54 protein-coding genes (1 of these 54 running past the window's edge) are annotated in these 57,671 nt (G+C 35.6%); 29 read left to right on the top strand and 25 right to left on the bottom strand.

Annotation, left to right across the window (positions count from 1 at the left end; translation table 11 throughout):
• The 3 genes in view from glpK to BAZ10_RS06220 are tightly spaced (at most 36 nt apart) and all read left to right on the top strand, a layout consistent with a single transcriptional unit that may run on beyond the window.
• Positions 1-432: the 3' end of a glycerol kinase GlpK gene (gene glpK, locus BAZ10_RS06230; protein WP_078771338.1), read on the top strand. The gene continues 1,065 nt to the left of window position 1, outside the view; the window shows 432 of its 1,497 coding nt (coding positions 1,066-1,497); its start codon lies beyond the left edge, outside the window; the stop codon is at positions 430-432.
• A 24-nt stretch (positions 433-456) separates the two neighbouring features.
• The gene (locus BAZ10_RS06225; protein ID WP_078771337.1) at positions 457-1,188 is read left to right on the top strand and encodes an MIP/aquaporin family protein; all 732 of its coding nucleotides are present in this window, start codon (positions 457-459) and stop codon (positions 1,186-1,188) included.
• 36 nt (positions 1,189-1,224) lie between these two features.
• Positions 1,225-2,037: a hypothetical protein gene (locus BAZ10_RS06220; RefSeq protein WP_078771336.1), complete on the top strand. Its 813-nt coding sequence runs from the start codon at positions 1,225-1,227 to the stop codon at positions 2,035-2,037.
• 188 nt (positions 2,038-2,225) lie between these two features.
• Here BAZ10_RS06220 and BAZ10_RS06215 read toward each other — a convergent pair whose 3' ends face one another.
• The 3 genes from BAZ10_RS06215 to BAZ10_RS06205 all read right to left on the bottom strand — a co-directional run bounded on the left by BAZ10_RS06215 (position 2,226) and on the right by BAZ10_RS06205 (position 5,640).
• Positions 2,226-3,407 carry a C1 family peptidase gene (locus BAZ10_RS06215; protein ID WP_009094649.1) on the bottom strand — a complete coding sequence of 394 codons (1,182 nt, stop codon included), beginning with the start codon at positions 3,405-3,407 and terminating at the stop codon, positions 2,226-2,228.
• Positions 3,408-3,618: 211 nt separating this feature from the next.
• Positions 3,619-4,548: a ClpXP adapter SpxH family protein gene (locus BAZ10_RS06210; RefSeq protein ID WP_078771335.1), complete on the bottom strand. Its 930-nt coding sequence runs from the start codon at positions 4,546-4,548 to the stop codon at positions 3,619-3,621.
• A gap of 12 nt (positions 4,549-4,560) precedes the next feature.
• Positions 4,561-5,640, bottom strand: coding sequence for an alkene reductase (locus BAZ10_RS06205; RefSeq protein WP_078771334.1), 1,080 nt, complete (start codon positions 5,638-5,640; stop codon positions 4,561-4,563).
• 74 nt (positions 5,641-5,714) lie between these two features.
• On the opposite strand from BAZ10_RS06205, the gene BAZ10_RS06200 reads away from it, so the two are divergent.
• Positions 5,715-6,026, top strand: a complete 312-nt coding sequence (locus BAZ10_RS06200; RefSeq protein ID WP_009086118.1) for a winged helix-turn-helix transcriptional regulator — start codon at positions 5,715-5,717, stop codon at positions 6,024-6,026.
• 16 nt (positions 6,027-6,042) lie between these two features.
• Here the strand turns inward: BAZ10_RS06200 and BAZ10_RS06195 are convergent, their stop codons facing one another.
• The 6 genes from BAZ10_RS06195 to BAZ10_RS06170 all read right to left on the bottom strand — a co-directional run bounded on the left by BAZ10_RS06195 (position 6,043) and on the right by BAZ10_RS06170 (position 10,623).
• Positions 6,043-6,894, bottom strand: a complete 852-nt coding sequence (locus BAZ10_RS06195; protein ID WP_078771333.1) for a diacylglycerol/lipid kinase family protein — start codon at positions 6,892-6,894, stop codon at positions 6,043-6,045.
• A 60-nt stretch (positions 6,895-6,954) separates the two neighbouring features.
• Positions 6,955-7,398: a DUF6526 family protein gene (locus BAZ10_RS06190; RefSeq protein ID WP_078771332.1), complete on the bottom strand. Its 444-nt coding sequence runs from the start codon at positions 7,396-7,398 to the stop codon at positions 6,955-6,957.
• A gap of 7 nt (positions 7,399-7,405) precedes the next feature.
• Entirely contained in the window at positions 7,406-8,224 is an 819-nt protein-coding gene (locus BAZ10_RS06185) for an RsiV family protein (protein WP_078771331.1), read from the bottom strand.
• A 77-nt stretch (positions 8,225-8,301) separates the two neighbouring features.
• Positions 8,302-8,742 carry a DUF5684 domain-containing protein gene (locus BAZ10_RS06180; protein WP_009086107.1) on the bottom strand — a complete coding sequence of 147 codons (441 nt, stop codon included), beginning with the start codon at positions 8,740-8,742 and terminating at the stop codon, positions 8,302-8,304.
• A gap of 123 nt (positions 8,743-8,865) precedes the next feature.
• The gene (gene hisS / locus BAZ10_RS06175; RefSeq protein WP_078771330.1) at positions 8,866-10,215 is read right to left on the bottom strand and encodes a histidine--tRNA ligase; all 1,350 of its coding nucleotides are present in this window, start codon (positions 10,213-10,215) and stop codon (positions 8,866-8,868) included.
• Positions 10,216-10,299: 84 nt separating this feature from the next.
• Entirely contained in the window at positions 10,300-10,623 is a 324-nt protein-coding gene (locus BAZ10_RS06170) for a single-stranded DNA-binding protein (protein WP_034870345.1), read from the bottom strand.
• A 251-nt stretch (positions 10,624-10,874) separates the two neighbouring features.
• Here BAZ10_RS06170 and BAZ10_RS06165 point away from each other — a divergent pair, with 251 nt between their 5' ends.
• The 11 genes from BAZ10_RS06165 (at position 10,875) to BAZ10_RS06115 (ending at position 21,689) form a co-directional block, all read left to right on the top strand.
• The gene (locus BAZ10_RS06165; protein ID WP_078771329.1) at positions 10,875-11,219 is read left to right on the top strand and encodes a hypothetical protein; all 345 of its coding nucleotides are present in this window, start codon (positions 10,875-10,877) and stop codon (positions 11,217-11,219) included.
• Positions 11,220-11,316: 97 nt separating this feature from the next.
• Positions 11,317-12,021 carry a response regulator transcription factor gene (locus BAZ10_RS06160; RefSeq protein WP_078771328.1) on the top strand — a complete coding sequence of 235 codons (705 nt, stop codon included), beginning with the start codon at positions 11,317-11,319 and terminating at the stop codon, positions 12,019-12,021.
• 3 nt (positions 12,022-12,024) lie between these two features.
• Positions 12,025-13,434, top strand: coding sequence for a sensor histidine kinase (locus BAZ10_RS06155; protein ID WP_059322257.1), 1,410 nt, complete (start codon positions 12,025-12,027; stop codon positions 13,432-13,434).
• 240 nt (positions 13,435-13,674) lie between these two features.
• A complete protein-coding gene (locus BAZ10_RS06150) occupies positions 13,675-14,175 on the top strand; it encodes a hypothetical protein (RefSeq protein WP_078771327.1) in 501 nt (166 codons plus the stop codon).
• 25 nt (positions 14,176-14,200) lie between these two features.
• The gene (locus BAZ10_RS06145; RefSeq protein WP_059322261.1) at positions 14,201-15,028 is read left to right on the top strand and encodes a YoaK family protein; all 828 of its coding nucleotides are present in this window, start codon (positions 14,201-14,203) and stop codon (positions 15,026-15,028) included.
• Between the two features lie 257 nt (positions 15,029-15,285).
• A complete protein-coding gene (locus BAZ10_RS06140) occupies positions 15,286-17,013 on the top strand; it encodes a thiamine pyrophosphate-dependent enzyme (RefSeq protein ID WP_078771326.1) in 1,728 nt (575 codons plus the stop codon).
• A gap of 317 nt (positions 17,014-17,330) precedes the next feature.
• Positions 17,331-18,161, top strand: a complete 831-nt coding sequence (locus BAZ10_RS06135) for a GLPGLI family protein (protein WP_078771325.1) — start codon at positions 17,331-17,333, stop codon at positions 18,159-18,161.
• A gap of 144 nt (positions 18,162-18,305) precedes the next feature.
• Positions 18,306-20,429 (top strand): Tex family protein, encoded by a 2,124-nt coding sequence (locus tag BAZ10_RS06130; protein ID WP_078771324.1) that lies wholly within the window; start codon positions 18,306-18,308, stop codon positions 20,427-20,429.
• Positions 20,430-20,605: 176 nt separating this feature from the next.
• Complete coding sequence (locus BAZ10_RS06125; RefSeq protein WP_078402129.1) at positions 20,606-20,839, top strand: hypothetical protein; 234 nt, start codon at positions 20,606-20,608, stop codon at positions 20,837-20,839.
• Positions 20,823-21,122, top strand: a complete 300-nt coding sequence (locus BAZ10_RS06120) for a type II toxin-antitoxin system RelE/ParE family toxin (protein ID WP_078771323.1) — start codon at positions 20,823-20,825, stop codon at positions 21,120-21,122. Before BAZ10_RS06125 ends, BAZ10_RS06120 begins: the two co-directional genes overlap by 17 nt.
• 57 nt (positions 21,123-21,179) lie before the next feature.
• Positions 21,180-21,689, top strand: a complete 510-nt coding sequence (locus BAZ10_RS06115) for a nuclear transport factor 2 family protein (protein WP_078771322.1) — start codon at positions 21,180-21,182, stop codon at positions 21,687-21,689.
• A 23-nt stretch (positions 21,690-21,712) separates the two neighbouring features.
• On the opposite strand, the gene BAZ10_RS06110 is transcribed toward BAZ10_RS06115, so the two are convergent.
• The 6 genes from BAZ10_RS06110 to BAZ10_RS06085 all read right to left on the bottom strand — a co-directional run bounded on the left by BAZ10_RS06110 (position 21,713) and on the right by BAZ10_RS06085 (position 29,242).
• Positions 21,713-22,198, bottom strand: a complete 486-nt coding sequence (locus BAZ10_RS06110; protein WP_078771321.1) for an SRPBCC domain-containing protein — start codon at positions 22,196-22,198, stop codon at positions 21,713-21,715.
• Positions 22,199-22,272: 74 nt separating this feature from the next.
• Positions 22,273-22,845, bottom strand: coding sequence for a Crp/Fnr family transcriptional regulator (locus BAZ10_RS06105; protein ID WP_185116396.1), 573 nt, complete (start codon positions 22,843-22,845; stop codon positions 22,273-22,275).
• A 170-nt stretch (positions 22,846-23,015) separates the two neighbouring features.
• Positions 23,016-23,825, bottom strand: a complete 810-nt coding sequence (locus BAZ10_RS06100) for a DUF2490 domain-containing protein (protein WP_078771320.1) — start codon at positions 23,823-23,825, stop codon at positions 23,016-23,018.
• Positions 23,826-24,070: 245 nt separating this feature from the next.
• A complete protein-coding gene (locus BAZ10_RS06095) occupies positions 24,071-26,509 on the bottom strand; it encodes a TonB-dependent receptor (protein WP_078771319.1) in 2,439 nt (812 codons plus the stop codon).
• Positions 26,510-26,522: 13 nt separating this feature from the next.
• Positions 26,523-28,001, bottom strand: coding sequence for a trehalase family glycosidase (locus BAZ10_RS06090; RefSeq protein ID WP_078771318.1), 1,479 nt, complete (start codon positions 27,999-28,001; stop codon positions 26,523-26,525).
• Positions 28,002-28,009: 8 nt separating this feature from the next.
• Complete coding sequence (locus BAZ10_RS06085) at positions 28,010-29,242, bottom strand: MFS transporter (RefSeq protein WP_078771317.1); 1,233 nt, start codon at positions 29,240-29,242, stop codon at positions 28,010-28,012.
• Between the two features lie 223 nt (positions 29,243-29,465).
• On the opposite strand from BAZ10_RS06085, the gene BAZ10_RS06080 reads away from it, so the two are divergent.
• On the top strand, positions 29,466-30,320 hold the full coding sequence (locus tag BAZ10_RS06080; protein WP_059322283.1) for an AraC family transcriptional regulator: 855 nt from the start codon (positions 29,466-29,468) through the stop codon (positions 30,318-30,320).
• Between the two features lie 60 nt (positions 30,321-30,380).
• Here the strand turns inward: BAZ10_RS06080 and BAZ10_RS06075 are convergent, their stop codons facing one another.
• Positions 30,381-31,205 (bottom strand): CvfB family protein, encoded by an 825-nt coding sequence (locus BAZ10_RS06075; protein ID WP_078771316.1) that lies wholly within the window; start codon positions 31,203-31,205, stop codon positions 30,381-30,383.
• Positions 31,206-31,279: 74 nt separating this feature from the next.
• Between BAZ10_RS06075 and BAZ10_RS06070 the strand changes: the two genes are divergently transcribed.
• The gene (locus tag BAZ10_RS06070; protein ID WP_078771315.1) at positions 31,280-31,741 is read left to right on the top strand and encodes a hypothetical protein; all 462 of its coding nucleotides are present in this window, start codon (positions 31,280-31,282) and stop codon (positions 31,739-31,741) included.
• Between the two features lie 102 nt (positions 31,742-31,843).
• Positions 31,844-32,299, top strand: coding sequence for a VOC family protein (locus BAZ10_RS06065; protein ID WP_078771314.1), 456 nt, complete (start codon positions 31,844-31,846; stop codon positions 32,297-32,299).
• A 54-nt stretch (positions 32,300-32,353) separates the two neighbouring features.
• Here BAZ10_RS06065 and lpdA read toward each other — a convergent pair whose 3' ends face one another.
• Genes lpdA through BAZ10_RS06050 form a run of 3 tightly spaced genes read right to left on the bottom strand, consistent with a single transcriptional unit; the run spans position 32,354 to position 35,461 of the window.
• Positions 32,354-33,757, bottom strand: a complete 1,404-nt coding sequence (gene lpdA / locus BAZ10_RS06060) for a dihydrolipoyl dehydrogenase (RefSeq protein WP_078402140.1) — start codon at positions 33,755-33,757, stop codon at positions 32,354-32,356.
• Between the two features lie 52 nt (positions 33,758-33,809).
• Complete coding sequence (locus tag BAZ10_RS06055) at positions 33,810-34,355, bottom strand: shikimate kinase (RefSeq protein WP_078771313.1); 546 nt, start codon at positions 34,353-34,355, stop codon at positions 33,810-33,812.
• Positions 34,355-35,461: a M14 family zinc carboxypeptidase gene (locus BAZ10_RS06050; protein ID WP_078771312.1), complete on the bottom strand. Its 1,107-nt coding sequence runs from the start codon at positions 35,459-35,461 to the stop codon at positions 34,355-34,357. Before BAZ10_RS06050 ends, BAZ10_RS06055 begins: the two co-directional genes overlap by 1 nt.
• A 357-nt stretch (positions 35,462-35,818) precedes the next feature.
• Between BAZ10_RS06050 and BAZ10_RS06045 the strand changes: the two genes are divergently transcribed.
• Together BAZ10_RS06045 and BAZ10_RS06040 are read left to right on the top strand one after the other, a co-directional pair.
• Positions 35,819-36,901 (top strand): TerC/Alx family metal homeostasis membrane protein, encoded by a 1,083-nt coding sequence (locus BAZ10_RS06045; protein WP_059322297.1) that lies wholly within the window; start codon positions 35,819-35,821, stop codon positions 36,899-36,901.
• Positions 36,902-37,709: 808 nt separating this feature from the next.
• Positions 37,710-38,258 carry a helix-turn-helix domain-containing protein gene (locus BAZ10_RS06040; RefSeq protein ID WP_078771311.1) on the top strand — a complete coding sequence of 183 codons (549 nt, stop codon included), beginning with the start codon at positions 37,710-37,712 and terminating at the stop codon, positions 38,256-38,258.
• 185 nt (positions 38,259-38,443) lie between these two features.
• Here BAZ10_RS06040 and BAZ10_RS06035 read toward each other — a convergent pair whose 3' ends face one another.
• A complete protein-coding gene (locus tag BAZ10_RS06035) occupies positions 38,444-40,498 on the bottom strand; it encodes a glycosyl hydrolase family 95 catalytic domain-containing protein (RefSeq protein WP_078771310.1) in 2,055 nt (684 codons plus the stop codon).
• 346 nt (positions 40,499-40,844) lie between these two features.
• On the opposite strand from BAZ10_RS06035, the gene BAZ10_RS06030 reads away from it, so the two are divergent.
• The 4 genes from BAZ10_RS06030 (at position 40,845) to BAZ10_RS06015 (ending at position 42,882) form a co-directional block, all read left to right on the top strand.
• Positions 40,845-41,027 (top strand): hypothetical protein, encoded by a 183-nt coding sequence (locus BAZ10_RS06030; protein ID WP_021347765.1) that lies wholly within the window; start codon positions 40,845-40,847, stop codon positions 41,025-41,027.
• 54 nt (positions 41,028-41,081) lie between these two features.
• Positions 41,082-41,918, top strand: a complete 837-nt coding sequence (locus tag BAZ10_RS06025) for a GLPGLI family protein (protein ID WP_165690093.1) — start codon at positions 41,082-41,084, stop codon at positions 41,916-41,918.
• 105 nt (positions 41,919-42,023) lie between these two features.
• Positions 42,024-42,380 (top strand): 50S ribosomal protein L19, encoded by a 357-nt coding sequence (gene rplS, locus BAZ10_RS06020; RefSeq protein WP_009086043.1) that lies wholly within the window; start codon positions 42,024-42,026, stop codon positions 42,378-42,380.
• Positions 42,381-42,480: 100 nt separating this feature from the next.
• Complete coding sequence (locus BAZ10_RS06015; protein WP_078771308.1) at positions 42,481-42,882, top strand: NUDIX hydrolase; 402 nt, start codon at positions 42,481-42,483, stop codon at positions 42,880-42,882.
• A 107-nt stretch (positions 42,883-42,989) separates the two neighbouring features.
• Here the strand turns inward: BAZ10_RS06015 and BAZ10_RS06010 are convergent, their stop codons facing one another.
• The gene (locus BAZ10_RS06010) at positions 42,990-43,769 is read right to left on the bottom strand and encodes an AraC family transcriptional regulator (RefSeq protein ID WP_078771307.1); all 780 of its coding nucleotides are present in this window, start codon (positions 43,767-43,769) and stop codon (positions 42,990-42,992) included.
• Positions 43,770-43,847: 78 nt separating this feature from the next.
• Here BAZ10_RS06010 and BAZ10_RS06005 point away from each other — a divergent pair, with 78 nt between their 5' ends.
• The gene (locus BAZ10_RS06005) at positions 43,848-44,993 is read left to right on the top strand and encodes a multidrug effflux MFS transporter (protein WP_078771306.1); all 1,146 of its coding nucleotides are present in this window, start codon (positions 43,848-43,850) and stop codon (positions 44,991-44,993) included.
• 14 nt (positions 44,994-45,007) lie between these two features.
• Here the strand turns inward: BAZ10_RS06005 and BAZ10_RS06000 are convergent, their stop codons facing one another.
• Positions 45,008-46,006, bottom strand: a complete 999-nt coding sequence (locus tag BAZ10_RS06000; RefSeq protein WP_078771305.1) for an alpha/beta fold hydrolase — start codon at positions 46,004-46,006, stop codon at positions 45,008-45,010.
• Between the two features lie 39 nt (positions 46,007-46,045).
• The gene (locus BAZ10_RS05995) at positions 46,046-47,287 is read right to left on the bottom strand and encodes an MFS transporter (protein ID WP_078771304.1); all 1,242 of its coding nucleotides are present in this window, start codon (positions 47,285-47,287) and stop codon (positions 46,046-46,048) included.
• Positions 47,288-47,604: 317 nt separating this feature from the next.
• Between BAZ10_RS05995 and BAZ10_RS05990 the strand changes: the two genes are divergently transcribed.
• Positions 47,605-48,945 carry an ammonium transporter gene (locus BAZ10_RS05990; protein WP_078771303.1) on the top strand — a complete coding sequence of 447 codons (1,341 nt, stop codon included), beginning with the start codon at positions 47,605-47,607 and terminating at the stop codon, positions 48,943-48,945.
• 110 nt (positions 48,946-49,055) lie between these two features.
• On the opposite strand, the gene BAZ10_RS05985 is transcribed toward BAZ10_RS05990, so the two are convergent.
• Positions 49,056-50,030: an EamA family transporter gene (locus BAZ10_RS05985; protein ID WP_078771302.1), complete on the bottom strand. Its 975-nt coding sequence runs from the start codon at positions 50,028-50,030 to the stop codon at positions 49,056-49,058.
• 233 nt (positions 50,031-50,263) lie between these two features.
• On the opposite strand from BAZ10_RS05985, the gene BAZ10_RS05980 reads away from it, so the two are divergent.
• A complete protein-coding gene (locus BAZ10_RS05980) occupies positions 50,264-52,432 on the top strand; it encodes a M60 family metallopeptidase (protein WP_078771301.1) in 2,169 nt (722 codons plus the stop codon).
• A gap of 412 nt (positions 52,433-52,844) precedes the next feature.
• Here BAZ10_RS05980 and rpsA read toward each other — a convergent pair whose 3' ends face one another.
• Positions 52,845-54,629 (bottom strand): 30S ribosomal protein S1, encoded by a 1,785-nt coding sequence (rpsA, locus tag BAZ10_RS05975; RefSeq protein ID WP_078771300.1) that lies wholly within the window; start codon positions 54,627-54,629, stop codon positions 52,845-52,847.
• A gap of 345 nt (positions 54,630-54,974) precedes the next feature.
• Between rpsA and BAZ10_RS05970 the strand changes: the two genes are divergently transcribed.
• Together BAZ10_RS05970 and BAZ10_RS05960 are read left to right on the top strand one after the other, a co-directional pair.
• Entirely contained in the window at positions 54,975-56,282 is a 1,308-nt protein-coding gene (locus tag BAZ10_RS05970) for a DEAD/DEAH box helicase (protein ID WP_078721315.1), read from the top strand.
• A 92-nt stretch (positions 56,283-56,374) separates the two neighbouring features.
• A protein-coding gene (locus BAZ10_RS05960; RefSeq protein WP_108721216.1) for an IS3-like element ISElsp1 family transposase occupies positions 56,375-57,621 on the top strand; the annotation gives its coding sequence in 2 pieces (ribosomal slippage) (positions 56,375-56,702 and positions 56,702-57,621; 1,248 coding nt in all).
• The last annotated feature ends 50 nt before the right edge of the window (positions 57,622-57,671 follow it).

Genomic DNA, 57,671 nt, shown 5'->3' with positions numbered 1-57,671 from the left:
GATCAGTATGCTCGCGGAACTATTGTTGGTATAACACGTGGCACAACAGATGGTCATATTGCCAGAGCTACCTTAGAAGGAATCGCTTTTCAGGTTTACGATATTGTAAAAGCTATGGAAGCAGATGCCGGAACCCAAAGTACAGAACTTCGTGTAGACGGAGGAGCATCTGCCAGCAATATGTTAATGCAAATCCAATCAGACCTTTTCGGGTTCAAAATTATTCGTCCAAAAACTTTAGAAACTACAGCACTTGGAGCAGCTTATCTGGCTGGCCTGGCAGTAGGCTTCTGGGAAAGTATAGATGAGATCCAGTCTCAATGGATTATAGAAAAAGAGTTTACACCTAAGGAAGACAAAAGCAAAATCGACAATATGGTCAGCTTCTGGCACAAAGCTGTAAAACGTTCTCAGGCCTGGATAGAAGAATAATTAATAACCGAAAAAGTACACAACATGACACCATTTACAGCAGAAATTATAGGTACAATGTTACTTATTCTTCTTGGGAACGGCGTAGTAGCAAATGTTCTTCTAAAAGATACCAAAGGCAATAATTCAGGATGGATTGTTATTACCACAGCATGGGCATTAGCTGTTTTTGTGGGGGTAACTGTTGCCGGCCCCATCAGCGGAGCACATCTTAATCCTGCAGTTACAATCGGACTGGCAGCTGCCGGAAAATTCCCATGGGAATCAGTTCCTTCTTATATTGCAGCTCAGATGATCGGAGCTATGGCCGGAGCATTTCTGGTATGGCTATTCCACAAAGATCATTTTGCGATCACTGAGGACGAAGGAGCCAAGCTAGCCTGCTTCAGTACAAGTCCGGCAATTGCTAAACCTGTTTCAAATATAATCAGCGAAATCATCGGAACTTTTGTGCTTGTTTTCGTAGTCTTCTATATCAGTGATGCTAATATCTCCATCCCAAATACTCCGGATGCCAAAATAGGCCTTGGAACTATAGGAGCTGTTCCGGTAGCATTCTTGGTATGGGCTATAGGTTTATCTTTAGGAGGTACCACCGGTTATGCTATAAATCCGGCAAGAGATTTGGGACCAAGAATTATGCATGCTATTCTACCTATAAAAGGCAGCAGCCAATGGAGCTACGCATGGATTCCGATTTTAGGACCAGTTATAGGAGCCGTTCTGGCAGCTTTACTTTTCGGAATTTTAAAATAAATTTTGCATCTGACTAATTAACACACACTAAATAAGATGAAAGAAAACTTATTAAGACTTTGTCTGATTTTTTCAGGCATCGTGGGAGTTTCTGCTCAAAACACAGACTCATTAAAAACAGAAGAAAGGGCTGGCAGGCTGGACTTTACAGCCAATATACAGAACAATCACCTATGGCGCGGACTTATTATTACGGATAAACCTGTAGTAATGGGTAACCTCTCCTACGCTTTGGATAAAAATAAAAACTGGAAAATTGGAATCTGGGGAGCATCGGCTCTTGCCAATGACAGTGACGGTACCCATTATAAAGAAATCAATTACTATGTTCAGTATTCCAATAAGAATTTTTATATAGGTCTTTGGGATTTATATAACTCAAGGAATATTAATACAGCAGTTGCAGCAAACGATATTTTCAGTTATTCCAGAAGAAGGACAGCTCATATTATCGACCTGAGAACCAACTATACTTTTGGGCCGAAATTCCCGTTAAACATAGAAGCCGATATCATGTTGTATGGTGGTGCCAATGCCGGAGAAGTTGTTCTGAAACCTGATGGAGAATATGATAAAAACAAATACTCTACCTATGTTCAGGTGAGCTACCCTGTTATCCAAAGCAAAAAGGTAAACCTTAATGCTTTTGTTGGGGCTGGATTTGCGCTGAATGACAGAAATTTCCTGTATGGCAATGGGCAAAGTAGTTTCCAGATTGTAAATGTAGGATTAAGGGCGAGCAAAGATGTAAAGATTACTGAACATTATACCCTTCCGGTCTCTATGATGGCCATGTGGAATCCAGCTCTTAAATACGCTCGTATACAGCTGGCAGCTACAGTATTCTAGAATGATATCTTTTTCTGTTTTGATATGCAACAAAAAAAGAAAGTCTACGTTCTAAGTAGTATAAAAAAATATAAAACAACATCAATTAGATAAACCTTATAGTCCTTAAAATTCTATGGGGTTTTATTAAAAATGCCGGAAGATAAATCTCCCGGCATTTTATTTATTCTGTAACAACTAGCGGATGATTATAATCCGATATTTGTATTAGGTTTTAATTTATTCAGAATATCCTTTGGTATTGCATTCTTGTGTACAAGGATACCTGTAGACTTATATTGTACATAAGGTCTTGTTACATATAAATATCCCTGATAATCATTGGTTACACCCCATGAATTCTTCACCATGTAATATTCTTTACCAGTCTGGTCTTTAGCCAATCCTACAATCTGCATTCCATGGTCATCAGTTGTTGTAAGATTATTAAGTCCTTCCTGACGCATATCTTCTGTAATTTTTTTATCAGGTCTTGGTCCTTTGAAAAGATTAGCTTTTGTCTGAGCGTCGATATTATTTAAATCTACATCCGGAACATAAGCTACCCCATTTTTATAAGAGAAGTAAGGTTCGGAAACGTCTGTTGCCCATCCTACTGTGTAACCTTTGTCTACAGCATTATCAATAATCTTAGTCAGATCATCCATCGGAACATTCCACATACTATCGTGGCTCCAGTTGTCCGGAATAGGAGCAACAAAACGCTGATAATACGGATAATCTTTGTAAGAAGTAAGCTCTACATAATCGTCAGGATTAATCCCTACCACATCTTTAGCAAAAGTCTGTGGTGTATAACGCTTTCCTTTGTAAGTAAACTCTTTTGGATATTCTCCAAGGTAGCTGTCCAATACATTATCTACATTTGTTAACCAATTTGCAGAAAGTTTACCCTGAGGATTTTTTACATAAGCATCAAGCATAGACTTGATAACACTCTGCATTTCACCAAAATTATTTTTGGTCTGTCCTGCCTGAAGTCCTGAATAAACCTCCTGAGGCACTGCACCATACTTTTTATACATATTGATTACATCGTGCAATTCACCACCATCTCCCCAGGAAATAGCACCACCAAACAATACATACTGTTTAGCTTTATCATGATAAGCATTACGGGCTGTAAAGATCTCAGCTAAATCTACAGCTGGTTTTCCCATTCTTATCATTTCAGATTCAAGGAAAGAGTTTCCTGAGTAGCTCCAACAGGTTCCTGAGGATCCCTGATTTTTAATAGAAGTATTCCCTAACTCCTTAACTACTGTAAATTTAAAATCCGGATTTTCAGATTGATTGTTTTTTAGGCTGTTTACCAGGTTGTCTTGTGCAAAAGCCATGCTTCCTGCAGTAAGCATGGTAAGCAAAAACATGTTTCTCTTCTTCATTGTAAAATTAGAATTAAATTGATTAAAGTCTCAATATGACTAAAGAGTCCAAATTTAGTTCAAATTGTTACAATAATTTTATAGAAATTTTCGATTTTAAGGACGTTTATGGTATATTGCAACTATATTGCATTTAGGAAATCTTCACATACAAACACCAAACAACTGAAAACTAAATAATTAAACCCATTCTTATTCATATTTTATCTGAAGATTTTCTAATCCACAGAGATCCATTTTTAGTCATTAATTTTTCTAAAAAGCCTTTATCCATAAGTTCATTTAGCTGTTTCTCGCTCTCATTACGGGATATTCCGGATAATTCAGAATATTCTCTGGCTGTTAAAGAATTGTATTTAGAGAAAAGAGCTTCCCGGTTTTTATTATATTGTTCTTTAGTAACATCAGAACTAAGATTTAGAATCACTGTTTCAAAAAATGAATAAGGTTTAGTACCGTATATCGTTTCTCGCTCCCCTGATTTATTCTGTATAAATATCGTCGGAAATCCTCGAACACCATAATCTCTTGCCAGCTTCAGGTCAGCTTCAAAAAGTTTTTGAGCAGATCTTTCAAAATCTGTTTTTAGTTTTACAACATCCAATCCGGCTTCTTTGGCAGCCATGGCAATATATTCCCATCTGGTAATATTCTTCTTCTTTAGAAAAACCAATTCTCTCAGGATTCTTAAGAAATTTACTGCTTTATCTTTATCCTGTATTTCTGCAGCCTTAAAAGCTATAGAAGGCGGATAAGATGAATTTAAAGGATCTTCCAACCAGACATCACCGTCAATCGGCATATCATAATATACACTAACTTCATCCCAATGATACGCAACATCCGAAGGCTTACTAATACCTCCGCTGTTATAACTCCAGTCTGGCAAAAGTCCGCCCATGTGGTATTCTATATCCAGAATGTTTCCGTATTCTAATTTCAGTTTTCTCAGTTGGGGTTCAATTCCCCAACAGGAAGAACAAATAGGATCGGTAAAATAAACAAGTTTAAGAGGCTTATCCTGATTAGATATAGCTTGATAATTATTACTTATTCCAGTCCCGGGAATTTCACATAATCCCGTTGCAGGATTACATAAAAGTGGGTTAATATTTGTATTTTCCATAGTCACGTATTTTTAAATGTTATAATCAGGATAGTCAATATAACCTTTTTCATCAGCTGTATAAAAGGTTGCAGGATCCGCTTTTGCCCATTCAATATTGTTTTCGATTCTGTATGGCAAATCCGGATTGGCAATAAACGGAGAGCCAAATGAAATAAGATCTGCGTCATTGTTTATCAATACATTTTCTGCTCTTTCTTTGGTATAACCACCATTTAGTATCAATAATTGTCCGAATTCCTTGCGAATTGTTTTTATAAGATTCCGTCCTTCTTCTGTTGCTCTTGCAGCATAATCGATAACATGCAGATAGGTAATATCTAATTTTGCTAATTCTGTCACTACATGTATGTAAGTTTCCGGGATTTCTTTATAAAGCGGCATCGTATTAAATGTACTATATGGAGATATTCTCACTCCTATTTTATCAAAACCAATTGCATGACCAACGGCTTCTGTCACTTCTAAAACAAATTTGCTTCTGTTCTCAGTACTCCCACCGTATTTATCATTCCTGATATTCGAATTCGGATTAAGAAATTGCTCTAATAAATAGCCATTTGCAGCATGTAATTCAACTCCGTCGAAACCTGCCTCGATGGCATTCTTAGCAGCCTGGATAAATTCACCTTTAGCTTTTTCAATTTCTTCCAAAGACATCTCCAGAGGCTCCTCTGTTTTTTGCATTCCCAAAGTATCAGTCCACATATCCATATGAGCATTTACTGCAGAAGGAGCGAGTATTTTTGTATTTTCCGGCATATTTGCTTTATTGGCTATACGCCCAACATGCATTAACTGTATAAATATTTTACCTCCATCCGCATGAACAGCTTCAGTAATTTTTTTCCAGCCTATAGCCTGTTCGTTATTAAATATACCCGGGATTCTTGCATAACCCAAGGCATTGGTGCTTGGTGCTACACCTTCTGTAATAATAAGACCTGCGGTACTTCTTTGCGCGTAGTACTGTTGCATTAGATCATTGGGCAAATTCTGAATGGCTCTGCTTCTTGTCATAGGAGCCATTACAATTCTGTTTTTAAATACCTGTGTATTTTTTTCAATTTCGGATAACAAATGTGTTTTCATAATTTTAATTATTTTTGATTTCTGTTATACAAAGTTGTAACAGTTAATCTTAAATAGCAATAAGTCAAAAAAATATGACCACTAATATTAACAATAAAAATTACGAATGCTGCCCTGCTGAGGAAGTGTTAAAGCTATTATCCGGAAAATGGAAACCTCAGATATTTCGTCTGGCTATTGAAGGTCCGCTACGATTTAGCAGCTTACTGAGGCAAATTGATGGATCGAATAAACAGAGTATTGCTACAGCACTAAAAGAATTAGAAACTGAAGGACTTCTGATTAAAAATATTATAAAATTAAAACCTCTGCATATAGAATATACACTATCGGAAAGAGGTAAGCTAATGCTGCCTGTATTTCAGCAACTCGAAAATTTAAGGTAATCCTCTTACCGATTATCTAGTCTACCAGAATATTCAGGCTGTGAGGCAATACCTTGATTTCAATAGGAGAGCCTATTTCTATTCCTTCCCCGTCCAAATGCCAGGCTTTAGAATTTCTGACACTAAATTTCAGGTCAGATACCGGAAAGTAAGTCAGGTAATCGTTTTCTTTCAGGTTCTTTGTAAACATTCTGAATGCAAATGCCAAAGAATGCCATAACGGGAATTTTTTAACCAATACTATATCTACAAGCCCATCGCTATAATCAGCATGAGGAGCGATATAAGCATTATTACCAAACTGACGTGTGTTGGCCACATTTAGCATCAGGTAATTTCCATTATATTGCTTGTATTTTTCTTCAAATTCTACCTTGATAGATTTGAAAATAAAAAAGGTCTTTACAGTAACCTTAATGTAGTTGGTAAAACCACGACTTGTTTTTTCGAATTTTTTAATAACCTCTCCATCAAACCCGGTTCCTGATACATTAATAGACAAATTACCGTTCACAGTAAAAGTGTCAATCTTATGAAACTTTTTCTGCTTAATCTTTTGCAGAAGGCTGTCTATATTTTTGGTAAAATTGGTTTCATTAGAAAAACCATTTCCTGAACCGGCAGGAAAAACAGCCAGAATTTTGTCTGTGTTAATCAACTTCTGGGCAACAGTAGAAATAGTACCATCCCCGCCTACAGCCACAAAAACTTCTGTAGAAGCAAAATTCTCATCGATAAACCGATGGGTATCTTCTATCGACTTAGAAATCATAAAATTAGCCTCAGGATATTTTTGCTGAAGCTTTTCTAAAAAATCTTTATAATTTTTTTTTGCCGAAAACGGATTGATGATAAATACTGCGTCCATGATTTTGAAAGGCCAAAGGTACAAAAAAAGACTCCACCTCTGTGAAGTCTTTTAGTTTCTTTAAACTCTTCTGTTATCCTCTTTCCAGTTTTTTATACGTTTCTTAATCTGATCTGCATTCAAATTCTCAGAAATAGCTTCCTCTACAAGCTTTGAAAACTCATTATCATTAGCAAATCTTAATGCAAATAACTGAGCATCGCTGAATGTATAGCCTGTATCATCTATATTTTTTCCGGTTAAACGAAAATATCTGAACTTCACCTCATCTACAATAATTCTGTTTTGTAATGTCAGGGCATAATGTTGTCTCATCATAAAAGCAACCCAAATAATTAAAAAGATTGTTCCCGAAAGTACAAACCACATCCAGAACTCACCATTATTATTTCCCAATGAATATCCCATACGATAAAGAGATATGCCAAACAGAATAAGTCCTACCGGATAAAATATAAAATGATGTGGTGTATAGAAACGCCTATGATTCTGATAATTTTGCATAAAAGGTCTATTTCGTATTAATTTTCATTCTTTTCATAAATTCCGGATTAATGGTTCCTTCCAGTTCTTTCCACGAAACAGGAATCGTAATATCTCCGGCGGCAAAAGCTGCTATTTCATAGGGGCTATAATGGAAATACAGATTTTTATCATCAAAATAGAAGTTATCATTTACCGTTACTTTATCAAATAGCAATCCATCTGATATTTTTACAGCTCCTTCCCCATTCTCCGTACCAGTCGGTATCTTATCTACATTTTTCATCAATAGTTTCTCAAGCTTGCTTTTAGGCATGGAAGTAATATCTGACAGTACTAACTGCTTTTTACTATTTAAATCAAAAACCTTTTCCATAAAGCCATAGTTATCATGAGCTCCCCCCATATAACTGGACCATGTATATTCTACAGAAAGATAATTATTGGTAAAGCTTCTCAGACGCATAGAATTATCTTCATACCATTTATTTCCAAGAACTACACCTCCAGCCAGATAATCTTTTTTGACTTTAGCAAAAAGACCATCAGCGGCTTTTTTAGCAGCTGCCTCCAAATCTGGCTTGGAATAACCTACAGGTTTTATAAACGGGTATAATGAATCCAGAATAGCTTTTTCTTTTATATCCGGAAAAACTAAAATTCTGTCCGAATAAGCAATGATAAGTGAATCTGTAGCCTTTATAGAGTCACTGTAAATAACAGAATCTTGTTTTAGTGTAATAAGGCTATCTTCTTTTGGTATATCTGTTCCCTGTGCTTTTTCCTGTTTTTTGCAGGAAAGTACCAGTACAGCAATCATAAATAAAGATGAAACTGCATTTTTCATATTGTAATAAGTTTGGTGTTTAAAGTTAATAAAAAAACCGCTGAATCAGCGGTTTCCATTATTTTTACTTTATACTTCTAAGCGGTTTCATCCGGAACTGCAGAAGAATCAAACTGATCACTACCGAAAGCATGAACAATCATATTAATAAATAACCCTGTTAGTAAACCTATTACTCCCCAAACAGTACTGTTTTCTCCTTTTCCGAAACCTTTCCCAAGTTTATCGCCAGTTACGAACCATGCATAATAAGAAATAAGTGGAACATAAAATAAAATGAAAAACCATGATGGTTTTTTAATAATCTGCGACAGGACAATAGCATTATAAACTGGTACAAAGCCTGCCCATGCATCTTCTCTACCAGCTTTTTTAAATACTTTATATCTGCAAAAACCAATAAAAAGATAAATGACTAAATAAAAAAACAACATTCCAATTCCGAAGATTGCTCCTGCAGCTGCGGAGCCTGAGTTGTCATAGTACGAAGAATCGTACGATTGCAAAATAGTTAACATAGTTTAGATTGTTTAGAATTATTAATTAAACCAAATATAACCATTTTAGATATCAGTAAGAATATTTAAAATGAATATTTCATTAATATTATGCAACAAAAAACCACCTTACGGTGGTTTTATTTATTTAAAAAATTCGGATTGTTCGATTGTTTCCTGCTCTCCCGATGCCAGATTTTTTATCGTGATTCGGGCATTCTCAATTTCGTCTTTGCCCAGAAAAACAAGATGTGGAATCTCTTTTTTCTCAGCATATGCAAATTGTTTTTTCAACTTCGCCGCTTCCGGGTAAAGTTCCGCAGAAATTCCTTTTTCTCTGAGTTTTGCAATAAGCTTCATCGCTTCTATTGCTTCTTCTTCTCCGTAATTAGCAAAAAGATACTCTACTTTTACAGTAGCATTCTCCGGGAACAGTCCTAATTCCTCCATTACAAGGTAGGTTCTGTCTAGTCCGAAAGAAATTCCGATTCCCGGTATATTCTTTACCCCGAAAACTTCTGTCAGGTTGTTGTAGCGGCCACCACCACCAATAGATCCCATTTCTACTCCTTTAGCTTTTACTTCGAAGATCGCACCTGTGTAATAGTCTAAACCTCTGGCTAAGGTAATATTGAATACCAAATCCTGATTGTCTATACCAAGTTCCATTGCTTTAGATAAAACAAATTCCAGTTCTGTAACTCCCTGAATACCTACTTCCACACCTTCAAACTTTCCTTTTAGTTCCTGAAGGTTTTCTAATGCATTATTTTTCTGATGAAAAAGGAAGTCTAGTTTTTCAATAGCTTCATCTGAAATACCTTTTTCCTGCATTTCTTTAATTACACCATCTTTACCGATTTTATCCAGCTTATCCAACGCTACTGTAAAATCAATTAGCTGTTCTGTTATTCCTGCATATTCCGCAAGGCCAGAAAGAATTTTACGGTTATTCATTTGAATAGCTACAGGAACACCAAGCTCTTTAAAAGCTTTGAAATATAACTGTACCAGCTCTACTTCCTGCCAAAGGCTCTCGGAACCTACAACATCAGCATCACACTGATAGAACTCTCTGAACCTTCCTTTCTGTGGACGGTCTGCACGCCATACTGGTTGAATCTGATAACGCTTAAAAGGAAAAGTTAACTGCCCATGATTCATCGCAACGAATCTTGCAAACGGTACTGTAAGGTCGTAACGCAATGCTTTATCAGAAATTTGTGACGTCAATTTTTTAGCATCTTTATTCTGCCAATCGTTTTCGTTCACTTTCTCCGTATAATTACCTGAATTTAAGATTTTGAAAATTAGACGGTCTCCTTCTTCTCCGTATTTACCAGTAAGAGTTGACAAATTTTCAAAACTTGGGGTTTCCAAAGGCTGAAAACCAAAAAGCTCAAAATTCTTTTGTAATGTATTAATAATATATTTCCTGCGGGAAACTTCCTGTGCTGTAAAGTCGCGTGTTCCTTTTGCTAGACTAGGCTTCATTCTTTATCTTTTCTCTAAAGCACAAAAATAAGCATAATGTGGCAAATAAATGTAATAGAGATACAACAGGCTGAATATTATTAATTATTTCATCATCAGAAGTTCTTCTACTCTGATTTCAGTAATATAGCGCATATTGCCGTCTTTGTCTTCATAGCTTCTGTAGGTAAGCTTCCCCTCTATTGCAATCTCTTTGCCTTTGGTAACATATTTCTCAAAGACTTCTGCCAGTTTGCCATAAACGATAAGATTATGCCATTGGGTTTCTTCAATCTTTTCACCCTGAGTATTGGTATAATAATCATTGGTTGCTAAACTAACGGAAGCTTTAATTCCTTTTTCGAACTGGGTTACTTCTACATCTTTACCTGTGTGTCCGAATAAAATAACTTTGTTTCTTAGTGACATGGCTGTATGATTTTAAAATTAAACTTGGTAGATTTTCTGTAGCAAAGATGAAAGTTACATAATGTTTTAATCGGTAAAAAAATATTTATAATCATTTGTAATCGTTTAACCAAAGCTAAAAAATTATATATCAAAAAGTTACGATTTTTATTTTATATTCTTTTTTATAATTAAAAAACATAATTATTTAAATTACAAAAGATTAATTAAAGTAATAAAATACTATATTTGAGATAATTAAATAAAAAAACATGCAATTCTGTCTGGAATGTAATGAAAAAATATCAGGCCGATCGGATAAAAAGTTCTGTTCGGACGGATGCCGAAATGCCTATAACAACAGACAGAATAAGGATAGTACAAACCTGATGCGAAATATTAATAATCGTTTGCGAAAAAATTACCGTATTCTGAATCATATTAATGAGGAAGGAAAAACTAAAGTTTCTCAACAAAAACTATTGTCACTAGGTTTTGATTTTGGCTTTATAACTCAAATCATCACCTACAAAAATGGATCTGAATACCGGTTTATATACGATCAGGGTTACAAAATTCTGGAAGAAGATTGGATTCTGCTGGTGAAAAAGAATTAGCTTTTTTACGATATTATCATTTACTATAGCTGAGCACTATCTTCATTCAGGTTTTGTTTGCGTGTCAATTTTTATATTTTTGTAACATTCGTTGCTTATGGAAAAAATTATTCTGATCGAAGACGAGACCAGTGTGGTATCATTTATAAAAAAAGGACTTCAGGAAAAAGGTTATGAAATTTCTGTAGCCTTTGACGGCCGTACCGGTGTACAACTGGTAGAAGCTAATGATTTTGATCTTGTAATTCTGGATATTATGCTTCCTGAAATGAATGGTCTGGATGTATGCAAAGAGATCAGAAAAACCAATAAACGGGTACCTATTCTTTTTCTTACAGCTCTCGGAACTTCAGAAAACATAGTACTGGGACTGGAAAGCGGTGGTGATGATTATCTGGTAAAACCATTCAAATTTATTGAGCTTGTTGCCCGTATAAAATCATTACTGAGAAGAAGTGGTAACAATACTATTCCGGAAATACCTGAACCGGAAGCCGATGAAGAACATATTTACAGATTTTCGGATCTTGTTGTAAATGATTACACTAAAAAGGTAACACGGGGCGGCGAAGAAGTAAATCTTACTTCTACAGAATATAAACTACTGGTTTATTTCCTTAACAATCCTGAAAAAGTTATTTCCCGTGTGGAAATTCTGGATGCAGTATGGGGTGTAAATTATGAACTGGGAACCAATGTTGTGGATGTTTATGTAAACTATCTTAGAAAGAAACTGGACAATCCTGATAATAAACTAATCCATACGGTTATCGGAATGGGTTATGTACTAAAAAGACCGTAGCAGATGTTTAAAAAAGTGATCACTAATCAGACAAAAACCATGATACTTTTAATGCTGGTATTTACCAGTATTATTATTCTGTTTAGTGGTTTGGTTTATTTTTCTATTGTCAACTTTTCTCACCAACGGTTTTATGAATTGCTTAAAATCCGTACAACAACTATTGTACAGATAGAAAAAGGTAAAGAACATCTAGACCTTCCGGAAAATTATATCCTCAGCAGCCTGAACGATGAGGAGCTCCCAATGGAAAAAGATTATGTTTTTGCAGTTCCTAAAGATTCTAACTTCAGCAAAATTTCTCAGAAAGTTCATATCCCCTCATCCTTTTTCAGAAATATTGTAAAAAACGGAGAAGCTAATTATAATGATAAGGAGTTTTATTACATTGGGCAGACTTTCAGGTTTGATGATAAAAATTATATAGCGATTGCCTCTGCAAAAAATCACTACGTAGCGTATTATCTGGAATACCTGAAAAGAACCCTTATTACATGTATTGTACTCTCTCTATTCTTTAGTATGATATTTTCTTTTTACCTATCCAAAACCTTATTCAAACCAATATTAAAGATTACAGGTAAGGTAAAAGAAATCAGTTCCGAAAATTTACACCTCCGACTAGGACCTCAACCTGGTAACAAGGAGCTTAACGAACTGGTTGAAACTTTCAACGATATGCTAAACCGTATTGAGACTTCTTTCGAGACCCAAAATCACCTTATCGGAAATGTTTCACATGAATTAAGAACTCCCCTCACGTCTATTATGGGAGAAGCAGATGTTGCGCTTTCCATTAACAGAACCGCCGAGGAATACAAAGACACATTGGAGATTATCCTAAATGAAGCGGAAAAGCTCGATAAAAAAATCAAGGCTTTATTAATGATTGCTCAGACAGGATTTGATGGTAAAATCCAGAAATTTGATAAGGTAAGAACCGATCAATTGCTTTGGGATGTTATCGAAACACTGAAAAGAATTGATCCCCGAAACAACATATTCCTTGATATCAGTATGCTCCCTGATAATCCCAAAAAGCTCAAAGTACAGGGGAATGAACAGCTATTGCATCTTGCTCTGGCAAACATCATCAGTAACGGATGCAAGTATTCTAACTTCCAGCAGGTAAAAGTTTCTCTAGGAGCGACCGACACAGATGTATACATTATTATAAAAGATGCCGGAATTGGTATTCCGGAACAAGAGATGAACAAAATTTATGATCCGTTCTTTAGAGCATCTAATACCAAAAATTATGAGGGCTACGGAATTGGTCTTCCTCTTGCGCGGAATATTGTAAGAATACACCACGGAGAACTGATTGTAACATCACATGAAAATCAGGGTACCACAGTACAACTTCGTTTTCCTAATTTTTACAGTACACAAAACGAGGAAAAACAAGCTTAACTAATTCTGTCTATATCGCTCTGTGAGCGTCAATATTTACATATTAAAACCTTACAAAATTGTAAGGTTTTTGTATTATTATTCTCCTTTGTTCAGGTTTCATAATTTGTAAAAATTAAAATTCTAATCTCATTTTAATCTCGTTAATCATATTTTAATTTGTTTCCAAAGTCTTTCTAATACGGTGGGTATAGTTTTGTATCATCAAAATAAGATAATACAGAACCAAACCCAAAAGTTATGAGCAAGACCATTTTAATAGCCACTGATTACTCACTAGAATCATTAAATATATTGAAAAGAGTATTACAGGAAAAAAATGCTTTACAGGATAATACTCAATATAACATACTGTTTGTTTCCGGATACGACATGGGTGACTCTATAAGAGATCTCCTGTTCACAAACAAAAACACAATTTTCAATAAAATAAGACCACAGGAATTCTGTGATGCTTATGAAATCATTCGAAACAAATATTCGCACCTGATTGATAAAATTGTATGTGATGTTTTTACAGGAAGTTTTCAAAGAACATTCAACAATTATGTAAAAGCTACAAACATTCAGGAAGCCTACTACTCTCCTTCTATCAGAAGCAAAGGAAAAGGAAAATTCAGCATTATTCCTTACATCAGAAAATGTAAAGAATTGCAATACACAGAAATTTCCGTTGAAGTTCCTCAGAGCTTACCGGAAAGAGGAAGACTTGCGGAAATATTCGCAAGCACAGGAAGCTAAATAATAACAATTAAAACACACACAAATGTTAAGGAATTATAGTAACAGCAGGACACTGGGAGATAACATCAGGCTGGGGACGCTGACAGCTTTTACAGCCGGTACTATAAATATAGCCTCATTATTGATATTTCTCTCATTTACCTCAAACGTAACGGGACACTATGCTATTCTGGCTGCTGAAATAAGCAAAGGAAGCTGGGCTAAAGCTGCAGTTGTTGGAGGATGGATTTTCCTATTCTTCTTCGGGAGCTTTTTATCCAACCTGATTGTCATAAATTTCAATAAAAAGAGCAAGTATTTTGCGCATGCAATGCCAATTGTTCTGGAAATTATCTGTCTGCTATTTGTAGGTATTTATGGACAGTTTTATTATCAGAGAACACTGGAAGAAACCGAATATCTGGTTGCACTAATGCTATTCGCAACAGGTTTACAAAACGGTCTTACCGCAAGTATTTCCAACTTCTCGATAAAAACAACCCACCTTACAGGTACAACAACCGACCTTGGGATCTTATTTTCTATGTTTACTCATAAAAAGTACAGAAAGAATCCGGAGCTTATTGCAAGAGCAAAAGTGCTTATAAGTATTATGATTGCTTATGTAGCAGGAGCCGTATTCTCTGGTCTTACCTATTACTATCTGGAGTTCAGAGTATTTTATGTCATCAGTATGTGTCTACTTATTGTAATCGGGTATGATGCCTATAAAATTCATCTGAGACACTTCAATACCAGATACAGATATAGCAGGATTTATAGAAAACCTACTGTTCTGGCTTATTTGTACGACAAGATCCACGGGATACCGAAAAGGAGTGAAAAACGAAAATTCATTTTTGAAGATTAAATATATTATTGGTTTTAATTTTGTGTAAAACTAGCTGTGAGCCATCCTCTATTTGTGTAAACATTTAGAGGATTGTGCTTTTTAGGAGACAATGTAAAATAAATCTAAAATTATCCTGAATTAATAAAGAAACCGCTAAGAATCCCTATCCCGTAAATATTCCGTTTATAAGACGAAAGTATTACATGAATAATTTTAATAAATACTGATAAATAAAAAGGCTGTAGCTTTGTTAGAAACCATCAAAACAAAACATTATGGAAAAAAATATTGCCGAGCAAATGGTCGATATGCTTGCTGATGCAGGTATTAAACGTATTTATGCTGTTACGGGAGACAGCCTTAATCATCTGAATGATGCTGTCCGTAAAAACGGAAAAATAAAATGGATACATGTCCGGCATGAAGAAGTTGGTGCTTATGCTGCAGCAGCTGAAGCCGAATTGGATGGCTTAGCCTGTTGTGCAGGAAGTTGTGGTCCGGGACACGTACATCTTATTAATGGCGTTTACGATGCACATCGCGGACATGCTCCAATGCTTGTTATAGCCTCCACCATTAATACCAACGAAATGGGAATGGACTATTTTCAGGAAACCAATACCATCAAATTATTTGACAACTGTAGTGTTTACAATCAGATGATTATGACACCTGAACAGGCTCCCAGAATTTTGCAAACGGCTATCCAGCATGCTATTTCTAAAAAAGGTGTTGCTGTTGTAGGTCTCCCCGGTGATGTTTCCGAACTAAAAGCTAAAGAAAATGTAACCTCCAATCGTTTTTTCTTTACTCAACCTTTAATCCGCCCAAATGATCAGGAATTACAGCAGCTTGCGGATCTCATTAATGAAAACAAAAAAATAACCATCTTCTGTGGTATAGGGGCCGAGAATGCACATGCAGAAGTTGTTCAGTTGTCACAACATCTGAAAGCTCCCGTAGGCTATTCTTTCCGTGGAAAAATGTCTATGCAGCATGACAATCCGAATGAGGTCGGAATGACCGGATTGCTAGGACTTCCTTCTGCCTATAACAGTATGTGCGATTCCGATTTAATTTTACTATTTGGTACTGATTTCCCATATCAGGCTTTTATGCCGGAAAAAAATAAAATTGCACAGATTGACTTAGCCCCGGAACGTTTAGGCCGCCGTGCAAGAGTCGATTTAGGACTCTGTGGAGATGCTAAAGAAACAATCAAGGCGCTTTTACCTCTTATAAATACTAAAGATGATTCAGATTTTCTTGATGAGCAGCTGAAATACTATGAGAAAGTAAAAGAAAATCTGGAGACTTATGTTAAGGACTCCGGATCAGAAGATAATATCCAACCTGAGTTCCTGGCATCTACGATTTGTAATAATGCCAATGATGATACTATTTTTACGGTAGATACCGGAATGACTTGTGTATGGGGAGCACGCTTTATAAAAGCAACCGGTAAAAGAAAAATGCTGGGTTCATTTAATCATGGCTCCATGGCCAATGCAATGCCAATGGCAATAGGAGCAGCACTCTCCCATCCCGAAAGACAGGTTGTAGCTATGTGTGGTGATGGTGGAATCTCCATGTTATTAGGTGATCTAGCAACCATTCATCAGTACAATCTTCCTGTTAAAATTATTGTATTCAACAACAGGGCTTTAGGAATGGTTCGACTGGAAATGCAGGTTGCCGGACTTCCGGATAACCAGACGGATATGATTAATCCTGATTTTGCCAAAGTTGCAGATGCAATGGGAATTATAGGAGAAAACATCCATAATGTTGGAGATGTTGAAGCTGCTGTAAAACGAGCTTTCGAACATAACGGCCCATATCTGCTAAACGTTTTTACCAATCCGAATGCACTGGCTATGCCACCGAAGGTAGACGCTGGTCAGATTATCGGCATGGCAAAATCTATGACCAAATTAATGCTTGGTGGCCGTGTAAATGAAGTGTTGGACACAATAAAATCTAATTATAAGCATATTTTCTAGGTATAATTTCATCTATAGTTATAAAAAACGAGAGGTATTTTGCCTCTCGTTTTTTATAACTAATTTCTTGTTTTAGATTTTTAATATCATAGGATTACTTTTTCAGAACATCATTGTTATAATTGCTAATATTTTTAAATTAAATTGTTAAATAATAATAAAATAAAGTTATGTTAAATTTGAAATACATATAAATATTTAAATTTAAGGCATGAACTAATTAAAAAATAATTTTCTGAAAAATCTAAAACAACTTTCTAGAAATTATCTTAAGTAGCCATGAAATTGAATAGCTAAACTTATTTTAAATATTATGTATGGGAAAATTAAAATTTTCATTACTTATTCTTTCAATAATATTCATTAAAGCACAATCAATACGTTTTGAATATGAATTAAGTTGTTTAAACGACTCTCTGAGCAAGAATTATCAGAAGTTTAATACTGTATTAGAAATTAGCTCCGATTCTAAAAAATTCTATGATATGGATATTTATAAATATGATTCTATTCAATCAAAAAAAGGAGTAAGTGGATATATGAACACAGGATTTGATCAAAACTTGTTAAAATTAAAATCTGATGGAGTCAATCAAGCTTTCCAAAATATCAATAATGAGGACCATTACAGGTTACAATCTAAAGATGAATTTAATTGGACAATAATAAAAGAAGAAAATAATATAAAAGGATATAAACTGCAGAAAGCAGTAACTAATTTTGGAGGCAGAGAGTGGATAGCATGGTTTACACAAGACATTCCTATTCCAGAAGGTCCATACAAATTTGAAGGTTTACCTGGATTAATTGTAGAAATAAATGATTCCAAAAATCATTATCATTATGAGCTTACAAAGGTAACTAAACTGCCAAAGGCAGCGGATACTTCTAATATACTTGAAAAACAAAGAGGAAAAAAGGCAATAGATATTACACTTGCAAAATATCAAAAATTATTACTAGAATATTACAATGATCCATACAAAGATTTATTAAATGCAAGTAGCTTTAGCCTTCGTGATGCAGGTTCGGGAAAGACTTATACCAAGCGTGAAGAATTAAGGGAAGCGCGGATTGATGAACAAAATAGAATAAAGAAATACTATAATCCTCTTGAGCTAGATAAAGCTATAATATACCCTAAATAAAAAACTTTTCATATTCATCTTTGAAACTTTTATTCTATGTTTTGCTCCTTTACATTTATTAAACAAATTAGACGATCTTTTTTCACCCAAACTAAAAGTTAACCTGCTAAAACTTCCGTATATTCGTGTTCTTTTATCAATTTTATGACAAAAACCGAATATATTCAGCAACATATATCAGCTCCTGCAAAAGGAATTGAAACCACATTACAGCTTCTTTCAGAAGATTGTACCATTCCTTTTATCGCACGCTACAGAAAAGACAGAACCGGAAACCTTGATGAAGTACAAATTGAACAAATCGCTAAGCTTTCTAAGCAGTACGATGAAATCGTTAAACGTAAGGAGTCTATCTTAAAATCTATAGAAGAACAGGATTCTTTAACCGAAGAATTACAGTCTAAAATAGAGTCGTCTTTTGATCTTCAGTATATTGAAGATCTTTATCTACCTTATAAAAAGAAAAAGAAAACAAAGGCCGATACTGCAAGAGCTTTAGGATTAGAGCCTTTGGCAAAAATAATTATGGCTCAGAATGCTTCTGATCTTACCGGAACAGCTTCACGTTATATTTCGGATAATGTTCCGTCAGAGGAAGATGCTTTGCAGGGAGCACGTGATATTATTGCCGAGTGGATGAATGAACATCTTTTCATCCGGAAACAATTAAGAAAATTATTCCAGTACAAAGCAGAGATTTCTTCTAAAGTTGTTAAAGCTAAAAAAGACGAAGAAGCTGCGCAAAAATTCTCCCAATATTTTGATTGGAAAGAAAGTATTTCCAGAATACCTTCGCACAGACTTCTGGCAATGCTGCGTGCTGAAACTGAAGGTTTTATAAAGTTTAGTATCGACACTGATAAAGATGAGGCTCTTCAGATTATAGAAAAAGCTATGATCAGAGGTAATAATGAATGTGCAGATCAGATAAAACTGGCAGCAAAAGATTCTTATAAGAGATTGCTGGAACCTGCCATCTCTAATGAAGTATTACAGGAAGCTAAACTAAAAGCTGATACAAAAGCCATTGAGGTCTTTGCAGAAAATCTACGTCAGCTACTACTCGCCTCGCCTTTGGGAGAAAAAAGAATTTTAGCCATAGATCCGGGGTACAGAACGGGATGTAAAGTTGTCTGCCTCGATGAGAAAGGGGATTTGCTCCATAATGAAAATATCTATCCACATGCACCACAAAATGAAACCGGAACTGCTATGAAAAAAATCCGGTCGATGGTGAATGCCTACAATATAGAAGCGATATCCATCGGAAACGGAACGGCTTCCCGTGAGACGGAATTCTTTATCAAAAAAATAGCATTTGACAGACCTTTGCAGGTTTTTGTAGTCTCCGAAGCTGGAGCATCGGTTTATTCAGCTTCCAAAATTGCAAGAGAAGAGTTCCCAAGCTACGATGTTACGGTAAGAGGCGCTGTATCTATTGGCCGTAGACTTTCTGATCCGTTGGCAGAACTGGTGAAGATTGATCCTAAATCTATTGGGGTTGGACAATACCAGCATGATGTAGATCAGACTTTATTAAAAGAAGAACTGGACTCTACTGTTATGCGTTGTGTAAATTCTGTAGGAATCAATCTGAATACCGCCAGCAAATCCTTACTAAGCTACGTTTCGGGAATTGGAGAGAAAATGGCAGAAAATATTGTAAACTTCCGTAGTGAAAATGGGGCTTTCGCAAACAGAAAGTCTTTAAAGAAAGTTCCGCGACTTGGGGAAAAAGCTTTTCAGCAGGCTGCAGGATTTTTACGCATCAGAGAAGCAGAAAACCCACTCGATAATTCTTCCGTTCACCCGGAAGCCTACTCTATTGTAGAAAAAATGGCCAAGGACCTTAACATTTCGCTGAGTGAATTTATTGGTAATAAAGAAAAAATTGCTCTGGTAAAACCTGAGAATTATATTACGGATCATACAGGTATTTTAGGGATTCAGGATATCCTGAAAGAACTGGAGAAACCAGGGCTAGATCCTCGAAAAGCAGCTAAAGTATTTGAATTTGATAAGAATATCCGTAAGCTGGAGGATGTAAAAACCGGAATGATTCTGCCAGGAATCGTTAACAATATTACAGCATTTGGGTGCTTTGTAGATATAGGTATTAAAGAAAGCGGACTCGTGCATATTTCACAGCTGAAAGAAGGCTTCGTTTCCGATGTCAATGAAGTGGTAAAACTACATCAGCATGTACAGGTAAAAGTTGTAGAGATAGATTCCCAACGGAAGCGTATTCAGCTTTCTATGATCCTATAATTTTTTAAATCAGATACTTTTTAAAAATATAACCAACACAGATTTTTAAAATCTGTATTGGTTATGCTAATGCTATAACACAATTAATAGTTAACTACTAAGTACTAGGACATTATTAATAACATTAGGATAAAATTCGGTATATTTGAGTTGGCAAAACTATTACGGGTACAAATATGAATAGTCACATTTTAAATAAGAAATTAGAATTAATCCAATGGTTATCTACATTGGAGGATCAATCTATTATTGAAAAATTAATTGCTTTCAGAAAAGAAGAAGCAAAGGACTGGTGGAATTCTATCTCTGAGGATGAAAAAAGTGCCATTGAAAAAGGTATTGAAGATGCTGATAGTGAAAAACTAGAAACACATTCTAACGCCCGAAAATTATATGAAAAATGGTTATAAAGTTTTTTGGACACAAAATGCATTAGACGAACTTTCCAGAACTATTGAATATCTCGAGAATAATTTTACAGAAAAAGAACTTAAGAAGTTAGCCCAGAAATTAGAAGACACTATCGAAGTAATTTCTAAAAGCCCAACTATTTATCCTAATGCTGATTCTAAAAAAATTTATAAAGCTATAATTCTAAAGTTTAATACACTTTACTATAGAATAAAAGACAATAACATTGAAATTTTATCCTTTTTTTCAAACCGACAAAATCCTGGAAAACGAAAAATTTGAAATTTTAATTTATAAATAAATCAAGGGCTCCCCTTTTCTACACCAATCAAATTGATTATGAAAAAACTAACTTTCCTTTTGGCTTTTATGCTTTGTATTTTTATTGTAAAAGCACAAAAAGCAGAACAACAAATTGACAAATTAATGACCAGCTGGCATCAGGCAGCTGCAAAAGCAGACTTTAATGGCTATTTCGGATTACTGCACGATAAATCTATTTATATCGGCACCGATGCTACCGAACGTTGGACAAAATCAGAATTTATAGGTTTTGCTAAACCTTACTTCGATCGTGGCAGAGCATGGGATTTCACAGCTATAGACCGCCATATTTCTTTTTCTAAAGATGGTAATACAGCATGGGTAGACGAAGTTCTGGATACTAAAAATATGAGCCTTTGCAGAGGTTCTGGCGTTCTGATTAAAGACAACGGAAAATGGCAGATTGTACAATATGTCCTTTCTATGACGGTTCCAAATGATCTTGCTAATGATGTCACAAAACTAAAAACTCCGGATGAAGCAAAAGTTCTGAAGGATTTCCAAAATAAAAAACCGCTTAAATAAAGCGGTTTTTTTATAGAATATTATTAATACAATTTGCTTTCGGCAAGCTCTTTTAGCTTTTGATTCATTTCATTAAATCCTTTTTTAGTATTTCGTGTATTAAATAACCAGACGAAAATTCCGCTAAATTTTTCGCTTTGTATAAACGTTGTTGTACCGTTTCCATTGTCTATCAATTCGAATTTATGCTTTCCGTCAAAAAGCCCTTTAAACATTAGTTTCCCTTGCCAACTTAATTCTTTGTCTTTTATCTTAGTTAGAATAATAGGTTTAAAAATCATGCCTTTCCTGTCCGGAGGTTTGATATTGACTACAATTTTATTTCCTTTTTCAGCCTCACCAGTAACGGATACTATAAATGGATTCCATTGCGGATAGTTTTCAAAATCGGTAAGTATTTTCCATATTGTTTCGGGTGCTGCCTGAATAACAATTTCTGTTTTAATTTCTTTTGCCATAGCCATAAAACTCATCAGGAGAGTTGCTAATAATAAAAAAAGACGCCTCATTGTGAAGTTTATTTAATTGAATATCACAAAGGTCTGGTTTGTATTGTAGTTTTGGCTTGATAAAAATCAAGAATTCAGGAAAATTGCTTTTTTCTGATACGGCTAAATGTTTCGGGTCTCATACCAAGCATAGATGCAATGTATTGTAAGGGAACCTGATTAAATAATTCTTTATTATTCTCAAAGAAAAAATGATACCGTTCTTCTGCTGTCATAGAAAGATGGCAGAAAATTCGGTCTTCGAGTATTGTAAAACAACGAACAATAAACAACCTTTCCAACTCTGGCCATCTGGGGATAATAATCTTTATCTTATCGTATTCACTCTTTCTGATGGTGTAAATCTCTGCATCCGTCAACGCCTGAATACTCCATCGGGCAGGTCGGTCAAAGATAAAACCAGACAAGTCGGTTACGAAATAACCTTTTGTAGAGATCCATTGTGTAATTTCCCTGTCTTCAGTTTCGAAAAAAATTCTCAAAAAACCAGATTGTACAAAACTTAGTCGATCACATTCTTTATTTGTATTAAGAAAGTAATCTCCTTTTTTCAATAATTCTAATTGAAACAAAGAGGCAATGGATGATAGCTCTTCAGGATCAATGATTCCGAAATAAGATTTTATACTAAGTTCCAGTTCTGTCATGTTTCAAATATAATAATTCTATTACTGCTACTATTGGTATGACTATAGATTGAACTTGAGTATATTAATTTATCTTTCGTTTTCAATACATGAATTTTCATTATCTGCGATGGAAATTTATAGATATGCATTTCCGGATATTATCTAAATAAAATTATAATTTTTAGAATCTATTCTACGCCTCTCTTTTTATAGGGAAAGTTCCAGATCAAATCTGCTGCTAAATAATGTACGCCGCCTTTAGAAGCGCTATGACTTCCGCTGATCAAATCGTCCATATAACCTATGTCCATTGAGAAAGGAGAATTGGGAATATTGAACATGTAATAAAGAGCAATACGCATTTCTTTATAGGCAAAAGGAGTCCAGTGGGTTTCTGGTTCGTTCATATAACTTGTAGAAAATAATGTCTCTACGCTTAATGCCAGCTTTTGGCTGTTTTTCTCAGATAAATTGTATGTCAATTGACTCTTCAGTCTTGTTCTCAGCTGAAAGTTTTCTTCAACATTATGAAAATCAGCATCAAAAAATTTTCTGAATTCCTGGCGGATGGTATTCTTCCACTTCCATCGACTTCCGACATTAAATGTATAAGCATATCTTCCGTAAAGTCTGAATTCTTGTTCTACTACTTGTTTTTCATAAGGTTCTATGCTTTGATATTCATTTTGTCTACGATAGCTTATTGCATAGCTGTATTGCTGATGAGGAGCAAATGAGTTGAAAACTTCATGATTGGCTACAAAAATAGCTTGCTTTGAAAATAGATTATCATTGTCCGGGCTACTCTTTCGCCCTATTGCAACATAGCTAAGCGCTTGTTTTTTTCCTAAAGAATCCAACTTACGACGAATTCCAAAAGCTCCCCAAAAAGCGGTATTGGCTTCACCCAATCCCGGCGGGCTAATCTGCGCTTTTAAACATCCGCCTGAAACCCACAATAAACCTAATGTCACAATAATTCTTCCCCTTCTGTACATACTGATCTTTATATAGAATTACATTTCTCCGTATACCAAATATTCCTCAATAGGACTTTTAGCTAATGGAAAAACAACAAATATAAATTGTTTGTTTTCTCTCTCCTTATGTAAAAACATCTAAAAATATTCATAATCAGGACAAAAGCGCTATAAAAATGGCCCGGTAAAAACCGGGCCAAATCATTTACTTGTGTCTAAATATAGGTATCCCTAGCTTAGACAGTTTGTTTGTGAAAACTGATCTAAAAGTCCAAGGTAATAGATCCTCTTACTGCGGCACCCATAATTGGTCGTGCCATAATAATTCCGTCCCCTGTTGGAGATCCTGCTCTTGGGTCTCCTTCGGTAATACCAATAGTATTAAATATATTGGTGCCGTCTATTGCAAAACGTATTTTACCTAGCTGATAGGACATTCCGGCTCCAAATTCGCTAAAAGAAGGTAGAACCTGAACATTCTTTTCATCCTGGAAACGTTTTCCATAATAGTTATAACTGATATAAGTTCTCCATTCTTTGGTAATGTTAACAGCCGGAGAAATATTGAAATAAAATTTAGGAATTCTTCTTACTACATTGCCATCATAGTCAAATGTTGCCCCATCTGCATTTCTTCCGGTAAAATTTTTATACTTCGGATTCTGAATTGTCCCGTTAAATGTAATTTCCAGGACATTGCTGAACAATCGGGCATAACCTTCCAATTCTACCCCAAGGTTAGAAGTATTGGCAAATTTATTTTCGGAAGTTCCGTTAGAATAGACATCTGTAAATGACAGATTTTTCAGCGTTGAGTAAAAAGGAATTACAGCTATATCGAAAGTACGGGAATAATATTTGTAGCCTACTTCCAGCTGATTGGTTAATACAGGTTTTATTTTACTCAGATCCGCCATATTATTATAATAGGCTTCTTCATTTGGAGATCTGAATCCACTTGAAAAACGTGCATATACTGCATTTTCTCTATTGATTTTATAGTTTGCAGCCAAGGTATAAGACACTTTACTGATGTCATAATTCCAGTATGTATACTTATTACCAAGAACAGCCATATTATCATCCGCAGTAGTAGTTGCAAAGCTGTGGGTACCATCTGTTGTTAAACCAGAATTATTAAGATTAGCCGTTGTTGTACTCACACCGTAACCTTTATAAAAATCACGACTGTAGCGAATCCCTCCATTTAAGCTCAGGTCATCTGTAACGTTGTAATCTACATTTAAATAGATATTATTCAGGCTTCCCTGTATCTGAGAATCTCTGAGAAGGAAAGACATACTGCTAACACCATTGTAAGTCTTAGAATATCCGGTATCAGTTGGGTTTAGTGATTTGTCTACAAGATTCAGCAATTCTGGTCTGTCCGTCGCTGTTGTCAGGATATTACTCCAGTTCCAGTATTGGTGAGATTTCCAGTTGGATTTATAAAAACCAGCTGTAATATTTCCTTTATCAAACTTATAGTTGAACTGCAAATCGTTCACGAAATTTCGCATCTGTTTGTCAATCGCCCAGAAACCTAACTCCTGAACATACTGTGGACTAACGGGCTGGCCATTGCTAACTGAAGAATACTGATAGTTGTTCGCACCAACTCCTTTATTTCTAGCAAAATCGGCAGCCAGCTGCGGTCCGCCTGCAGGGAAAATTCCGGTATAGTTCATATTAATATTCGTATACCTGGTCTTATTCAGTACGGTAAAATTATTATCCAAATCATATTTAAACTCTACTCCTATTACATCAACCTTCGGATGAATACCATCTTCCAGATTTCTTTGGAAAAATCCGCCTCCGGCCTGCGGAATGTTCAGCTGACTAATAGATCTGTAGCTGTAAGTTCCGTAGTTAGGATCGAAGCCTGGGAAGCCTTTCAGGTCATTTCCATTCTGTATTAACGGAATTGGCAGATAGAATGTATTCTTGTCATCCAGCTTTTTATAATATGCTTTTACATATCCTTTATCGAAAACATATTTCAGGTTCATTTTAATCTGTCCACCGTCATTTGCTTTAAATCCTGTTTTCCGTATTCCGTTATCTACTCTGTAAAATCCACCAACATTAAAGAATAGTTTGTCTTGTATCAAAGCTCCGCCAACATTAACATCAGTACGCATCAGGCCATAAGATCCTGTTTCCAGCTTCGCTGTTCCTTTAAAAGTATTCGTTCCTTCTTTGGAAATAAAGTTAATAAGTCCTCCAGGCGAGTTGTTGGCAAAAATAGACCCAGAACCTCCTCTTAGTGCTTCCAGTCGGCTTACCGTATTATCTACTCTGAAAAAATTATCAGCATTGGCGAATTGCAAAGCTCCATCTTCAAAAACAGGTAAACCGTCTTCCTGTACCTGAACAAATTCATAAGCTCCGGCAGAAGGAATTCCTCTTGCAAAAAGGTTGTTCCCTACTTCTCCACCCGATGTTTCTACGGCAAAGCCTGGTACTCTTTGTAACAAAGCGGCAGCACTTATAGGATTCTGCTTCTGAATCTCTTTAGCACTAAAAGTAGAAATTGCGGTACTGGATTCTATTTTCTTTTTAGGATTAGAATTACCTGTAATAACCACCTGATCTATTGATGATACTTTCGTGGAATCTTTAACCGTTTCCTGTCCGTATGCATTATGAAAATAAAGCATGGCGACACCGGTCATCAGAAATATTGATCTTTTCTTCATATCATTGATTTTTTTAGTTTCGTTTTAACTTCAGATAAACGCCGTTTGTCCAGCCAAATCCATCCTGATTAGGATATTCACCACCTCCGGCAATTGTTTTGGTATCCAGTGCATTATACTTCTCCATCAACTTACCAGTATTATTATAAACCCTTTCTACATTAATACTCCAATTATTCTTTATTGTATCCGCCAATTGTGTATATCCATAATTCTTCATTCCTAAAAAGCCTAGCCACTGATACGGAGCCCAGGCATTTGGCAGATCCCATTGCTGGCCTGTTTCTTTTGTAGTTGTAACCAGACCGCCCTGATAAAGAAACTTTTCAGCAATTGTTTCCGATACGGCTTTTGCCTGCTTCTCGTTTGCAAGTCCAAGGAATAGAGGATATAATGTTGCAATGTGTTCGGAAGATGTTTTTTTATGCTTCTTTATATGGTAATCTCTGTAAATTCCGGTATTTTCATCCCAGAAATAAAGATCTATACACTGCTTTCTTTTTTCCGCTCTTTGGGTATAATATTCAGCCTTATCATTCATTCCCATAAGCTCTGAAGATTTTACCAGTGTTTTTTCCAAATGCCATAACAAGCAATTAAGGTCTACCTCGGCCAAATTAAGTGTTTCTATAGTCTGTATAGTCGCTCCATCTTCGAACCATCTGCTGGAAAAATCCCAGCCAGATTCACAGGCGCTTCGTATATTTCTGAAAAACTCTTTTCCGGAAATGTTATTTTGATCCTCAATATCTATGAGATAGCTTTCGGGACGAGGTGTGTTTTCGGAATCATAATAACGGTTTAATATATCCCCTTCCCTTGTTTTGATCACTCTTTTAGTGGCAGAATCATTTTCCAGTCCCTCTTCGCCGTCCATCCAGAATAGATATTCTTTTTCCAGTGTACTGTGATACTTGCTGTATATTTTTTCATCATTTGTGCTTTCAACCAGTAAATCGAGCATCAGAGAAAAATATGGTGGTTGGGAGCGACTAAGAAAATGTGTTCTGCTGGCATTCGGTACAAACCCGAATTCGTGGATCAGGTAGGAGCAATTCTCAACAATGTTTTTCATCATCTCTACTCTCCCCGAAACTTGTAATCCCAACATTACAAAATAGCTATCCCAATAGAAAAATTCGTTAAAACGTCCTCCCGGAACAATATAAGATTTTGGAAGTTTAAGAAGTGTCCCTTCGTTTTCAAAAGCTGTATGGGTAAGTTCGTCCCAAAGCTTTTCAATATGTTCTTCTATAGGCAGTATATCTTCTTTCTTTACAGCCTTTTCTCCTATAAAATCAAAGTTTGATAGTACAAAAGATCTTAGATCAAACCCTTCTCCTTGCTTTTCCGCCTCATATTTCTTATTAATCTCGGATACAGGAAACAAAGGAATAACATCTGTCATTGTTTTCTGATCTTTAAAAATTCTGGCTCTTTGAACATCATCAAACAGAGGTTGAATTTCATTAATATATAATTGACTGTTCATATCTGTATTTATTTTTTATTTGTTTGTATTTTTAATCTGTTCATGAAAATTGCGGAGATAATCAGCAATGTCAATGGGATAAGAGAAAGATAAAAGGCTCTTTGTCCACTGAATTCCTGGAAAACAAAACCTGTTATAATCGATCCTATTGTACCGCCTATTGCCGAAAAAACGACGATAAGTCCGGACATTGCACTGTGCAAATATTTCGGGATGGAAGCCAGAATTACGGAATTGATACTTGGATAAATTGGCGCCAGCAATCCTCCCATCAAAGGAAATAAATAGACCACAAGAGGAGCGTTCATCCATGTTGTATTGGTATCGATAGCAGCAGTGTGAGTCAGAGGTAATACCAATAACAGACTGATTGCAAAACCTACCACACAAAAAGAGACAACATAAATCCAGCTAAATTTTTTGGAAAAAAATCCGGACAGGAATCTTCCAAGTGCAAATGCTCCTGCCAATACAGCACCTGCCTGTATACTCATGGATGTGGGTACCTTTAATATCTCTTTATAGAAAGTCGGCGTCCAGGTCTGGAAACTTTGCTCCACCAAAACAAACAGGAAAGCACAAAGAAGAAAGAATAAAACTTTTTTATAACTGAAAAGACTAATACTATTCTTTATATCTCCTATTAAATCTGTTGTACCACTTTTTGCTTCTTTTTCATTTAGTTTTGAAAAGAAAAGAAATATAAAAGACAAAGACGAAAATACTCCCAATACCCAATATACATTCAGCCAGTGGGTAGACTTCGGATTATGATCATCTATAAATAAACTGAATAATACATTACCCGCCAACACTCCTATCATAAAGAAACCTTCCAGAAACCCCATAAAGCTGGAATGTTCTTTATCCGTATTGGTAACAAGACCTATAGAAGTAAAAACCGAAATCTTGATAAGGGCAAAGGAAACACCTACTATTGTAAAAAGTAATTTGAAAAACCAGAAATCATTGGTAAAAGGCATAACAAAGCATATACAACTCACCAGAAAAAGTGCTGTAAGCATTGCTTTTTTTATTCCTATTTTAGGAAGGAATGAGGCTAAAATAAAAGAGCATATCGCAATAGGAAGATCTTTAAATCCTTCCAGAACACTCGCCGAAGATTTTGAAATTCCGAAGTTTTGCTGCACCTGCAAAATAACTGTTCCTACAGAATTCAGCAGAATTGCAAAAACAAAGTAGTTAAGAAATAAAACGGCCTTTATATTGAAGTTTTTCATTTACCAGTTTTTTAATATCCTGTTTTTCAGGACTAATATTTTATAAAATAAAACACCGGTACATCAATATTCTTCAGAAATAATTTGCACCTGTTATTCATTGAATAATTTCCTGGTGACTAAGATAGAAGCATTTGTGTTAACGTTAATTTAACACAATAAACAAATATTTGAACTATATTAATATAATTATTATTTTTAGTGAATAAATGTGATTAATTGAATGAAAGTTAGTTTTGAAAGAATTATTCCAAGTGAAAAAAGCTCGTTCCGGACGCTCCATAATAACTCTCCTATTTCTGAGTTTAAATGGGAATATCATTATCATCCGGAGATAGAACTTGTTTGTGTAATTTCTGGAAGTGGTACACGGCATGTAGGCTACCATAAAAGCAATTATACAAATGGCGATCTTGTATTAATAGGATCAAACATCCCCCATTCCGGATTCGGGCTGAATTCGGTGGATCCGCATGAAGAAATAGTCCTCCAGTTCAGAGAAGATATTTTACACTTTCCACAGCAGGAAGTAGAAACCAGAGCTGTTAAAGATTTATTGGAACGTTCTAAATATGGAATCCTTTATAGCACTGCTACAAAGAAATCATTACTGCCAAAACTAAAAAAACTCCTGGAATCTGAAGGCTATAAAAGGTACTTACTGCTTCTGGAAATTCTCTTCGAACTTTCTATGTGTGAGGAATACGAATTACTAAACAAGGAAATTATGCCTTATACCATAATCTCTAAAAACAAGACAAGACTGGAGAATATCTTCACCTATGTAGAACACCATTACGATAAAGAGATAAATATAGAAGATGTTGCAAAGCTGGCTAATCTTACTTTACCCGCATTCTGTAATTTCTTTAAAAAAGCAACACAGATTACTTTTACAGAGTTTGTCAATCGTTACCGTATTAATAAGGCCTGCCTTCTGATGGCTCAGGATAAAACAATATCCGAATGCAGCTATAGCTGCGGCTTTAACAATGTTACTTATTTCAACAGAATGTTTAAAAAATATACCAACAAAACGCCATCCGAATTTATCCGAAGTAACTCCGGTAATAATTAGAATGCAAAAAAAAGCTGTCTTCAATACTCTTGAGACAGCTTTTTATAATATGCTCTAATTTTATTTCAAACGGATTTTATCTTCCAGAATCTCAATAACTCCTTCTTTGTACAATCCACCAATCGCCTTTTTAAAGTTCTTTTTACTCATCTGTAATTTGTCCTTGATCTCTTCAGGAGAAGATTTATCAGAAAGATAAAGCAAACCTCCATGGTCATCCAGAGCATCCAGAATCTCCTGACGAAAACTGTCAATATTTTCAAAGCCTTCAGGCTGTAGAGTAACATCTATCTTCCCATCCTCTCTTATTGCTTTAATATAGCCTGTTTCTTCGTTCAACGGATATAATTTCTTGTACACATCAGAAGCATATACAAGTCCTATATATTTTTTGTTAACGACTACATTCCATCCAAGCTCCGTTTCATTAATCAGGATCAGATCAACTTTTTCTCCTTTCTTCAGATCCAGATTCTCGTACTGAGGATTTCTTTTAAATTTTGTAGTTCCGGTAATAAGCCCTGTAGCCTCGTCTATATAAACATGAACAAGATATCTTTTTTCCTCAATAATCTTACCTTTCTGCTGTTTGTATGGAACAAACAGATCTTTTATAATTCCCCAGTCCATAAAAGCACCACTGGGAAGCGTTTGTACCGCACGTAGTACAGCATATTCTCCTACCTCACAGTAAGGGATTTCGGTTGTCGCCTTTAGTTCTCCTTCTTCCTGATAAACGAATACTGATACCTCATCACCTATTTCCGAAGCAGGATCTGCAAAAAGTTTGGATAGAAAAATTTCATTCCCTGATTCATCCTTTAATTGAAGTCCGGCTTCAGATTTCCCGGAGACTGATAAATATTGTTTCTTCCCGATTTGCATATTTTATTTTTATGCAAAAATAGGCTTTCTTTTACGGAAGAAAAACTTTATTTAATTTTGATTAAATATCTCTCATGAAATATTCTGCATTATTATCTGTTTTTTTGCTCTTCGGGGCTCTTTATTTTCCTAAAGCTCAGTTTATTGATCAAACGGCTATTGGTGTTGGATATAAATATACAGGTAGAAATAGTCTGAAGTTGAATTTTGAATACAGAACCTCTACTTCCTCCAATCAGGTTTATTTTAATCTTGGTGCTGGAGCCATTTATACTCCGGTAAACGGAAATAACAAAATTTTGCCGGAGGTGCATGCATATTATAACAATGCCATTTTTATGTACGGGATGTCTGTATCTCCATATGCTGTAGAGCCAAATATAGGATTTAGCCTTTTAAATATAATGTGGTTAACCGGCGGCTATGCAATTCCATTGAATAAGGAAAAATATTTCCGCGGCATAACTGTGGGGATACAATTTAATATCGCTCCGGTAAAGGCAAGTGCTTTCTATGATAAATTCAGGACTTTCTGATAGTCATAATCTTATTCTGATATTTTTAACAAAAATTTATGAAAATTATTATTATTCCTGCCTTCATAAAAATCTAAATTTGAGAATAATTAAATAATTGATATGGCACAAATTAACGTTTATCTTAATTTTGAAGGAAATTGTCTGGAGGCCTTTGAGTTTTATAAATCTGTTTTTGGTGGTGAGTTTCCTTATGTGGGAAAGTTCTCGGATATGCCACCTAGCGAGGAATATCCCGTTAACGAAGCAGATAAAAATAAAATAATGCATATTGCCCTTCCTATTTCGCAAGAAACCGTACTTATGGGCTCCGATGTAACCGATAATACATGTAAAGAAGGGAAATTTGTTAAGGGTAACAATATCCAGCTTTCTGTAAATACTGGTTCCAGAGAAGAAGCAGAAAAAATATTTAACGGACTCTCTGCAGGCGGACAGGTAACAATGCCTTTACAAGATACTTTTTGGGGTGCCTACTTTGGGATGTGGACAGATAAATTTGGGATTTCGTGGATGGTTAATTACGACGATCCTGCGAAGCAGCAACAACATCCTTAAAAAATAAAAAAGCAATCCAAAAGGATTGCTTTTTTATTTATGATTAAGATAATCTTACATGTGAATTGAACGCTTACCTGTAGCATCTAAAGCAGCTTCTTTAATCGCTTCAGTATAAGTAGGGTGTGCGTGAGAGATTCTTGCGATATCTTCTGCAGAAGCACGGAATTCCATTGCAACAACAGCTTCAGCAATCATATCTGCAGCTCTTGCCCCGATCATGTGTACACCAAGGATTTCATCAGTCTTCTCATCAGCAAGAATTTTGATTACCCCATCAGTATCCATACTCGCTCTGGAACGTCCTAATGCACGCATTGGGAAAGATCCGGTTTTATAAGCAACACCAGCTTCTTTTAATTGCTCTTCAGTTTTACCTACGCCAGCAACCTCAGGCCATGTATAAACAACACCCGGGATAAGGTTATAGTTAACGTGTGGTTTTTCTCCAGCTAAAGTTTCAGCTACAAAGACTCCTTCTTCTTCAGCTTTATGTGCAAGCATAGCTCCTTTTACAACATCTCCGATAGCGTAGATATTTGGAACGTTTGTTTGCAAATGATCGTTAGTCTTTACTCTTCCTCTTTCGTCAAGTTCTACACCTGCTTTCTCAAGACCAAGACCATCTGTATACGGACGACGTCCTACAGATACAAGACAGTAGTCACCTTCAACAACTACATCCTCTCCTTTTTTATCTTTAGCTGTAACTTTTACAGTATCTCCGTTTCTTTCAACTCCTGAAACAGCAGTAGAAAGCATAAACTTCATGCCTTGCTTTTTCAGAGTTTTCTGTAATTCTTTAGACAAAGTACCATCCATTCCCGGGATAATTTTATCCAGGTATTCTACAACAGTAACATCGCTTCCTAAACGAAGGTATACAGAACCCAATTCAAGACCGATAACGCCTCCACCGATTACGATAAGGTGCTTAGGCACTTCTTTAAGGTTTAATGCTTCTGTAGAAGTAATTACTCTTTCTTTATCCAATGTAATGAAAGGTAATGAAGAAGGCTTGGAACCTGTTGCAATAATTGTATTTTTAGCTTCGATAACCTCAGAAGATCCGTCAGCTTTTGTTACTTTAATCTGAGTTGCAGATTCAAAACTTCCTAATCCCTGTAATACAGTGATTTTGTTTTTATCCATAAGGAAGTTAATTCCTTTGGTAGTCTGGTCTACAACATCATTTTTACGACTGATCATTTGTGCAATGTCCACTTTAGGCTCATCGATAAGAATACCATGAGTAGCGAAAGTGTGTTTTGCATTTTCAAAATGCTCAGAAGAATCTAGTAATGCTTTAGACGGAATACATCCAACGTTTAGACAAGTCCCGCCCAGGGTAGAATATTTTTCAATAATTACGGTTTTGAAACCTAATTGTGCACATCTGATTGCTGCGACATATCCACCGGGACCTGAGCCGATAACGGCTACATCGAATTGATTCATATTTTAGTTTTTAGATTGACAAAATTATTTTAAGCCACTAAATTACGGCTTTTTAATGAAGTAACTGCCATTTGGAAAGTAATTTTTCTGCGATTTCTATAGTCGGAAAATCTCCCGAAATTTCAGTAATTTCAACAGTCTGATTCTCCAGCCATTTACGGTGGGCCTTTATGGTACGATTAGCAATTCCTTTCATTTCGTCGTAATCTTTACAAAACGCAATAAAATCATTATGCATCTTTTGGATTTCCGGATCTGTGAAGAGTTTTTCACCATACCTTTCCGCCTCCCGCTTCTTTACCCTAAGCATTCTGTTCTCGGGTGGTACAAATAGAAAGACAATTTTATCAAAACAGGAATGAATTTCCGGTGACCAGCTAATGCAGCTCCCACCGAAAATTATGGACTCCCTGCTTTTTAACAATCTTAAAATTTCCGCATCTCTGCTTTTCGGATCTCTTTTTACCGTATAGGGTGTATATGTCTTCTCCCAGAAAAAATCATCTGAATCCAGATATTTCCAACCTAGTTCCTTACTGATATAATTTCCCAGTGTTGTAACACCGGAACCGGAAGCTCCCAAAATATGAATTATCATTACTCCAAGCTGAAGTTTACTTCTTCATCCAACTTTGGATATTTTCTTTCTGATATAAATTTCTTTCCGGTTGCATCGATTTCTTTCCAGGCTTTTTTCTTACCTATATCTCCTACTTCTGCAACAAAAGGGACAAAAGAAATTTCCTCATCGCCTTCATTAATTACCTCTTTATACTGCACAGCTACATCCAATATACATTCGAAATCTGTATTCAGTTTTACATTTCTGTAAATAAGATCATAATGGGTTTGCTGATTTTCCGGAATATCGAAGTAGGTTTCATACCCCAGTGTCTGACCAGGAATAATGGACATTGCTGCCAATGCATCATACAATGCCAGTGTATAATATTTACGGGTTTCTTTTCTCAGGTAATCATCTTCCGAGTGCCCACCTTCAAACAGTACTGTAGGAATACCTGCCAGCATAAAATTGTCTCCGGTTGATGTCGGATAGAATTCATCTGTATAACGTCCGATACGATTAGGCATTTTATTTTTCAGATCCGAATAAATATGTGCAATAATTGCCATACTCTTTTTTCGGTTTTCATTTAGTGTTCTATCCTGATCGAAAGAAGGAGCCAGGAAAGACAAAGTTGCAGGGTTTACGCCGTCTGTTGTGAAGATCGTTCTCTGATCGTGCAGATTTAGTGCATAGTCGTATTTCTTATCTTTAGCTATCTTTTTCAAAATTTTAATCTCAGGGCTCGACTCTTTCAAAAAATCTCTGTTCATATCGATATCCAAAGCATTGCGTCTGGTCCATTTTTCCGAACCATCCGGATTCAGCATAAAGATAAAGTCCAATGTTATTTTACTAAAAAGTCTGTCCTTTAGTTCAGTATTCTTATCCAGTGAGTGAAGCAAGTCCAGCATTGCCAGTGTAGCAGTAGATTCGTTTCCGTGCATCTGAGACCAGGCCAGAACATTAACAGGTCCATTACCTATTGAAAATTGATAGACAGGTTGTCCTAAAACTGACTTGCCTACCTCTGATATATAATCGCTGTAATTCTCCTGTAGGAAGGAAAATAATTTTTGAGGCAAAATATAGCGATTTGAGAAGTTTACATTTGTGAAGTATTCAAAAACTGATGCCATTTACATTTTTATTTTCTGCTTCAAATTTAGGGTATTTTTATCTTTTATTAAAATTTACATCTGAGAATTGTTAAACACTTTGATTTGACAAAATGTCTGTTGATAACTTTTCTCATTAACGAAAAAATAATCAAAAAATGTAACTTACTAACAATCAGTTTTTAAAAATATTTATATAAAGTCTTTTTTTATATTTACTTTAAGCCTATTTTAAAGACAAATATTCATAAATGTGGATATAATAGTTAAACAAACCCTCTTTTCAAATTCCTTAAAAAAAACTTAAGTTCACATTTGTAAAAACGATGTCAATTATTGGTTTTTAGACTATCTTTGCGCATTACATTGTACTAAAAAATGAGTGGAGAACTTTTATTTATCATAGGCTTCTTAGCCATCGTAATATTAATCCTGGTTATCGATCTGGGATTATTCAGTAAAAAGAGCAAAAACAAAGAAAATAGCAATAAATCGGTATCGCTGAAACAGGCAATCCTGATGAGTATATTCGTTATCTGTGTTGCTCTTGGATTCTATTTTTTCCTGATGCAATTCGGGCACTATCTGCACAATATAGACAGTATGGAAAGACTGCAGCAGGTTATAGCCAAGCACCACCACCCTGTCAAGATAATCCCGGGTGATTTTGAAACCAGCTTAGAGCTTTATGACAAGAACCTTGCCCTAGAATATATCACAGGCTATATTGTAGAATATGCCTTATCTATAGACAATATTTTTGTAATACTCCTTATCTTCGGATCTTTCAAGGTAGCCGAAAAGAATTACCATAAGGTACTTATCTGGGGAATTTTGGGTGCTATCATCATGCGTTTCATATTTATCTTTGTAGGGGCATCTCTTATCAGCCGATTTGAGTGGATTATGTACGTATTTGGAGCATTTCTTGTCTTTACAGGTCTCAGAATGTTCTTTAGCAAAGAAGAAGAGCATATAGATACCGAAAAGCATCCGGTGGTCAAGTTTGCCAATAAATACTTTAAAGTCCATAACAAATTCGAAGGAAACAAGTTCTTTGTAGTAGTAGACGGAATTAAAAAAATGACACCTTTATTTCTGGTACTGTTAATTATAGAGTTTACCGACCTTATTTTTGCAGTGGATTCTATTCCTGCGATTTTTTCAGTAACTAAAGACCCTTATATTGTATTCTTTTCCAACATATTTGCCATTATAGGACTTAGATCTATGTTCTTCCTTCTGGCTAATATTGTAGATAAATTCAAATATTTAAAAACCGGTCTGGCTTTTCTGCTTACATTCATTGGATTAAAGATGATCTTCCATCACCAGCTGGAAGACTGGGGCTTTAAAACAACGCATTCTTTGTTGGTTATCTTAGGTATTTTAGGAGTAAGTATCGCTGCATCTTTAATCTCGTCCTCAACGGCCGAAAAACGAACAAAGATCAATCATTAAGGTATTTATCAAGCGTTCCCTAACATCTGCAATTATTCTGTAATACTTGCAGACAGTTAAGTGTATATCAGGTTATCTTTTGCACTGTGAGAGATACAGGGCATGCTATGTTTAGCAGGTATTTAACAACATAAATTGATACAGGAACATACAGCTATAGATAAACTTCTAAAATAAGCCCGTTTAAAGCCTTAAATTCTAATCCATATCAAATTATGAGGTTTGCATATCGGTTAGGCTGATTCTGCTTGTTATAGCAATCATACAGAGTATTAGACACTAGGCATATCCCCTGTTCTGCTTTTCGAAAGTATATTAGCATAATGCAGAGGCTTATCAACCTGTTTTATCCGAAGAAAGTCCATAGTCTGAAACAGGAAATAGCAATTAGCAGTATAAAGCTCAATAATGTTGTTTATCAAGTTGATAATACATAGAAAATTCAACAATTTTCTATTGTAAAACAGTTGATTATCCAAAATTTACATCTCAAATTTACATTACTATACATATGTAACTAACTAATTCACAATGTATTTAAGCTTATTTATTAAAGTTAAAGTTAAGGTCTTAAATTTTATAGAGTTATAGTTATGCAAAAATAAAAATATCCTGAATTTCAATTTCGTCCAAAATTTGACTTAAAATTCGTTGTTTAGCGATTAAAACTGTTGATTATTGTAAATTTAAAGGCATAAAATATTGTAAATCAGTGATTTAATTACTGTTTACAAATATAAATTTTAATATTTTAAATTTGTTTACATTTGTATTTTACAATTCTAAAATTTGTTTTACATTTGTAATTATGGAAATTTCAGACAGAATTAAAAAAATCATCGATCATTATGGCTATTCTCCTTCAGAATTTGCCGATACTATCGATGTACCCCGTTCCAGTATTTCGCATATAACTTCCGGAAGAAATAAAGCTTCTTTGGATTTTATTGTAAAGATTAAAAACAGATTTCCGGAGATACAATGGGACTGGTTAATCGATGGACAGGGAGATATGACGAAACAAGCTGTTCCGGAAACTGAAGAAACTGATAACTCTATTGAAGAAATTAGCATTTCGGAAGAGGAAGAAGAAACTTCTTCCCCACTCGATTTATTCACTTTGGCACCCGATTTTTCTCAACAAATAACTGAAGAACCGGAAGCGTCAGAAATTCCATCTTCCGGAGAATCGGATATATCGATAAAAGGTACAGAGGAAAGCATTCCGGTCGATTCTCAGCGATTAGCTATTGAGGAAATTTTCGCTCCGATGCAAAGTACTGAAAATCAGGAAAGAGCTATAAAACGAATTGTTTTCTTTTTTGAGGACGGAAAATTTGAAGTTTTTACACCCTAAAATTCTGCCTGAAAGAATTAATAAATCTAAATACAGGGACTATCTAAAAGAATGTCATGTTGAAGCTTGCCAAAACATTTTCATTTATAAAGAACTAATGGTTAAAGCCCCAGTTCGTCAAGCTCTCTATAAACTGGCTCTGCTCAGGATGACAAACTGTAATATGTTTGAAATAGCCTCTTTGCTTACCTTACAAAGCTATTGGAGAAGGTTTGCTTTTGCATTCCGATTCCTTTTACTGTAATCTTTTTCCAATGTGGTGGCAGTGCATTTTTAGTCTGTACAATTGTTCCTGCCGATCCAAAATCGACTCCTGCAAATCCCATAATCACAGCCTGTAAAGTTCCGCCAGCGCCAGTTATAAAATAAGGATTATCACCTTCTGCTGTTTCTGCCAATACCCTGAAAGGGGGCAGAAGATTTGGTTCATAAGACTCTTTAAACCATTTATATGCTTCTTTTCCGTTACCTAATCTGCTATGTAATAAGGCAAAAACAGACTTCGTCATAGCAGGTGTTTTTTCATGCGGAACCTTATCCTGATAGTACAATAAGTCTTTTAATATCTGCTCTTTAGAATTTATAATCCCCAAAGGATAAGCCAGCAAATTAACATCTGCCTGTTTAATTTTTTGTCCGATATAGCTATCATGTTCTCTTGTAACCCCGTTTTCTAACTTCGAAAATATCAGGTTATCAGCTATATTCTCCCAGTTCTTATTCACAGGCAATTTCAATATTTTCGCTGCTTCGTTTGCATATTCAAAGTTGAGTTTTGCAATTGCATTGGTATAGGCATTATTATCTACATTCTCCGCCCATTCATCAGCCGCTACCACATTCAGAATATGATACTTACCATTCTTTTTGTCCACGCGGCTCTCCCAAAATTTTGCCGTTTTTTCCAGCATAGGCCATCCTTTTTCTTTCAGCCATTGTATATCTTTAGTATACAGGTAATAATGCCATGCTGCAAAAGCTATATCTCCGGTAATATGATGTTCATATGTACCTGTCAGTGCCCATACAGGCGTTTCTTCCTCCCCCGAAACAGCACTTTCCCAAGGGTACATTGCTCCTTTATAACCATATATTCTGGCATTATCTTCAGCTGCTTTCAGCCTGTTGAACCGATAATCAATAAGGCTTTTAGCTATTTCAGGCTTAAAAAACAATAAAGGTTTGAACATAAATAGCTCGGTATCCCAAAAGATATGACCATTGTATCCCATGCCACTCAGTCCCACAGGCGATAGCGATGTATCACTTCCTTCACGTGAAAAAGAATACAAATGGTACATCATATTATGTACATCCTGTTGTACCTGCGGGTCTCCTTCTATTTGGATATCCCCTTCCCACAGCTTTTCCCATTCTGCTTCATGCTTTGTTTTTATTTTTTCAATCCCCTGCAATCCGGCATATATACTGAGCCGCTCTGCATAATTTAAAGGATCTTTTACCTGAGCAGAAGAAATAAGTGTCCCCACAAGTGAAAAAGTATACGTCTGTGATGCTTGTAACTCCTGGGAAAAAGCCATTGTATGCTGTTCATTATCTTTCTTATTATATATAATTTTAGGCTGTTCACCATGTTTTTCTGGAAATACAAATGTATTACTTGCTGCCATTATAATACTTCCGGTAGGACTTTTAGCAAGAGATGTCAGAAGCGGAATTTTAGCATGTGGTGGTGTAATTTCCGTGTAAAATTGCTGATTGTCTTTAAATCCTGGAGGCTGTTTTAATAGATTTTCGGCTCTAAAAGTAATATTCTTTTTCGCTTTAATGCTTACATTCAGCATCACATTATTGGGAAGGTTACGGATGGCTATATAATTATATGCCACTGTTGCAATATCCTTATAATCAAAACTCCCTGCAAAAGATGCTTTTTTCATGTCCAGTTTTTGTTTATAATTAGATATATTATCCAGATTTACAGGTACTCCGTCAATTGTAAGGTTAAGGTCCAGTAAATTGAAACCGGAAAGAAAATTACTGGTTCTGCCGCGTCCATACTGGTCATAAACCCCTGCAAGAATTACCTGACTCACTTTCAGGGGTTCCGGAGAAGAAACGACCCCGATCATTCCATTGGAAACACTAATCCCGGTGTAACGCTTCAGGTCAATATTTTCAGCTTCAATAACCCATGAATTCTGGCCGAAAAGAGAACTGAAAAAACAAAAAAGTAATACAATCTGTATCCTTATATATATAGTAGAAAAATGATGCATGTTGTTATTGTTCTTTAATCACAAATATATAAACCTAATAATGCCTTTTACCAGAGAAATTCTTCAAATTGATAAATTTTGGATCAAAATACGTGGCGAAACCATACAATCAACAGTGCTGTTTATATTATTGTCATTCTATTTCATCATGATCACATCTATAAAGCCACCATATAAAACACTATTTACCAGCATTTTATAATTATATATTTTACTTTTCAATTTCGACATTATAAAATAAAAGTGTTTTTATTATAAATGTTAAAATTTTATAAAAAATAATTATGTTAAATTAATTTAATAAATAATTTTTTAACTTTAAAATGAATAAATTAAAATAAATTTTATGGAAAAATTAAAACGATTATCTCGAAATGAATTAAAAGGAGTTATAGGAGGTGTATGTAGTAGTTGGATAAATGTAACTGCTTCTTGCGGTGCTAGCTATGGTTTATGTGCCGATAATTACAAAAATGATTTTGAAAAATTAAACAAAACAGTTAAAGAACTTGACAAAATCAAATGCTAACTTATTAAAAAGCCGTATAAGTCATATTTATGCGGCTCATTATCATTAATGAATATGAGGTTTTATTATTTACTATTTTTTTTATGTTTTATTCTTATAAAAACACAAACACCTGTTGTTTCTGGAAATTTTAAAATAAATATAGCCCCGTATAAGAAAAAAGTACTGGATCAGAGTATTCAAAATATTTATTATAAACTATTTTTTGTAAAAGATTCTAAAAAAAGTAATAATAAATTAGAAACGCTATGCGTGTTACAAATGAGTAAAAATTTTTCTAAATTTAGTGACTTTAATAAATTAAAAATGGATTCTCTTATGGAAGTGTTGAGCCAGAAAGGGGAAGCAGACGCTAAGGATGTTAATAACGCTTTAGCCATAAAAGTTCAATGGGATAATTCTTTAATTAAGGATATAAAGGAAGAGAAATATATATACCAAGAAACTATAACTGCTACTTATCAATATGAAGAGGCCTTTCCTAAATTTAACTGGGAGCTAGAGAATGAATCTAAAGATATATTGGGCTATAGCTGTAGAAAGGCAACCACTCAATATCGTGGCAGAAAGTATACTGCATGGTACACTACAGATATTCCCATTAATAATGGACCATATGTGTTTCAGGGCTTACCAGGGCTAATTATGGAACTGGAAGACAGTAAAAATCAATATCATTTTACTGTAGTAGCTATGGATAAAAAGGAAAATGAAATATATTTAAGAAATGAAAAAGAAATTTTCCATATTGATAGAGATAAATTTAGAAAAATCCATAAATCATTCAATGATAATCCTAACTTTTTTTTAGATCCTGTATATGATAGTAATGGAAATCCTGTTACATTTAAAAGTAAATCAAGACCGTACAATCCAATTGAATTAGAATAATAATTTTGCAGATTTGAAAAATTGTTCTAAATTTGCAACCTGTTAATCAACCTCTGACGATAGACGTGAATGTTGTTTGATGTAATTATTTATTTTTAATTAACAATGGATTTAATTAAGTACGTACAAGACAAGTACATTACAAAAAAAGAATTCCCTGAATTCAAAGCTGGTGATACCATTACTGTGTATTACGAAATTAAGGAAGGTAACAAAACCAGAACTCAGTTCTTTAAAGGTGTTGTTATTCAGTTAAGAGGAACAGGTGCTACTAAAACTTTTACTATCCGTAAAATGAGCGGTGATGTAGGTGTTGAAAGAGTATTCCCTATTAACATGCCTGCACTTCAGAAAATTGAAGTTAACAGAAAAGGTAAAGTTAGAAGAGCTAGAATCTACTACTTCCGTGACCTTAGAGGTAAGAAAGCAAGAATTAAAGATAGAGCTCACGGCGCTAGATAATCTTTGCTTACTACAATATAAAACCTTCTCAATTTGGGAAGGTTTTTTCTTTGGCAGCATCGCCTAAAACAGACAACTAAAACCATTACACAAATTGAATATGAAACAGCTTCCAACTGCAGGATTAATCACATTAAAAGATAAAAAATTACTTCTCGCATTTAGTAAAAACAAACAAGCCTGGTATCTTCCGGGTGGAAAAATAGATGCCAGTGAAACTTCAAAAGAAGCCCTTATTCGGGAGCTACAAGAAGAACTGAATCTACATTTAAAAGCAGAAGAACTAAATTTTTTCACTCATATTTCGGCTCCCGCATATGGTGAAGATCGCTTACAAATGGAGCAGGATTGTTTTCTGGTTCAATTGGATAAAACAATACAGCCTGGCGCTGAAATAGAAGCTGTTAAGTATTTCAGCCTTGAAGAGTATAAAAGAGAAAATATACAGGTAGCCGGTGTTTTAATAGCTTTTGCTGAGCTTGAAAAACAAGAGCTTATTTAATAACCTATCCCCTTTAAATAACGGCGACAAAGATTAATATCTTGCGTCATATATCTCGCATCTTACGTCTAAACTCTTGTATCTTGTGCCTTGTGTCTAAAGCCTCATTACTGCATCATATATTGCAAAGGTGTTGCTCCGGTTTGCTTTTTAAAAAAGTCCACAAATGCGCTATCGGATGAAAAGCTAAGCTCAAAAGCCGTTTCCCCTACAGTTCTGCCCTCTGAAAGCAGCTCTATCGATCTGTGTAAACGCCATTGCAGTCTCCATTCCTGATAAGACATGCCTGTTTCTTTTATAAAAATTCTGCTAATTGTTTTCTCGCTTGCTCCTACTTCAGTAGATAAAACTTTCAGAAACGGTGGCTGAGAGATTCTTAGCACCCATTCTTCTACTTTCTTCTGTAACCTCGAGTCTTTAGGCACGGTGAAAACTAAAGCTTCTTTTTGAGCCATTTTAAGCTCCTCCCAAAATACAGACAGGATATTTGTTTTATCCTTTTGCTTCATTTCCCAAGGCCAAAAGCAAATTCTCTCAATAACTTCTCGTAATAACGGATTTACATTTCGTACCTGTATCCCTTCCGGGAAACCATTCTCCATTACATATTTCTCGGAGAAATATACCGAACGATAGGCCACTACGTTTCGAAATGTAACCCTATGTTCTTCTCCTGCTGGTATCCACAACAATTTGGATGGGGGTAAAACAAGCTGCTTTTCGGGTGTAATAACCGTCATACAGCCCGACGGAGCATACAGAAGCTGTACTTTTTCCCGATGACTATGAAATCCTGAGTCATGCATTACCATATCCGAAGCAATACCTGTTACGCTTTCATGCCTGTCATCTGCATTAAATTCATCATTCTGGTGTAAAAAAGCCATGTCCTTATTTTTATGTTTTTAGTTTTTATATCATTATAAAGATAGTGAAATATTGTAGGAAATTTGCCAAAAAAAATAATGAAAAAGACAAATGCTCTCTGGATACTGATATTGCTAGTCATGTTTCCTCAATTTGTAGAAACCATTTACAGTCCGGCATTACCATTAATAGCAAGGGAATTTGGTGTAAATGAAGAAACAGCAACGCTTACCATCAGTTTTTACTTTATTGCTTTTGCAGCCGGAGTCATCTTCTGGGGGATACAATGCGATCGTATTGGTCGTAAAAAATCGATGATATATGGATTACTCAGTTACAGTGGAGGTACGATCCTGGCTCTCTTCTCTAAAAGCTTTGAAATACTGCTTTTGGCAAGAATTATTTCAGCATTTGGTATTGCTGTTGGCTCTGTTGTTACCCAGACTATATTGCGTGACCTTTATGATAAAGAACAAATTGGAAAAGCATTCTCTTTTGTAGGAATAGGACTTTCTATCAGTCCGGTTATCGGAATGCTTACAGGTTCTGTAATTTCTTCCAGCTTTGGATATATGGGCATTTTTGGGTTACTATTTATTCTGGCAATTATACTTATCCTGCTCTCACAACAAAACCTTGCAGAGACTGTTATCCCAAACAAACATATAAATATTAAATCAAGTATTCAGCTACTGAATAAAATGCTGCATGACCGCTATATATGGAGAGATAGTATTTTAGTGATGAGCTTTAATGTTATGTTATTCTCCTACTACTCGCTTGCTCCTTTTATCTTTAAGAAAGAAGGCTTTAGTACTACTGATTTCGGTTATAGTGGATTTATACTGGCTATAGGAACATTTATTGGAGCTTTAGCAAACAAAAAACTCATAAAAAAAGGATTCGGATCCGAAACCCTTATCAGAACCGGCACTTTTATCGCTTTTATCGCTGCCATTATAGTGGGAGTTCTGGAAGAAAAAATCTGGTTCCTAATCCCCTTCTGTTTTATTGTTATGGCTTATGGAATAGCTATTCCAAATATATTAAGCACAGCACTATTCCGATATAAAAATGAAACCGGATCAGCAGGTGCTGTTTTTGGACTTATCTATTATATTTTAATAGGTCTTGGGCTAGTAGCTACAGGCCTGATACAACGTCTAGGTCTTTCACTTATTGCTTTTTCAGGCATAGCCCTGGTCACCATTTTGTTACTGAGAAAAATTACAGCCACTTTATAAAGTGGCTGTTGTATTTATTCTTTGATAAAAGGTAATAAAGCTCCGACAAACTGATCAAAAACTTCAATGTGCGGAAGATGTCCTACATTATCCAGTTCTACCAATTTTGAACCCGGAATTTTTTCCTGTGTCTTTTTACCCAACTCATTGTATAAGCCCATTTTATCCTGCAATTCTTTTGGCGCACGGGCTTTTCCTATTGCTGTTCTGTCCCTGGTACCAATAATAAGTAATGTAGGCCTTTTGATATTCTGAAACTCATAACATACCGGCTGATTATAGATCATATCCGTGGTTAAAGCTGCATCCCATGCCACTTTAGGGTAATCTTTATGGAGCGTCCAACCCGCAAGCATATTCAGCCATGGCTGATATTCCTCTTTCCATTTATTGTCATAATAGAATTTCAACTGATAATCCCTGTAAGTCTCCACTGTATTCTTCAATTCCCCTTTATAGGCTTCATCAATAGTTTCATAGCCTGCAAATGTCTTATAATCCTCTAGCCCTATAGGGTTTTCTAATACCAGCTTTTCTACACGTTCCGGATATTGCAAAGTAAACCTTGTCGCTACCATTCCTCCCATGGAATGGCCAAGGATAATCGCTTTATCTATTTTTAGCTTATCTAAAATAAGCTTGGTATTATAAGCCAGCTGGGAAAAGGAGAACTGATAATCGTGCGGCTTGCTGGACTTCCCAAAACCTATCTGATCCGGCATAATCACTCTGAAACCTTCTTTCAACAGAACCTCTGCTGTTTTCTTCCAATATGCGGCATTAAAGTTCTTGCCATGCAGCAACACAATTGTTTTACCATTAGCCGTTACCGGCTTTACATCCATATATACCATCTCCAGATTCTGCCCCTGAGATTCAAATTTTATATAATTCTCAGGATACGGATAATTGATTGTCGTGAGATAGGCATCCAAAGGCTTCAGTTCCTGCGCTGCAACAAATGTACACAGTGCTATACCTAAAGCCATAAAAGCAATTTTAATCTTTTTCATAGATATAAAATTATAAAAAATGAAAAAGATAAGTATAAATTATTCCGTAAAATCTAAATCTTTATTGTGGGTTTCCGATATAGTAAGCGTTGAGTAAAATGCCAGACCAAAGACTATAATACCTACAATAGCGGCACTTATAATGACTGAGAAATCTTTTTTGAAAAAATCAAAAGCCAATATCATTACCGGAACCAAACCTCTTACCATATTAGGCACTGTAGTGGTTGCTGTATTTCGGATATTGGTGCCAAACTGCTCCGCAGCCAGTGTAACAAACATTGCCCAATAACCTGTTCCAAGTCCCAACCACACACAAAATGCATAATATTTTGTTTCCGTATTTGTATTCCCGAATAACATTATTCCGACCCCTACAATAGTGAAAAGCAACATATAAAAAATAGCTTTTTTACGAGACTTCAGCATTTGTGAAATAAATCCGCTCATCAGATCTCCGACCGAAATCCCTACATACCCCCACATAATCGCTTTTCCGGGGTTAATTTCTTTAATTCCCAACTCTGGTGCGAATTGATTGGCCAATACAGCCAAAATACCGATACAATACCAGGTTGGCAGTCCTACAGCTATACATTTCAGATATCTTATAAGCCTGTCTTTATTGGTAAAAAAAGAGAGAAAATTCCCTTTGGAAACAGACTGATGCTTAATATTCTTATAAATTCCCGATTCAGAAACGCTAATTCTTAAAAACAAAAGCAGAATTCCTAAACCACCACCAATAATATAAGATATATTCCATCCTCCGGACAATTCAACCGTCAACTGAGCAACCACAGCACCCATCAGACCAAATCCTGCAACTACAGATGTTCCTATTGCGCGCAATTCTTTAGGCAAACTTTCCGACACTAATGTAATTCCGGCTCCTAATTCCCCTGCCAGACCTACACCTGCAACAAAACGCAGCAAAGCATAGGTGTATACCAAATTTGTCTTAGGGAAATATGGAAGAAATCCACAGGCAATATTAGCCAATGAATATACCAGGATAGAACCGAACAAAACAGAAAGCCTTCCTTTTTTGTCTCCAAAAATACCCCAGAAAAGGCCACCAATCAGCAAACCTATCATCTGGCAATTCAGTATAAAAGTTCCGTCCGCATCCGGATTCAAACCTAAATCTTTTAAACTAGGGATCCTTACAATACCAAAAAGTAATAAATCGTAGATATCGACAAAATAGCCTAATGCTGATATAATAACCGGAATAGAAAAGATATATTTCAGCTTGGAGGATAGCGGAAGTTGCTGCATGATTAAATTTTGATAAAAATATAAAAACTATTGATTTGTGAAATAATTATAACAAAAAAATCCTGAAATAAAATACAAATACACAACACCTAGTCTAATTACACAGATATTTAATAAATAACGTTTCACATATTAATTATTGGAGCTATATACCATAAACACATAAAATAATTACATCGCCCCCATAAAACCAAACAATAAACAGCTAAAAATATAAAAAAACACAAAACACCATATAAAATAAAGGGTTAAATTAAAAAATAAATACAGTATTATAATTTTTACCCCTATATTTGACATACCAAATACCTATAAATATGAAAATCGAGAAACACTGGATCATTTCTTTTGTTATTATCTGTATTATTTCATTAGGCGCATTAGCCGGAAGCAATACAGATCAAATTAATATGCAAAACTTTTTACCAGAAAGTAATATCAATAGTGCAGATACTGCCTGGATACTAACAGCATCGGGATTAGTACTGCTAATGACGCCCGGGCTTTCCTTCTTCTACGGTGGTATGGTAGGCAGAAAGAATATACTTTCTACCATGCTCCAAAGTTTTATTTCTCTCGGAGTGGTATCACTTATCTGGATTGTGGTAGGATTTTCACTATCCTTTGGGAGCTCCATAGGTTTCGAAATCAATGGTGTAAAATATAGTATCATAGGCAATCCTTTCGAGTATTTTTTCTTTGACGGCGTAAGCACTTTACCACATAAAAATCTGGCTTCCACAATTCCATTTCTTCTATTTGCATTATTTCAGATGAAATTCGCAGTTATTACTCCCGCACTGATTACCGGATCTTTTGCAGAAAGAGTTCGTTTCATTTCATATTTACTCTTCATTGTCCTTTTCAGCTTATTCATCTATACACCGCTATGCCATATGATTTGGTATCCGGATGGACTGCTGAATAAATACTTTGGCGTAAAAGACTTTGCCGGAGGTACTGTTGTACACATGAGTGCGGGCTTTGCAGCCCTTGCGGGCGCCATGGTTTTAGGAAAAAGGAAAAGACCACATCACGAGCCCTCCAATACCGCTTTTGTGTTACTTGGAACCGGGATGTTATGGTTTGGCTGGTTTGGTTTCAATGCCGGATCTGCATTAGCAGCCAACGCCACAGCAGCCCTGGCTTTTGGTACTACAACGATTGCTTCCGCATCTGCAATGATGACCTGGATATTCTTTGACCGCATAAACGGCAGAAAAGTTTCTGTATTAGGAGCTTGTATTGGAGCTGTTGTAGGACTTGTAGCTATAACACCTGCCGCAGGCTTTGTGAGCATCCGTGAAAGTTTATTTATAGGCTTTATCACAGCAATAATATCCAATACGATGGTAAACTGGAGCAAGCTAAAGCGAATTGACGATACACTCGATGTATTTGCCTGCCATGGTATCGGCGGAATCATGGGAATGATACTAACGGCTATTTTCGCACATGGTGACAATGCAAGCCTTTTACACGGTGGAATCAGCATTTTCTTACATCATATGACAGCTCTGATTCTTGTATCCCTATTCTCTTTCTTTGGCTCTCTGCTATTTTACAAAATATCGAATACCATAATACCACTAAGGGTATCCGAGGAGTCAGAAAAAATTGGACTGGATCTCTCACAACACGACGAACAACTTTGCTAAACTAAAACATAAAAAATCTCTCTTTAGCAATCCCAAAAACACTATTAAAATAAAGACACCTAAGTTTTATACTTAGGTGTCTTCTATATTTAGATTCTTTAATCGTTGAACTATGCCAATGCCTCTTCTTTTTTACGGGAAGGCAAATTCATCAGAACGATTGCAAAAAGTATAAGTGCAATACCTGTCCATTGAATAAGCAATACCTCTTCACCTAACAGAACAAAAGCCATAGTAACAGAAACCGGAAGCTCCAGAGAGGATACAATACTCCCCAATCCTAGCCCTGAATTCGGAAATCCTATATTAAATAAAATAGGAGGCAGAATTGTTCCGAAAACAGCTAAAAACAATCCATAAGTCCATAATATAGAATAATCGAACGGACGAATCCCTTCCATATTACTACTAAAATGAGTATAAATTCCTTTTAAAGCATCAAAATGCAATGGTCCTATCTGAGAGAAGAACAGGAAAGTAAAAACAATAACTGCACCTCCTAACAGCTGTATAAAACTTTTACGGAACGCAGGCAGATATGTTGCGATTGTATTAGAGGTAAACATAGTAAGCGTGTAAGATCCTGCTGCCATAAGTCCCCAAAAAACACCTCTGACATCCAGCTTTACATCCATATTAATAAGATTGGTCGCCAAAACAGTTCCGACAAGCACAATAATAGTCGCCAATACTTTACGGCCTGTAGGCAGTTTCTTGTTTATAAAACTTTCTACCACAACACTAAACCATACTGATTGCATCAATAATACAATTGCAATAGAAACATTAATATATTGTACTGACAGATAATAGAAAAGACTTGTCCCACCCAGAGAAGTCCCGGCAAGCATTAGTTTTCTTATATCTCCTTTTTTAGGTGCAGGAAGCTCTTTCTTTGATGCTACAGCCTGAATAACATTAAGAAGCAGAAGCCCGATAATCCCCCACATAAACTGTGAAGTAGTCACTTCTGCGGTTGTATAACCGTCATTGTATGCCAGTTTAACAAAGGTTGCCAGCATTCCATAAATACTAGCTCCTACTCCGACAAATAAAACACCCTTCAGTATATTTTTCTTCTCCATATTTTTTTCGTTACGCGGGCGCAAATTTACGCATTTAGTCTCAAAGAAATGTCAATATGTATATTATCATCTTTCGATAAATTTACATTATCACTCATGTTTCAGGCAATATCATAAAGAAAACAAAATAATACATCAATTAAAAAATCATTTTCATAAAAAAAACTCATTGCTATTAAATAAAAAACATTTATATTAGCATAAACAACTAATAACCACCAAATTATATTTATATGAGAAACATTTCTACTGCAGTAGCAATGCTATGGCTCTTAGCATTCTGTTACAGCTGCAGGTCTGCCGACCATTTTATGAGCAATGAACTAAATCCGGAAGCAACGCTTCAAAACAACAACCCACCCAATGTCTTCGAGTTACTACAAATTGGAAGTTCTAATTACGAAAGGACAAGATTAAGGCAGGTCCAGTTAAAATTCGACCACGCCACTACAGGCTATTACCTTCCTGCTGACAAATCTCTGAAACTAACATTGGAAAATACTCTACCCGCTTCAGACGGTGCCATGCCCAGCGTTGTAATTGGAACCAGAGTAAAAGACGGAAGCAACGTTGTTGAAATACCTCTGAAAGTCGGGGAAAACATAATCGCCCCTACACAGCATAAAGGCGGGATTATTTATCTTCGTTATGTATCCGAAAAAGGAAATACCACAGGAAAGGTAAAAATAACATTAGATCCGGCCAGCGGCTACATCAATCACCCTTATTATGAACTGGGAGTCACGAACATTACCGACTTCAAAAATCAGGTTGCCCAGTCAACTATTCAGGATGTTATGTTTAAATCCAAAGACATTATTGTAGTTGTAAATAAAGATAAAGTAGATAAGTATCTGATGCCGGACGCTTACAAAGGCTACCCTGTTTCTATACCAAACTGGCTTACAGCCTTCGACGGGATACTCGATGCTGAAATTCAGATTAGCGGACTAAACGCCAATGATCCAAATCCTCTTCACCAACCAATGAGTAATGGGGTAAAATACCTAATGACACAGGTAGGCACCGGATACATGTATGCAACAGACTGGGGTACCGGATTCAATGGCAATGATGAAGCTGCTATGGACCGACTACTTATGGAGACCAACCTTATCAATAATGGCTGGGGAATTTCCCATGAAATCGGACATCAAAATCAGCAGGGAGCCTATAAACCTTCTGAATACACAGAAACCACAGTTAACTTTTATACTTTCGCATCTGTACGCCATTTTCAGGGAAGCAACTGGCAAAAATGGACAGAAAATATCTGGGTAGACAAATTCCATAACGACTGGTTTAAACGTAACACCAGAGACTATTGGAGCGCAGATATTGGAACCGTATACCAAAATGTAAATGAAAGCCGACTGTTCTTTTTAGAACAATTACGGGTTCTTTTCGGGGACGATCTTATTAAAACACTCCACAGGATAACAAGAGAAGAAAAAGAAAGCGGGGGTGACAATGAAGCCAGAAAGTTCTATTTCTTACAGAAAATAGTTCAGATATCCGGTTATGACCTGCGTAATTTATACTCGAAATGGGGATTGGTTTTAGATTCATATTACCAGCAGAAATTAGACAGTATGATCAATAGTGGAAACTACCAAACTCCGCCTTGCAATGATAATCTTTATCTTGTAACTCCTTTCAGTAAACCATGTCCGGATCTTACCTTACCTCTTCCGCTGAAAGGAATAAGCACATCCTCTCCTCAACCGGATCTTATGCCGGCAAACCAATTAGCTTCCAAGAATCAGTACTGCGATTACAGCACAAAAACGGGAACTTTCACCGATCCACGGGACGGAAAATCTTATGCTTATAAAAAATACGGAAACAGTGAATGGTTTATGGAAAATCTTAACTGGGACGGATATGACGGCGTAAACGAAAACACTAGAAATACTATAGGAATAGCTAATCCGAATGACCCTACAGGGGCTATATACGGCAGATTCTATCCTACCAACAAAGCTACACAAGCCCAAACATGGTGCCCTACAGGATGGAGTGCTGCAAGTGATGCTAACTGGACTAGTCTTTTCAGTGCCATAACCTCTGAATATCAGGTAAGCTCTGCCCTACTCGGAAGCGCAATGAAATGTGGTGAAGATCGGGACAATAAAGCCGACGGACTATGGGCAATGGGACGTGGCAAAATTGACAATGTGAAAGCCAATCAGGTAGGCTTTAATGCCCTACCGGCTGGAGTGCTCAATTCCGGAACTATGGAATATGAGGCAAACGATACCCCCGGCACTAAGGCAAGTTTCCATATGCCAGAAGGAACATGGTACCATCAGGTATTGACCAACGGAAGCGATGCATGGAGTAAAACAAACAGAAACTCGGTACACAATGCCTCTATAAGATGCGTAAGACCTGCACAATAATTAATAATTTTATTATTTCAACAATGAAACCGCCTGATTTTAGGCGGTTTTTTTTAGCATGATATTCTCTTCCATACCTGTATTAAGATAACGTTTCTCCGGAATGCTCTGACTTTTCGTAATTATACACTTTATAGAGATAAAGTTCCTAAAGGAACTTCTCTTTATTACAATACAGTATATCTTTTACATAAATTTCATAATATGAGAAATAAGAAAGTTAGAAAAATGCTCCGGAGGAGCCTGATCTACACAAGAAAAGATGTATCAGAAAGTATATATTCCAGAAGAACACTATCTCACAACTGGAGTAATATTTTTCTATATCTCTATTAATTTACCTTAAACTTCACAAAAATAAAAAACCCACCTCTTAAAAGAGGCGGGTTATAATTAAGAAATGAATTCAGGATTATTTACCTTCTTCCATTTTTCTTTTCAATTCTGCAAGAGCATCGATGTCACCAAGAGTTGCTTTTTCTTCATTGTTATTGTTTGAAGAAATAGTCTTAGACTCTTTTACGTTCTTTCTTTCCTCTTCTCTGAAGATACCAGTGTGAGAAACTACAACTCTCTTGAATTCTTTGTTGAATTCAATTACTTTAAAGTCAGCTTCTTCACCTTTTTTGATCTTAGAACCATCTTCTTTCTCTAAAAGTCTTGCTGGAGCGAAAGCTTCAACCTCAGCATCTTCAAACTGTACATTAGCTCCTTTATCGAATACATCTACTGCTTTACCTGCATGTACAGTTCCTTCAGCATATTTAGTTTCGAATTTATCCCAAGGATTTTCTTGTAATTGCTTGTGACCTAAAGAAATTCTTCTGTTATCTAAGTCAAGTTCTAATACTACAACATCTAGAGTATCTCCTACGTTGCAGAACTCAGATGGATGCTTGATTTTCTTAGTCCAAGAAAGATCAGAGATATAGATTAGACCGTCGATACCTTCTTCTAACTCTACGAATACACCGAAGTTAGTGAAGTTTCTTACAGTACCTTTGTGCTGAGAACCTACAGGGTATTTTTCCTGGATGTTAGCCCATGGATCCTGAGTTAATTGCTTGATACCTAAAGAAATTTTTCTGTCTTCTCTGTCGATAGTTAATACTTCAGCTTCAACTTCATCACCGATTTTCACGAAATCACCTGCACTTCTTAAGTGAGTAGACCATGACATTTCAGATACGTGGATAAGACCTTCTACACCTGGAGCGATTTCAACGAAAGCACCGTAGTCAGCAAGAACTACTACTTTACCTTTTACTTTATCTCCAACTTTTAGGTTAGCATCTAAAGCATCCCAAGGGTGTGCTTCAAGCTGCTTCATACCTAACTGAATTCTTGTTTTCTCATCATCAAAGTCAAGGATAACCACTTTAACAGTTTGTCCATCTTCAAGAATTTCTGAAGGATGGTTAACTCTAGACCAAGAAAGGTCTGTAATGTGGATAAGACCGTCAACACCACCAAGGTCGATGAATACACCGTAAGAAGTAATGTTCTTAACAGTACCTTCAAGTACCTGACCTTTTTCAAGTTGAGCGATGATCTCTTTTTTCTGACCTTCGATATCAGCTTCGATAAGAGCTTTATGAGAAACAACAACGTTTTTGAATTCGTGGTTGATCTTAACAATTTTGAATTCCATTGTTTTACCTACAAACTGATCGTAATCTTTAATAGGCTTAACATCGATCTGAGAACCTGGTAAGAATGCTTCGATACCGAATACATCTACAATCATACCACCTTTAGTTCTAGATTTAACGAAACCGTTAACGATTTCTCCAGACTCGTGGTACTCATTTACTTTATCCCAAGCTCTAAGAGTTCTAGCTTTCTTGTGAGAAAGTTGTAACTGTCCAGACTTGTCTTCTCTTCTGTCAACCATTACTTCAACCTCGTCGCCTACTTGTAAACCTTGGTTGTAACGGAATTCGTTAAGAGAAATAACACCTTCAGATTTGAAGTTGATGTCAACAATCGCTTCTTTGTCTGTTAATCTTACTACTTTACCTACAAGAACGTCGTTATCTTCAAGATCGTTAAGAGATCCTTTGTAGATTTCTTCTAGTTCGTTCTTTTCTTTTCTGTCCTCTGCATTTAATCCACTTTCGAAAGATTCCCAGTCAAATTGTTCTGGTGCTACGTTTTGGTTCAAAAGAACCTCTGCTGAATTTGTCTCTTTTGACATTTTCTAAAAAATTTTGTATTCCGTCCTCCTCTGCTCTTTGGCTTAATGTGACTGCAGAAATTCCGGAAGTTGTTAAGTATTATATAATTACTTTGCCAAAGTTATACCCACAAAAAGTGGTGCAAAAATACAACTTTTTTATGATATAACCTTGTATTTTAAAGTTTTTTTACAGCAGAGTAATCAACTGAATTATAAGCTGATAAGAACATGAAAAAACCATTGTATTACTCCTAGCATCTGAGATCTCTTATTCATTGTAAATTAAACCATTCAACGCTTCCAAAAACATTCATTTTTGTAAATGATCTGAAATCTGAGTATTCAAAAACCTATCTTTGCAACATGAATTTAGAATCGATTTATAAAAAATTGCAGATTCAGGATATGAATCAGATGCAAAAATCTACATATAAAGCTACTGAAAACAAAAATGATGTAGTATTGCTCTCTCCTACAGGTTCAGGAAAAACACTGGCCTTCTTATTTCCTGTACTTCGAAATCTAAAAAAAGACAAGTCCGGGATCCAGGCCTTAGTTTTGGTACCGGCAAGAGAATTGGCATTACAGATAGAACAAGTATTCAAAGCAATGAAAACCGATTACAAAGTAACCGTTTGTTATGGAGGACACGATAAAAAGACAGAAGTAAACAGCCTAACCGAAGCTCCTGCTCTATTAATAGGAACACCGGGAAGAATTGCAGACCACCTTAGAAACAATAGTTTCAATCCTTCTTCAATCAGTACTTTGATTTTAGATGAATTCGATAAATCTCTTGAATTTGGCTTTCAGGAAGAAATGAGTTTCATTATAGAATCAATGAAAAATCTGTCTCAAAGGATTTTAACTTCTGCTACCGCAATGGAAGAAATCCCTGCTTTTACAGGATTAAAAGATGAAAAGACAATTGATTTTCTAAAACTAAGTGAGGTAAAGCCGGATATTCAGTTTAAAAAAGTTATTACTACCGCTGAAGAAAAGCTAGATGCTCTTTTCCATCTAATATGTAAAATAGGCAATAAAAGAACATTGATATTTTGCAACCACAGAGAGGCTGTGGACAGGATATCGGAGCTTTTAAAAGATAAAGGAATTGAAAGAGAGACTTTCCACGGTGGTATGGAACAGGATGAAAGAGAGCGGGCATTGCTAAAATTCCGTAATGACTCTACAAAAATCCTTATCACAACAGATCTAGCTGCGCGTGGACTCGATATTCCTGAGGTAGAATCTATAGTACATTACCAACTTCCACCTAAAGAAGATGCTTTTATTCACAGAAATGGGCGTACTGCAAGGATGAACGCTAAAGGTTTTGCTTACCTCATCATGAAAGAAGATGATAATTTTCCTTTTTTAGAAAAGGATATTCCCGTTGAAGATGTAGAAGGTGAAAACAAAATTCCACAGCAAACAGCTTTCCAGACCATTTATATCAGCGCTGGTAAAAAAGATAAAGTAAACAAGGTCGATATTGTTGGGTACCTCATCAAGAAGGGTGAATTGGAAAAAAATGATGTCGGACTAATTGAAGTAAAAGACACCACTTCTTATGTTGCAGTATCCAGAAAAAAAGTTTCAGCATTACTAAAGAAATTAGCTACCGAAAAGCTAAAAGGCAAAAAAGTAAAAATGGAAATAGCTTATTAAATATAAAAACCGCCCCTGTTGAGGCGGTTTTATTATGTTTATGTCTCGTCCTGAAAAAGGTTGACTAAAAAACATCAGAAATAGTTATCCTTATGAAATTAAAAAAAAGCCCATCCCCTGTACAAGAATACAGCGAGGGATTCAAAAGACAAGTTGTCTCCGAATATGAACGGGGATTATTTACTAAATCACAACTACAGACTCGATACAACATTCGAGGTAATTCCTGTATTTCCAGTTGGTTAGTAAAATATGGTAACTTTACTTATTCAAAGCAACTAAGTAAAGGCAGGCCTATGAAAGATCCACAAAAGCAAAAGATTAAAGAGCTTGAAGCAGCTTTAGCCAAAAAAGAGGAAGAACTTAAAGTGTTTCGGAAGTTCATAGAAATAGCTGAGCGTGAGCTAAAGATTGAAATTGTAAAAAAGTCTGGTTCCAATCAATCCCGGAAATAAGGCCATATACCACTCTTTCAACTGAAGATATTTGCCGATTGTTTGGATACAGTAAACAAGCATATTACAAAAGAACAAAACAGTTTAATTCTGGTAATAATCAGGAAAGAATTATAGAATTGGTCTTATCAATTCGTAAAAAGATGCCTAGGTTAGGCACCCGAAAACTTTATGCCTTACTTAAGAGTGATTTTAATAAGGAGAATATTCATATAGGAAGAGATCAGTTATTTAAGATTTTAAGATCAAATTATCTTTTAATTCCCCGAAGACATAGTTACTTTAAAACAACGAATTCCAGACACTGGATGAAGAAATATCCTAATATCATCAAAGAAAAAGAGCCAGAATTTTCAGAGAAGATATGGGTAGCAGATATTACCTATCTGAAAACTAAAGAGAGAAATTATTATCTTCATTTAATTACTGATGCTTATTCGAAGAAAATTGTAGGATACGAATTGAGTGACAATTTACAAACGAGCTCTACATTGAAAGCGTTAAAGCAAGCTGTAAAGAGTAGAATCTATAAACATCCTTTAATTCACCACTCAGACAGAGGCTTACAATATTGTAGTAAAGAATATATCGAGGTGCTAAAGAAAAATGATATTCTTATCAGTATGACCGAGAACTCTGATCCTTATGAAAATGCTGTAGCAGAAAGAGTAAATGGTATTCTGAAATATGAATTTGGATTGATTGATACTTTTGAAAATTTTAAAAATCTTTCACAGCAAATTGATCAGTCAATTTACTATTATAATAATTTAAGACCGCACTTTTCCTTGAATTACAACATTCCAAGTCAGGTACACATCAATAATAATGTGAAATTGAAAACTTATAAAAAACAAAATCAGAATAGAAAGATTCTACTCTGATTTAATATATTTGATTTATTAAACTAGTCAACCTTTTTCAGGACTAGTCA

Origin of the sequence: Elizabethkingia occulta, assembly GCF_002023715.1 — a bacterium.
Lineage (GTDB): Bacteria > Bacteroidota > Bacteroidia > Flavobacteriales > Weeksellaceae > Elizabethkingia > Elizabethkingia occulta.
Note: the sequence above shows the minus strand (reverse complement) of the source record. Positions and strands in the feature narration are given on the sequence as shown.

Excerpts from the sequence above, each read along its gene's own strand:
- BAZ10_RS06150 (WP_078771327.1), top strand. The coding sequence starts at position 13,675 with ATGAGCAAGACCATTTTAATAGCCACTGATTACTCACTAGAATCATTA.
- rplS (WP_009086043.1), top strand. The coding sequence starts at position 42,024 with ATGGATTTAATTAAGTACGTACAAGACAAGTACATTACAAAAAAAGAA.
- BAZ10_RS06105 (WP_185116396.1), bottom strand. The coding sequence starts at position 22,845 with ATGACAGAACTGGAACTTAGTATAAAATCTTATTTCGGAATCATTGAT.
- BAZ10_RS06090 (WP_078771318.1), bottom strand. The coding sequence starts at position 28,001 with ATGAACAGTCAATTATATATTAATGAAATTCAACCTCTGTTTGATGAT.
- BAZ10_RS06005 (WP_078771306.1), top strand. The coding sequence starts at position 43,848 with ATGAAAAAGACAAATGCTCTCTGGATACTGATATTGCTAGTCATGTTT.
- BAZ10_RS06015 (WP_078771308.1), top strand. The coding sequence starts at position 42,481 with ATGAAACAGCTTCCAACTGCAGGATTAATCACATTAAAAGATAAAAAA.
- BAZ10_RS06140 (WP_078771326.1), top strand. The coding sequence starts at position 15,286 with ATGGAAAAAAATATTGCCGAGCAAATGGTCGATATGCTTGCTGATGCA.
- BAZ10_RS06155 (WP_059322257.1), top strand. The coding sequence starts at position 12,025 with ATGTTTAAAAAAGTGATCACTAATCAGACAAAAACCATGATACTTTTA.
- BAZ10_RS06035 (WP_078771310.1), bottom strand. The coding sequence starts at position 40,498 with ATGCATCATTTTTCTACTATATATATAAGGATACAGATTGTATTACTT.
- BAZ10_RS05985 (WP_078771302.1), bottom strand. The coding sequence starts at position 50,030 with ATGGAGAAGAAAAATATACTGAAGGGTGTTTTATTTGTCGGAGTAGGA.
- BAZ10_RS06215 (WP_009094649.1), bottom strand. The coding sequence starts at position 3,407 with ATGTTTTTGCTTACCATGCTTACTGCAGGAAGCATGGCTTTTGCACAA.
- BAZ10_RS06080 (WP_059322283.1), top strand. The coding sequence starts at position 29,466 with ATGAAAGTTAGTTTTGAAAGAATTATTCCAAGTGAAAAAAGCTCGTTC.
- BAZ10_RS06160 (WP_078771328.1), top strand. The coding sequence starts at position 11,317 with ATGGAAAAAATTATTCTGATCGAAGACGAGACCAGTGTGGTATCATTT.
- BAZ10_RS06185 (WP_078771331.1), bottom strand. The coding sequence starts at position 8,224 with ATGAAAAATGCAGTTTCATCTTTATTTATGATTGCTGTACTGGTACTT.
- BAZ10_RS06110 (WP_078771321.1), bottom strand. The coding sequence starts at position 22,198 with ATGAGGCGTCTTTTTTTATTATTAGCAACTCTCCTGATGAGTTTTATG.
- BAZ10_RS05970 (WP_078721315.1), top strand. The coding sequence starts at position 54,975 with ATGAATTTAGAATCGATTTATAAAAAATTGCAGATTCAGGATATGAAT.
- rpsA (WP_078771300.1), bottom strand. The coding sequence starts at position 54,629 with ATGTCAAAAGAGACAAATTCAGCAGAGGTTCTTTTGAACCAAAACGTA.
- BAZ10_RS06085 (WP_078771317.1), bottom strand. The coding sequence starts at position 29,242 with ATGAAAAACTTCAATATAAAGGCCGTTTTATTTCTTAACTACTTTGTT.
- BAZ10_RS06200 (WP_009086118.1), top strand. The coding sequence starts at position 5,715 with ATGACCACTAATATTAACAATAAAAATTACGAATGCTGCCCTGCTGAG.
- BAZ10_RS06170 (WP_034870345.1), bottom strand. The coding sequence starts at position 10,623 with ATGTCACTAAGAAACAAAGTTATTTTATTCGGACACACAGGTAAAGAT.
- BAZ10_RS06195 (WP_078771333.1), bottom strand. The coding sequence starts at position 6,894 with ATGGACGCAGTATTTATCATCAATCCGTTTTCGGCAAAAAAAAATTAT.
- BAZ10_RS06145 (WP_059322261.1), top strand. The coding sequence starts at position 14,201 with ATGTTAAGGAATTATAGTAACAGCAGGACACTGGGAGATAACATCAGG.
- BAZ10_RS06130 (WP_078771324.1), top strand. The coding sequence starts at position 18,306 with ATGACAAAAACCGAATATATTCAGCAACATATATCAGCTCCTGCAAAA.
- BAZ10_RS06075 (WP_078771316.1), bottom strand. The coding sequence starts at position 31,205 with ATGCAAATCGGGAAGAAACAATATTTATCAGTCTCCGGGAAATCTGAA.
- BAZ10_RS06135 (WP_078771325.1), top strand. The coding sequence starts at position 17,331 with ATGGGAAAATTAAAATTTTCATTACTTATTCTTTCAATAATATTCATT.
- BAZ10_RS06125 (WP_078402129.1), top strand. The coding sequence starts at position 20,606 with ATGAATAGTCACATTTTAAATAAGAAATTAGAATTAATCCAATGGTTA.
- BAZ10_RS06180 (WP_009086107.1), bottom strand. The coding sequence starts at position 8,742 with ATGTTAACTATTTTGCAATCGTACGATTCTTCGTACTATGACAACTCA.
- BAZ10_RS06045 (WP_059322297.1), top strand. The coding sequence starts at position 35,819 with ATGAGTGGAGAACTTTTATTTATCATAGGCTTCTTAGCCATCGTAATA.
- BAZ10_RS06040 (WP_078771311.1), top strand. The coding sequence starts at position 37,710 with ATGGAAATTTCAGACAGAATTAAAAAAATCATCGATCATTATGGCTAT.
- BAZ10_RS06055 (WP_078771313.1), bottom strand. The coding sequence starts at position 34,355 with ATGATAATTCATATTTTGGGAGCTTCCGGTTCCGGTGTTACAACACTG.
- BAZ10_RS06210 (WP_078771335.1), bottom strand. The coding sequence starts at position 4,548 with ATGGAAAATACAAATATTAACCCACTTTTATGTAATCCTGCAACGGGA.
- BAZ10_RS06225 (WP_078771337.1), top strand. The coding sequence starts at position 457 with ATGACACCATTTACAGCAGAAATTATAGGTACAATGTTACTTATTCTT.
- BAZ10_RS06000 (WP_078771305.1), bottom strand. The coding sequence starts at position 46,006 with ATGAAAAAGATTAAAATTGCTTTTATGGCTTTAGGTATAGCACTGTGT.
- BAZ10_RS05995 (WP_078771304.1), bottom strand. The coding sequence starts at position 47,287 with ATGCAGCAACTTCCGCTATCCTCCAAGCTGAAATATATCTTTTCTATT.
- lpdA (WP_078402140.1), bottom strand. The coding sequence starts at position 33,757 with ATGAATCAATTCGATGTAGCCGTTATCGGCTCAGGTCCCGGTGGATAT.
- BAZ10_RS06095 (WP_078771319.1), bottom strand. The coding sequence starts at position 26,509 with ATGAAGAAAAGATCAATATTTCTGATGACCGGTGTCGCCATGCTTTAT.
- BAZ10_RS06220 (WP_078771336.1), top strand. The coding sequence starts at position 1,225 with ATGAAAGAAAACTTATTAAGACTTTGTCTGATTTTTTCAGGCATCGTG.
- BAZ10_RS06120 (WP_078771323.1), top strand. The coding sequence starts at position 20,823 with ATGAAAAATGGTTATAAAGTTTTTTGGACACAAAATGCATTAGACGAA.
- BAZ10_RS05980 (WP_078771301.1), top strand. The coding sequence starts at position 50,264 with ATGAGAAACATTTCTACTGCAGTAGCAATGCTATGGCTCTTAGCATTC.
- BAZ10_RS06070 (WP_078771315.1), top strand. The coding sequence starts at position 31,280 with ATGAAATATTCTGCATTATTATCTGTTTTTTTGCTCTTCGGGGCTCTT.
- BAZ10_RS06030 (WP_021347765.1), top strand. The coding sequence starts at position 40,845 with ATGGAAAAATTAAAACGATTATCTCGAAATGAATTAAAAGGAGTTATA.
- BAZ10_RS06010 (WP_078771307.1), bottom strand. The coding sequence starts at position 43,769 with ATGGCTTTTTTACACCAGAATGATGAATTTAATGCAGATGACAGGCAT.
- BAZ10_RS06050 (WP_078771312.1), bottom strand. The coding sequence starts at position 35,461 with ATGGCATCAGTTTTTGAATACTTCACAAATGTAAACTTCTCAAATCGC.
- BAZ10_RS05990 (WP_078771303.1), top strand. The coding sequence starts at position 47,605 with ATGAAAATCGAGAAACACTGGATCATTTCTTTTGTTATTATCTGTATT.
- BAZ10_RS06100 (WP_078771320.1), bottom strand. The coding sequence starts at position 23,825 with ATGTACAGAAGGGGAAGAATTATTGTGACATTAGGTTTATTGTGGGTT.
- BAZ10_RS06190 (WP_078771332.1), bottom strand. The coding sequence starts at position 7,398 with ATGCAAAATTATCAGAATCATAGGCGTTTCTATACACCACATCATTTT.
- BAZ10_RS06165 (WP_078771329.1), top strand. The coding sequence starts at position 10,875 with ATGCAATTCTGTCTGGAATGTAATGAAAAAATATCAGGCCGATCGGAT.
- hisS (WP_078771330.1), bottom strand. The coding sequence starts at position 10,215 with ATGAAGCCTAGTCTAGCAAAAGGAACACGCGACTTTACAGCACAGGAA.
- BAZ10_RS06115 (WP_078771322.1), top strand. The coding sequence starts at position 21,180 with ATGAAAAAACTAACTTTCCTTTTGGCTTTTATGCTTTGTATTTTTATT.
- BAZ10_RS06025 (WP_165690093.1), top strand. The coding sequence starts at position 41,082 with ATGAGGTTTTATTATTTACTATTTTTTTTATGTTTTATTCTTATAAAA.
- BAZ10_RS06065 (WP_078771314.1), top strand. The coding sequence starts at position 31,844 with ATGGCACAAATTAACGTTTATCTTAATTTTGAAGGAAATTGTCTGGAG.
- BAZ10_RS06205 (WP_078771334.1), bottom strand. The coding sequence starts at position 5,640 with ATGAAAACACATTTGTTATCCGAAATTGAAAAAAATACACAGGTATTT.